The sequence below is a fragment of the Scytonema hankhaensis NUACC26 genome (assembly GCF_045865695.1).
Classification (GTDB): Bacteria; Cyanobacteriota; Cyanobacteriia; order Cyanobacteriales; family Nostocaceae; genus Scytonema.
Genome location: NZ_BAACAP010000198.1, coordinates 1 through 57,340, shown reverse-complemented (window position 1 = coordinate 57,340; position 57,340 = coordinate 1). Strand labels below are relative to the sequence as shown.

64 protein-coding genes and 1 pseudogene (1 of these 65 cut by a window edge) are annotated in these 57,340 nt (G+C 40.3%); 33 read left to right on the top strand and 32 right to left on the bottom strand.

Annotated features, from left to right (window positions below):
* A protein-coding gene (locus tag ACKTT2_RS22365) for a M23 family metallopeptidase (RefSeq protein ID WP_407890652.1) crosses the window boundary here: on the top strand, positions 1–78 show its 3' portion. The gene continues 531 nt to the left of window position 1, outside the view; only the last 78 of its 609 coding nucleotides appear in the window; its start codon lies off the left edge, out of view; its stop codon occupies positions 76–78.
* 57 nt (positions 79–135) lie between these two features.
* Here the strand turns inward: ACKTT2_RS22365 and ftsH are convergent, their stop codons facing one another.
* Positions 136–2,046, bottom strand: coding sequence for an ATP-dependent zinc metalloprotease FtsH (gene ftsH / locus ACKTT2_RS22360; RefSeq protein WP_407890640.1), 1,911 nt, complete (start codon positions 2,044–2,046; stop codon positions 136–138).
* Between the two features lie 404 nt (positions 2,047–2,450).
* On the opposite strand from ftsH, the gene ACKTT2_RS22355 reads away from it, so the two are divergent.
* Entirely contained in the window at positions 2,451–2,996 is a 546-nt protein-coding gene (locus tag ACKTT2_RS22355; protein WP_407890639.1) for an NADPH-dependent FMN reductase, read from the top strand.
* A gap of 238 nt (positions 2,997–3,234) precedes the next feature.
* Positions 3,235–3,477: a hypothetical protein gene (locus tag ACKTT2_RS22350; protein WP_407890638.1), complete on the top strand. Its 243-nt coding sequence runs from the start codon at positions 3,235–3,237 to the stop codon at positions 3,475–3,477.
* Positions 3,478–4,092: 615 nt separating this feature from the next.
* Here ACKTT2_RS22350 and ACKTT2_RS22345 read toward each other — a convergent pair.
* The 3 genes from ACKTT2_RS22345 to ACKTT2_RS22335 form a co-directional block, all read right to left on the bottom strand.
* Positions 4,093–4,446, bottom strand: a complete 354-nt coding sequence (locus ACKTT2_RS22345; protein ID WP_407890637.1) for a hypothetical protein — start codon at positions 4,444–4,446, stop codon at positions 4,093–4,095.
* 33 nt (positions 4,447–4,479) lie between these two features.
* On the bottom strand, positions 4,480–4,734 hold the full coding sequence (locus tag ACKTT2_RS22340; protein WP_407890636.1) for a hypothetical protein: 255 nt from the start codon (positions 4,732–4,734) through the stop codon (positions 4,480–4,482).
* A gap of 154 nt (positions 4,735–4,888) precedes the next feature.
* Positions 4,889–8,089 carry an efflux RND transporter permease subunit gene (locus ACKTT2_RS22335; RefSeq protein ID WP_407890635.1) on the bottom strand — a complete coding sequence of 1,067 codons (3,201 nt, stop codon included), beginning with the start codon at positions 8,087–8,089 and terminating at the stop codon, positions 4,889–4,891.
* 506 nt (positions 8,090–8,595) lie between these two features.
* On the opposite strand from ACKTT2_RS22335, the gene ACKTT2_RS22330 reads away from it, so the two are divergent.
* Positions 8,596–11,040 (top strand): HAD-IC family P-type ATPase, encoded by a 2,445-nt coding sequence (locus tag ACKTT2_RS22330; protein ID WP_407890634.1) that lies wholly within the window; start codon positions 8,596–8,598, stop codon positions 11,038–11,040.
* A 130-nt stretch (positions 11,041–11,170) separates the two neighbouring features.
* Here ACKTT2_RS22330 and ACKTT2_RS22325 read toward each other — a convergent pair whose 3' ends face one another.
* A complete protein-coding gene (locus ACKTT2_RS22325) occupies positions 11,171–11,359 on the bottom strand; it encodes a hypothetical protein (protein ID WP_407890633.1) in 189 nt (62 codons plus the stop codon).
* Between the two features lie 109 nt (positions 11,360–11,468).
* Positions 11,469–12,056 (bottom strand): TetR/AcrR family transcriptional regulator, encoded by a 588-nt coding sequence (locus tag ACKTT2_RS22320; protein WP_407890632.1) that lies wholly within the window; start codon positions 12,054–12,056, stop codon positions 11,469–11,471.
* Positions 12,057–12,105: 49 nt separating this feature from the next.
* On the opposite strand from ACKTT2_RS22320, the gene ACKTT2_RS22315 reads away from it, so the two are divergent.
* Positions 12,106–12,612 (top strand): hypothetical protein, encoded by a 507-nt coding sequence (locus tag ACKTT2_RS22315; RefSeq protein WP_407890631.1) that lies wholly within the window; start codon positions 12,106–12,108, stop codon positions 12,610–12,612.
* A gap of 425 nt (positions 12,613–13,037) precedes the next feature.
* Here the strand turns inward: ACKTT2_RS22315 and ACKTT2_RS22310 are convergent, their stop codons facing one another.
* From ACKTT2_RS22310 to ACKTT2_RS22295, 4 genes are all read right to left on the bottom strand, one after another.
* The gene (locus tag ACKTT2_RS22310) at positions 13,038–16,865 is read right to left on the bottom strand and encodes a toll/interleukin-1 receptor domain-containing protein (RefSeq protein ID WP_407890630.1); all 3,828 of its coding nucleotides are present in this window, start codon (positions 16,863–16,865) and stop codon (positions 13,038–13,040) included.
* Between the two features lie 53 nt (positions 16,866–16,918).
* On the bottom strand, positions 16,919–19,459 hold the full coding sequence (locus ACKTT2_RS22305) for a tetratricopeptide repeat protein (RefSeq protein ID WP_407890629.1): 2,541 nt from the start codon (positions 19,457–19,459) through the stop codon (positions 16,919–16,921).
* 305 nt (positions 19,460–19,764) lie between these two features.
* Entirely contained in the window at positions 19,765–21,042 is a 1,278-nt protein-coding gene (locus ACKTT2_RS22300; RefSeq protein ID WP_407890628.1) for a caspase family protein, read from the bottom strand.
* A 15-nt stretch (positions 21,043–21,057) separates the two neighbouring features.
* Positions 21,058–23,178 carry a caspase family protein gene (locus ACKTT2_RS22295; RefSeq protein WP_407890627.1) on the bottom strand — a complete coding sequence of 707 codons (2,121 nt, stop codon included), beginning with the start codon at positions 23,176–23,178 and terminating at the stop codon, positions 21,058–21,060.
* A 766-nt stretch (positions 23,179–23,944) separates the two neighbouring features.
* On the opposite strand from ACKTT2_RS22295, the gene ACKTT2_RS22290 reads away from it, so the two are divergent.
* The 3 genes from ACKTT2_RS22290 (at position 23,945) to ACKTT2_RS22280 (ending at position 28,256) form a co-directional block, all read left to right on the top strand.
* Complete coding sequence (locus ACKTT2_RS22290) at positions 23,945–24,208, top strand: hypothetical protein (protein WP_407890626.1); 264 nt, start codon at positions 23,945–23,947, stop codon at positions 24,206–24,208.
* A 469-nt stretch (positions 24,209–24,677) separates the two neighbouring features.
* A complete protein-coding gene (locus ACKTT2_RS22285; RefSeq protein WP_407890625.1) occupies positions 24,678–25,040 on the top strand; it encodes a bleomycin resistance protein in 363 nt (120 codons plus the stop codon).
* 6 nt (positions 25,041–25,046) lie between these two features.
* The gene (locus tag ACKTT2_RS22280; RefSeq protein WP_407890651.1) at positions 25,047–28,256 is read left to right on the top strand and encodes an effector-associated domain EAD1-containing protein; all 3,210 of its coding nucleotides are present in this window, start codon (positions 25,047–25,049) and stop codon (positions 28,254–28,256) included.
* A gap of 7 nt (positions 28,257–28,263) precedes the next feature.
* On the opposite strand, the pseudogene ACKTT2_RS22275 reads toward ACKTT2_RS22280, so the two are convergent.
* The 3 genes and pseudogenes from ACKTT2_RS22275 to ACKTT2_RS22265 form a co-directional block, all read right to left on the bottom strand.
* Positions 28,264–28,524: pseudogene (locus tag ACKTT2_RS22275) on the bottom strand (hypothetical protein); the annotation flags it as partial.
* Positions 28,525–28,526: 2 nt separating this feature from the next.
* A complete protein-coding gene (locus ACKTT2_RS22270; protein ID WP_407890624.1) occupies positions 28,527–29,585 on the bottom strand; it encodes an AAA family ATPase in 1,059 nt (352 codons plus the stop codon).
* Between the two features lie 61 nt (positions 29,586–29,646).
* The gene (locus tag ACKTT2_RS22265; protein ID WP_407890623.1) at positions 29,647–30,066 is read right to left on the bottom strand and encodes a CoA-binding protein; all 420 of its coding nucleotides are present in this window, start codon (positions 30,064–30,066) and stop codon (positions 29,647–29,649) included.
* A 235-nt stretch (positions 30,067–30,301) separates the two neighbouring features.
* On the opposite strand from ACKTT2_RS22265, the gene ACKTT2_RS22260 reads away from it, so the two are divergent.
* Positions 30,302–30,829, top strand: coding sequence for a hypothetical protein (locus ACKTT2_RS22260; protein WP_407890622.1), 528 nt, complete (start codon positions 30,302–30,304; stop codon positions 30,827–30,829).
* 203 nt (positions 30,830–31,032) lie between these two features.
* Here ACKTT2_RS22260 and ACKTT2_RS22255 read toward each other — a convergent pair whose 3' ends face one another.
* From ACKTT2_RS22255 to ACKTT2_RS22245, 3 genes are all read right to left on the bottom strand, one after another.
* On the bottom strand, positions 31,033–31,464 hold the full coding sequence (locus ACKTT2_RS22255) for an Hsp20/alpha crystallin family protein (protein WP_407890621.1): 432 nt from the start codon (positions 31,462–31,464) through the stop codon (positions 31,033–31,035).
* 196 nt (positions 31,465–31,660) lie between these two features.
* Positions 31,661–32,638 (bottom strand): class A beta-lactamase, subclass A2, encoded by a 978-nt coding sequence (bla, locus tag ACKTT2_RS22250; RefSeq protein WP_407890620.1) that lies wholly within the window; start codon positions 32,636–32,638, stop codon positions 31,661–31,663.
* A gap of 72 nt (positions 32,639–32,710) precedes the next feature.
* Complete coding sequence (locus ACKTT2_RS22245) at positions 32,711–32,911, bottom strand: hypothetical protein (RefSeq protein ID WP_407890619.1); 201 nt, start codon at positions 32,909–32,911, stop codon at positions 32,711–32,713.
* A 133-nt stretch (positions 32,912–33,044) separates the two neighbouring features.
* Between ACKTT2_RS22245 and ACKTT2_RS22240 the strand changes: the two genes are divergently transcribed.
* The 5 genes from ACKTT2_RS22240 (at position 33,045) to ACKTT2_RS22225 (ending at position 35,117) form a co-directional block, all read left to right on the top strand.
* Positions 33,045–33,527, top strand: a complete 483-nt coding sequence (locus tag ACKTT2_RS22240) for an ASCH domain-containing protein (protein ID WP_407890618.1) — start codon at positions 33,045–33,047, stop codon at positions 33,525–33,527.
* Between the two features lie 66 nt (positions 33,528–33,593).
* Positions 33,594–33,773, top strand: coding sequence for a hypothetical protein (locus tag ACKTT2_RS22235; protein WP_407890617.1), 180 nt, complete (start codon positions 33,594–33,596; stop codon positions 33,771–33,773).
* A 7-nt stretch (positions 33,774–33,780) separates the two neighbouring features.
* Positions 33,781–33,900, top strand: a complete 120-nt coding sequence (locus tag ACKTT2_RS52370) for a hypothetical protein (protein WP_500691393.1) — start codon at positions 33,781–33,783, stop codon at positions 33,898–33,900.
* Between the two features lie 260 nt (positions 33,901–34,160).
* Positions 34,161–34,790: a class I SAM-dependent methyltransferase gene (locus ACKTT2_RS22230; protein WP_407890616.1), complete on the top strand. Its 630-nt coding sequence runs from the start codon at positions 34,161–34,163 to the stop codon at positions 34,788–34,790.
* A 57-nt stretch (positions 34,791–34,847) separates the two neighbouring features.
* Positions 34,848–35,117, top strand: coding sequence for a hypothetical protein (locus ACKTT2_RS22225; protein ID WP_407890615.1), 270 nt, complete (start codon positions 34,848–34,850; stop codon positions 35,115–35,117).
* 70 nt (positions 35,118–35,187) lie between these two features.
* On the opposite strand, the gene ACKTT2_RS22220 is transcribed toward ACKTT2_RS22225, so the two are convergent.
* Entirely contained in the window at positions 35,188–35,466 is a 279-nt protein-coding gene (locus ACKTT2_RS22220; RefSeq protein WP_407890614.1) for a hypothetical protein, read from the bottom strand.
* A 452-nt stretch (positions 35,467–35,918) separates the two neighbouring features.
* Between ACKTT2_RS22220 and ACKTT2_RS22215 the strand changes: the two genes are divergently transcribed.
* Positions 35,919–36,188, top strand: a complete 270-nt coding sequence (locus ACKTT2_RS22215; RefSeq protein ID WP_407890650.1) for a GlsB/YeaQ/YmgE family stress response membrane protein — start codon at positions 35,919–35,921, stop codon at positions 36,186–36,188.
* 167 nt (positions 36,189–36,355) lie between these two features.
* On the opposite strand, the gene ACKTT2_RS22210 is transcribed toward ACKTT2_RS22215, so the two are convergent.
* Both ACKTT2_RS22210 and ACKTT2_RS22205 read right to left on the bottom strand, forming a co-directional pair.
* Entirely contained in the window at positions 36,356–36,700 is a 345-nt protein-coding gene (locus ACKTT2_RS22210) for a GNAT family N-acetyltransferase (protein ID WP_407890613.1), read from the bottom strand.
* The gene (locus ACKTT2_RS22205; protein ID WP_407890612.1) at positions 36,684–36,845 is read right to left on the bottom strand and encodes a hypothetical protein; all 162 of its coding nucleotides are present in this window, start codon (positions 36,843–36,845) and stop codon (positions 36,684–36,686) included. The genes ACKTT2_RS22210 and ACKTT2_RS22205 overlap by 17 nt, the downstream gene beginning before the upstream one ends.
* Positions 36,846–36,985: 140 nt before the next feature.
* Here ACKTT2_RS22205 and ACKTT2_RS22200 point away from each other — a divergent pair, with 140 nt between their 5' ends.
* Positions 36,986–37,792 carry a class I SAM-dependent methyltransferase gene (locus tag ACKTT2_RS22200; RefSeq protein ID WP_407890611.1) on the top strand — a complete coding sequence of 269 codons (807 nt, stop codon included), beginning with the start codon at positions 36,986–36,988 and terminating at the stop codon, positions 37,790–37,792.
* 43 nt (positions 37,793–37,835) lie between these two features.
* Here the strand turns inward: ACKTT2_RS22200 and ACKTT2_RS22195 are convergent, their stop codons facing one another.
* Positions 37,836–37,964, bottom strand: coding sequence for a hypothetical protein (locus tag ACKTT2_RS22195; protein ID WP_407890610.1), 129 nt, complete (start codon positions 37,962–37,964; stop codon positions 37,836–37,838).
* A 220-nt stretch (positions 37,965–38,184) separates the two neighbouring features.
* Between ACKTT2_RS22195 and ACKTT2_RS22190 the strand changes: the two genes are divergently transcribed.
* The 11 genes from ACKTT2_RS22190 to ACKTT2_RS22140 all read left to right on the top strand — a co-directional run bounded on the left by ACKTT2_RS22190 (position 38,185) and on the right by ACKTT2_RS22140 (position 44,137).
* Complete coding sequence (locus ACKTT2_RS22190; RefSeq protein WP_407890609.1) at positions 38,185–38,535, top strand: hypothetical protein; 351 nt, start codon at positions 38,185–38,187, stop codon at positions 38,533–38,535.
* A gap of 130 nt (positions 38,536–38,665) precedes the next feature.
* Positions 38,666–39,037: a GUN4 domain-containing protein gene (locus tag ACKTT2_RS22185; RefSeq protein ID WP_407890608.1), complete on the top strand. Its 372-nt coding sequence runs from the start codon at positions 38,666–38,668 to the stop codon at positions 39,035–39,037.
* 117 nt (positions 39,038–39,154) lie between these two features.
* Positions 39,155–39,649 carry a pentapeptide repeat-containing protein gene (locus ACKTT2_RS22180; protein WP_407890607.1) on the top strand — a complete coding sequence of 165 codons (495 nt, stop codon included), beginning with the start codon at positions 39,155–39,157 and terminating at the stop codon, positions 39,647–39,649.
* Positions 39,642–39,839 (top strand): pentapeptide repeat-containing protein, encoded by a 198-nt coding sequence (locus ACKTT2_RS22175; RefSeq protein WP_407890649.1) that lies wholly within the window; start codon positions 39,642–39,644, stop codon positions 39,837–39,839. The genes ACKTT2_RS22180 and ACKTT2_RS22175 overlap by 8 nt, the downstream gene beginning before the upstream one ends.
* A gap of 83 nt (positions 39,840–39,922) precedes the next feature.
* A complete protein-coding gene (locus ACKTT2_RS22170) occupies positions 39,923–40,534 on the top strand; it encodes a GNAT family N-acetyltransferase (protein ID WP_407890606.1) in 612 nt (203 codons plus the stop codon).
* Between the two features lie 135 nt (positions 40,535–40,669).
* A complete protein-coding gene (locus tag ACKTT2_RS22165) occupies positions 40,670–41,053 on the top strand; it encodes a hypothetical protein (RefSeq protein ID WP_407890605.1) in 384 nt (127 codons plus the stop codon).
* Between the two features lie 207 nt (positions 41,054–41,260).
* The gene (locus ACKTT2_RS22160; RefSeq protein WP_407890604.1) at positions 41,261–41,584 is read left to right on the top strand and encodes an HNH endonuclease; all 324 of its coding nucleotides are present in this window, start codon (positions 41,261–41,263) and stop codon (positions 41,582–41,584) included.
* 320 nt (positions 41,585–41,904) lie between these two features.
* A complete protein-coding gene (locus ACKTT2_RS22155; RefSeq protein ID WP_407890603.1) occupies positions 41,905–42,072 on the top strand; it encodes a hypothetical protein in 168 nt (55 codons plus the stop codon).
* A gap of 86 nt (positions 42,073–42,158) precedes the next feature.
* Positions 42,159–42,773 (top strand): siphovirus Gp157 family protein, encoded by a 615-nt coding sequence (locus ACKTT2_RS22150; protein ID WP_407890602.1) that lies wholly within the window; start codon positions 42,159–42,161, stop codon positions 42,771–42,773.
* Positions 42,774–43,147: 374 nt separating this feature from the next.
* Positions 43,148–43,597: a hypothetical protein gene (locus ACKTT2_RS22145; RefSeq protein WP_407890601.1), complete on the top strand. Its 450-nt coding sequence runs from the start codon at positions 43,148–43,150 to the stop codon at positions 43,595–43,597.
* Positions 43,598–43,744: 147 nt separating this feature from the next.
* Positions 43,745–44,137, top strand: a complete 393-nt coding sequence (locus tag ACKTT2_RS22140; RefSeq protein WP_407890600.1) for a hypothetical protein — start codon at positions 43,745–43,747, stop codon at positions 44,135–44,137.
* Positions 44,138–44,186: 49 nt separating this feature from the next.
* On the opposite strand, the gene ACKTT2_RS22135 is transcribed toward ACKTT2_RS22140, so the two are convergent.
* The 5 genes from ACKTT2_RS22135 to ACKTT2_RS22115 form a co-directional block, all read right to left on the bottom strand.
* Positions 44,187–44,444: a hypothetical protein gene (locus ACKTT2_RS22135; RefSeq protein ID WP_407890599.1), complete on the bottom strand. Its 258-nt coding sequence runs from the start codon at positions 44,442–44,444 to the stop codon at positions 44,187–44,189.
* 1 nt (position 44,445) lies between these two features.
* Entirely contained in the window at positions 44,446–44,646 is a 201-nt protein-coding gene (locus ACKTT2_RS22130) for a hypothetical protein (protein ID WP_407890598.1), read from the bottom strand.
* A gap of 162 nt (positions 44,647–44,808) precedes the next feature.
* Positions 44,809–45,549, bottom strand: a complete 741-nt coding sequence (locus tag ACKTT2_RS22125) for a hypothetical protein (protein WP_407890597.1) — start codon at positions 45,547–45,549, stop codon at positions 44,809–44,811.
* A 546-nt stretch (positions 45,550–46,095) separates the two neighbouring features.
* Positions 46,096–46,254: a DEAD/DEAH box helicase family protein gene (locus ACKTT2_RS22120; RefSeq protein WP_407890596.1), complete on the bottom strand. Its 159-nt coding sequence runs from the start codon at positions 46,252–46,254 to the stop codon at positions 46,096–46,098.
* 381 nt (positions 46,255–46,635) lie between these two features.
* The gene (locus ACKTT2_RS22115; RefSeq protein WP_407890595.1) at positions 46,636–46,779 is read right to left on the bottom strand and encodes a hypothetical protein; all 144 of its coding nucleotides are present in this window, start codon (positions 46,777–46,779) and stop codon (positions 46,636–46,638) included.
* A gap of 163 nt (positions 46,780–46,942) precedes the next feature.
* On the opposite strand from ACKTT2_RS22115, the gene pepE reads away from it, so the two are divergent.
* A complete protein-coding gene (gene pepE / locus ACKTT2_RS22110; protein WP_407890594.1) occupies positions 46,943–47,734 on the top strand; it encodes a dipeptidase PepE in 792 nt (263 codons plus the stop codon).
* 81 nt (positions 47,735–47,815) lie between these two features.
* Here the strand turns inward: pepE and ACKTT2_RS22105 are convergent, their stop codons facing one another.
* Entirely contained in the window at positions 47,816–48,058 is a 243-nt protein-coding gene (locus ACKTT2_RS22105) for a hypothetical protein (protein ID WP_407890593.1), read from the bottom strand.
* A gap of 396 nt (positions 48,059–48,454) precedes the next feature.
* On the opposite strand from ACKTT2_RS22105, the gene ACKTT2_RS22100 reads away from it, so the two are divergent.
* A complete protein-coding gene (locus ACKTT2_RS22100; RefSeq protein WP_407890592.1) occupies positions 48,455–48,982 on the top strand; it encodes a CHAT domain-containing protein in 528 nt (175 codons plus the stop codon).
* 132 nt (positions 48,983–49,114) lie between these two features.
* Entirely contained in the window at positions 49,115–49,483 is a 369-nt protein-coding gene (locus ACKTT2_RS22095; protein WP_407890591.1) for a CHAT domain-containing protein, read from the top strand.
* Between the two features lie 95 nt (positions 49,484–49,578).
* On the opposite strand, the gene ACKTT2_RS22090 is transcribed toward ACKTT2_RS22095, so the two are convergent.
* From ACKTT2_RS22090 to ACKTT2_RS22065, 6 genes are all read right to left on the bottom strand, one after another.
* Entirely contained in the window at positions 49,579–50,775 is a 1,197-nt protein-coding gene (locus tag ACKTT2_RS22090; protein WP_407890590.1) for an FG-GAP-like repeat-containing protein, read from the bottom strand.
* 758 nt (positions 50,776–51,533) lie between these two features.
* Positions 51,534–51,734, bottom strand: coding sequence for a hypothetical protein (locus ACKTT2_RS22085; RefSeq protein ID WP_407890589.1), 201 nt, complete (start codon positions 51,732–51,734; stop codon positions 51,534–51,536).
* 20 nt (positions 51,735–51,754) lie between these two features.
* Complete coding sequence (locus ACKTT2_RS22080; protein ID WP_407890588.1) at positions 51,755–53,092, bottom strand: Eco57I restriction-modification methylase domain-containing protein; 1,338 nt, start codon at positions 53,090–53,092, stop codon at positions 51,755–51,757.
* Between the two features lie 35 nt (positions 53,093–53,127).
* On the bottom strand, positions 53,128–53,235 hold the full coding sequence (locus ACKTT2_RS22075) for a XamI family restriction endonuclease (protein ID WP_407890587.1): 108 nt from the start codon (positions 53,233–53,235) through the stop codon (positions 53,128–53,130).
* 22 nt (positions 53,236–53,257) lie between these two features.
* Positions 53,258–53,413, bottom strand: coding sequence for a XamI family restriction endonuclease (locus ACKTT2_RS22070; protein ID WP_407890586.1), 156 nt, complete (start codon positions 53,411–53,413; stop codon positions 53,258–53,260).
* A gap of 154 nt (positions 53,414–53,567) precedes the next feature.
* Positions 53,568–54,014 carry an SRPBCC family protein gene (locus ACKTT2_RS22065; RefSeq protein WP_407890585.1) on the bottom strand — a complete coding sequence of 149 codons (447 nt, stop codon included), beginning with the start codon at positions 54,012–54,014 and terminating at the stop codon, positions 53,568–53,570.
* A 160-nt stretch (positions 54,015–54,174) separates the two neighbouring features.
* On the opposite strand from ACKTT2_RS22065, the gene ACKTT2_RS22060 reads away from it, so the two are divergent.
* The 3 genes from ACKTT2_RS22060 to ACKTT2_RS22050 form a co-directional block, all read left to right on the top strand.
* Entirely contained in the window at positions 54,175–54,357 is a 183-nt protein-coding gene (locus tag ACKTT2_RS22060; RefSeq protein WP_407890584.1) for a hypothetical protein, read from the top strand.
* Positions 54,358–55,135: 778 nt separating this feature from the next.
* Complete coding sequence (locus ACKTT2_RS22055; RefSeq protein ID WP_407890583.1) at positions 55,136–55,774, top strand: hypothetical protein; 639 nt, start codon at positions 55,136–55,138, stop codon at positions 55,772–55,774.
* A gap of 256 nt (positions 55,775–56,030) precedes the next feature.
* Positions 56,031–57,340 (top strand): two-partner secretion domain-containing protein (locus tag ACKTT2_RS22050; RefSeq protein WP_407890582.1); only part of this gene is annotated, 1,310 nt, incomplete at its 3' end.

The window sequence follows — 57,340 nt, the reverse complement described above, 5'->3', positions numbered from 1 at the left end:
TCATCACAAAAATGGACTCCCCAACAATCGGAAGTCGTTATTGAGGAGTCTTCTAAATATCATCGGGATAATTATTAGTTAGTAGTTAGTAGGGGCGCAAGGCCGCCGCGCCCGTACAGTGGTCACTGGTCACTGCTAACCAAACACCACTATTTTTTGTTTTTCTGGTAACTCAGTATACTCCGAAACAATCTTACGGAATTGCTCGCCCTCGATTGTTTCTTGTTCGACCAATAAATCCACCAACCGATCCACTACAGGACGGTTTTCACGGATAATTCGACGGGCTTGTTGGTAGCAAATATTTGCCATTTCCCTGACTTGTCGGTCAATTTTGGTAGCCATCTCTTCTGAATATTCGTTGCGAGTCATCCAATCGCGACCAAGGAAAACATCGCTGTTTTGATTCTCAAGAGCTACTAGCCCTAGTTCCGACATTCCATACATTGTCACCATCTTACGTGCGAGATTAGCCACAACTTTTAAGTCGCTACTCGCACCGCCCGTGACCTCAGATTCTCCAAAGACTTCTGTTTCTGCTGCTTTGCCACCCAATGTCATGGTAATGTTATCCATCATCCAAGCACGACTGTAAAGCCCGCTATCAATCATTTCTTCATTCAAAATTTGCTGTGAAAAACCACCGACTCCTCCAGAACGGGGAATAATAGTTACCTTATTAAGTGGGTCGGCATTTTCTAAAAGTGTAGCTAAAAGAGCGTGTCCAACTTCATGGTAAGCAATTAACCGCTTTTTCTTACTATCTAACAATGGATTGAGAGTTAAACCAATTGTCAAACGGTCAATAGCATCGTCGATTTCTAGCTGTGTAATTGCTTCTTTTCGCCGTCGTGCTGTTAAAATTGCTGCTTCATTTAAAAGGTTTGCCAAATCTGCTCCTGTAAAACCGGGCGTGCGACGTGCAACCACTTCTAAAGAAACAGAAGGGTCAACTTTCTTATTTCGGGCATGAACCTGTAAAATAGAAAGGCGACCTTTTCTGTCTGGCGCATCTACAATAACTTGTCTGTCAAATCTTCCGGGTCTGAGCAAAGCAGCATCTAAAACATCCGGACGGTTGGTGGCTGCTATAATAATGATACCCGTGTTACCCTCAAAGCCATCCATTTCAGTTAGCAGTTGGTTGAGGGTTTGTTCCCGTTCGTCATTTCCACCACCAATACCCGCACCCCTTTGTCTTCCTACAGCATCAATTTCATCTATAAATATTAGACACGGAGCATTTTCTTTTGCTTTTTTAAATAAATCGCGCACGCGAGATGCACCGACCCCAACAAACATTTCCACAAATTCCGAACCGGAAATGCTAAAGAACGGTACGCCAGCTTCACCTGCGATCGCTTTTGCTAACAATGTTTTACCTGTCCCTGGCGGTCCAATGAGCAAGACTCCTTTGGGAATCCGCGCACCAACAGCAGTAAATTTTTCAGGTTGTTTGAGGAAAGTCACAACCTCTTGAAGTTCTTCTTTAGCTTCTTCTATACCAGCAACATCATCAAACTTGATTCCAGTTTTTGCCTCCATTTGGAAGCGTGCTCTAGATTTACCAAAGTTCATGGCTTGGCTAGAAGCATTTGTGGAGCGACGCAAGAACAACAGCATCAAAGCCACAAGTGGTAAAATCCACATTAAGTTAATCAAAAGGCTGACAGCAGCTCTACTATTAGCAGAGGAAACTTCCTCAAAGTCAACTTTCTTTTCTCTTAGTTTATTAATTAACTCTGGATTTTGTTCCAAAAGCCGCACCTGCTGTGGTTGTGTATCTGGCTTTTGGTCTTTTAAATACACTCTCGCAACCTGTTCGGTTTCATCAAGCTCTACTTTTGCGATTTCTCCACTCTGAACTTTCTGAATCAAATCGCCATAAGATAAAGCTTGAGAGTCGCGTTCTGCCTTTTGTGCCAGTGCGGCAGTTCCTCCCGATACACTAGGCAAGACGAGCAAACTGGCAGCCAGCGCTCCAGTCAACGCAGCCCGCTTTGCTGTTTGCTTTTTCATCGATGTTTTTTTCTCAACCTTTTTCATAAATAACTACCCTTTTTGTGCTGGCAGAAGCTGAGCGCTCATTTTATTATGGCTGTTCTTCTAGCAAATAATTTTTTGGTGTCTAATTGTCTAGTGTAGCTTCCACAAAAAACCATTCCCAAGTTTTTCTCTCATATACGTCTAGTCTTTACACATTCCTGTATCTCAGATATCTCAGATCCTCGACTTCGCAGAAGTTGTCGGGGATCTTACAGCCCCTCAAAAAGACCAAAACTCTATCTCCATAGCAGAAAATTCTCTCCCAATTGAAATTTTACACATACTGTCACCACTCGCTAATATAATATAAGCTACTATATAAACATACTCGTAATGACTACGTTTTACCAAGAGCTAAGCTTGGATGAAAGCTATCTATAAAATTGAGACCTTGAGAGTTAACTATGGTAAAAATTGTTGGAATTGGTGGCAGTTTAAGAACTGAGTCCTATACGCAAGTCGCTTTAAACATAGCTGCACAACGAGTCGAAGCCTTGGGTGCAGAAATTGAAATCCTCGATTTGCGGCAAATGCAGTTACCATTTTGTAATGGTGAAGAGGAATATCCAGATTACCCAGATGTTCGGCGCATGCATGATGCGGTAAGTCAAGCTGACGGGTTAATTTTGGCAACACCAGAGTATCACGGTGGAGTCAGTGGTGTTCTCAAAAATGCCCTGGATTTGATGAGTTTCGATCAACTGTCTGGCAAAGTTACCGGGCTAATCAGTATTTTGGGAGGACAATCCAATAGTAATGCCCTGAACGATTTACGAATCATTATGAGATGGGTTCACGGTTGGGTCATTCCGGAACAGGTTGCGATCGGACAAGCATGGAAAGCTTTTAGCCCTGAAGGTAAACTTTTAGATGAGAAGCTTTCACAACGGTTTGACCAATTTGCTCAAAGTTTGGTTGAAAATACGCGCAAGTTGCGAGGAGTTAATTAATCTAGTGAGAAGTTCGTGACCAGTGACCAGTTACATACACTGTCGAAGAGCCGATACTGTACAGGTCTTAGTGACCCCTTATATCCGCAAAAAACCTCCGCGCTATGGGTTCTCTTAAGCCTTAAGGGCATAAATCCTTAAGTTTGCTCAAGTTTTGAGTAGCGCGTTGTCCAAACTATTTCTGCTGAAGGAAAGTATGGATTCAATCGTGACAGTGTAGGTGTTTAAGTACTATCTTATGAGTAAAGAAGAACAGCTACTCGAATATTGGCGCGAACTCTCAAGTGAAGCCCAAGAGCAAGTGCTTCAACTCGCGCAATCTCTAAAGCCCCAGCCGGAGTTCGTTCCACAAACGGATCTTGGCAAAAAGCTATGGGAAATTCGTCAACGCATTGTTGCATCAGGCGTTCCTCTGTTGAGTGATGAAGAACTTGAACAGAAACTTGCAGAGCGTCGCGGCGGCTGGCGAGAAGTAGATTAGATGACTCGAACTTTTATCGATTCTGTTGAGCCACTCCCCTAACTAGAAGTTGGGGGATTCTGGCTAGGAATTTGGATTAACTTTTCGCCTGGACTCCGTAGAGACAGCTATCTGGTTAGTCTTTCCTAGCTTGTCGGAGAACCGCTCTCTTGGCATCAACCCACGTTCAGACGAGCTTACTTGTTCGCGGTTTACAGACTCCTGCCACGCCTCCAATAGGAGGTTTTCATGAATCACTGGAGTTTAGACTAAATTGGAGCCAATTTCTCTGCCTCAGTCCATTGAGCAATCCTCAAAAAGCTTCTTATAGCTAGGCTTACGGTAAAAGCCATCCTTTACAAGAGGAGATTGCAGGAATTATTGAAGGGTTTGGGTAGAACTGATAAACGCAACAAAACCAAAGATAAATCGGCAAACTAGTCCAGAAGCAACCTCAAACAACGTAGAGTCGTGCGTTTAGCTTTCCGCTCATGGGTTGATTAGTCTAAACCCCAGTGAATCAACATAACAGTAGATTTGTAGGTTAGGTGTACGGTAAGTATTCAGGTGGCAGAAGTACCACCCATCACTTCAGGAGATGTACTAATGATTTGGTGATACTTAAACATTGAAATTTTAAGGAGCTAAAGTTTGTGGTTTGCAAGAGTTGACATGAGTGGAAACAGAAGTATGTCGGTTACGAAATTCTTCAAACATCTTAAAGAATAAATCCAAAGCTTTTTGCTCATCTTCCGCATAAAAAAGTAAGATGTTCGCCCAAGACTGACTGGTTTGAATATTAAACTTTTGTTTAACCCATTCTAGAAATTCTTGAAAATCTTTGTCTTGCTGAGATTGAGTAGCACCAAGTTCATACTGGGCTATACTATACCCAGATAGAAAAGCTTGAAGACAAACAATCGATGCTCTACCCAAATACATGGAAGGAGCTTTTTGGATTTTTTGAATAAGAGTATACAGATCGTGCATAGAGTGATGATGAGAATTTGTGAAAACGTTTCCTCAAAACATTTTGGCTATTGATGCTGCAAATCTTGGTGTCTTCATATTGTGTAAAATCTCATTCAATAATACTTTTCCAAAGAGTAATTGACCTTCATATGACGTGAGTGAAACCTTGCCAGCACCAACCTGTACATAAAAATCTCTGAGACGAGGAGTATCCATATTCTGGTCATGGAAAGAATTTGCTGGCTTTGATGCTGCTACAATTTTTAGAAAAACCATCGCATAAAACATGTGGCAAACCTGTTGCATGAGGAAAAATCTTGCGCGTTTGTATTCGTCAAGAGAGTCGCCGAAATATGCTTTAAGGTATATTTCTTCCCGTGCTTCAGTTGAAATAAAGGTATTGGCAACGATCGCTAAATCGACATAGCGATCGTTTTGGTAACCAATAACTGGTCACTGGTCACTGGTCACTGCTCAAGCGATCGCGTTTTCCAAAAGCAACTTCTGCATTCTTGATAATGATATACAAGATTGGGATAACAAACAGACTCAGCACCGTTGCAATACACATCCCACCAAAAGTTGCTGTTCCCAAGGATTGACGCGCTACCGCCCCAGGACCTGTTGCCACCATAAGTGGAATACCACCAGCCACTGTTGAGAAAGCTGTCATCAAAATGGGTCGCAAACGCTCCTTCGCAGCCTCGATCGCTGCCTTTGTAATACTCAAACCCTGGTCGCGAAGTTGATTGGCAAATTCTACAATCAAAATTGAATTTTTACTTGCCATACCAATCAGCATGACAAATCCAACCTGGGTATAAATATCGTTAACAGATCCTTTGAGAACAAGAGCAATTAACGCACCTAAAATAGCCAACGGTACAGTCAGCAAAATAATAAATGGATCGACAAAACTTTCGTATTGTGCTGATAGTATGAGAAAGACAAAGATGACACCCAAACCAAAGATAAAGAGAGCTTGTCCACCCGATTCAATTTCTTCTAGAGAAAGCCCAGACCAGTCATAGCCCAATCCTTTAGGCAGGGTTTCTTTGGCAGATTCCTCCATGGCTTTGAGGGCTTGTCCCGAACTTACACCAGGTGCTGGGGAACCATTAATTTCCACAGAGCGAAACAGGTTGTAATGACTAATAGCCGAGGGAGCAATGACTTCTTTAATCGTCACTAAATTGCTTAGCGAAATCATTTGACCTGTTTGCGAACGCACGTACAGCTTTTGAATATCCTTTGGGTTTGAGCGAAATGCTTGGTCTGCTTGAACGTAAACGCGATACGCCCGATTGAACTGGTTAAAGTCATTCACGTAAGTTGAACCAAGAAAAACTTGCAAGGTGTTGAAAATATCTTCAACAGGAACTTGAAGTGCATTGGCTTTGGTGCGATCGACTTCCACAGAAATTTGGGGGGTATTGGCGTTAAAGTTGGGACGCAACCCATTTATTTGGGGTTTTTTTGGAGACGGATAAGTACTAGCTCGACCAATCAAGCTATTTAGGGCTGTACCCATCGCATCAAATCCTAAATTATTCCTATCTTGTAAGTGAAACTCAAAACCACCAAAGTTACCAACACCATTAATAGCTGGCAAATTAAACGGAATCACATTTGCTTCTTGAATTCCCATCATTTTAGGAAATAACCCAGAAGGTTTTGGGAAAAATCCCCCAATAATGGCTTGTAGCGATTGGTTTGCTTCTCTACGCTCTTCCCAAGGTTTTAGGGTTATAAATATCAAACCGTTATTGGGCGTCGAACCACCATAACCAAAGCCGCCAATTGCGAAAATTTGCTGAACTTCTGGCACTTGTTTGAGAATTGCCTCGGCTTGTTCCAACACATGATGAGTGTAGTTGAGAGACACACCCTCTGGCGCTTGAACGACGGTGATAAAGACACCTTGATCTTCATCTGGAATAAAACCTGTTGGTACCAAGTTGTAGATCCAATAGGTCAGCACTAATGCACCTGAGAACAGTGCTAGGATGACAAACTTCAACCTGGTTAAAAAGATTAGACTGCGACTGTAAATCTGTCGAGTTTTATCGATCGCCCAGTTAATACTGTTAAAAAACCAGTTATTCGGTGCTTGACTCCTTTTAAGCAAAATAGCGGACAGTGTGGGGGTAAAGGTAACAGCGTTAAAGGTGGATATGGTAATAGAAAACGCGATCGTGAGTGCAAACTGCTTGTACAGCTGTCCTGTTGTACCGGGGAAAAATGCAACTGGCACAAACACTGCAATTAACACAACAGAGGTAGCAATCACAGCACTAAACAGCTCGTTCATCGACTGAAGCGCCGCCTCTACAGGTTTGAGTTCCTGGTCTTGAATGCGGCGCGTGATATCCTCCACAATCACGACTGCATCGTCCACCACCAGACCTGTCGCTAAGGTTAAACCAAATAGAGTCAGGGTATTGATAGAAAAACCTAGGAGTTTAACGAAGATAAACGTCCCGACAAGAGAGACAGGCATTGCCAGTGAAATTACTAGTGCAGCACGCCAATTCTGTAAAAAGAGGTAAACAATGAGGACTACTAAACCAATTGCTTGGAACAAAGAAACAATGACTTCTTCAGTTCCCGCTTCAATAAACGTAGTTGTATCAAAAGCAACTTCGTAGTGGATGCCGGGAGGGAAATTTTCAGCCAATCGCTTCATTTCCTCTTTGACTGCTACAGCCGTATCAAGGGCATTGCTACCAGTTTGTTGGTTAATCCCTAATCCTATACCTTGGTGCGTTACGCGATCGCTAGAAGTAAACCTCAGCAAAGAACTGTAGTTTTCCGCTCCCAACTCAGCCCGACCTACATCTTTGAGCTTAATCAAAGTCCCATCGTCCGCAGTTTTAATAACTAGCTCGTCGAATTCCTCAGCGTCCTTGAGTCGTCCTTGAGCATTGACAGCATATTGATACTGCTGTGTTGATTGAGTTGGAGGCTGTCCGATCTGTCCCGCACCAACTTGCAAGTTCTGTTGCTGAAGTGCTGTAATGACATTTTGGGGAGTCAAATTGCGGCTAGCGAGACGATTGGGGTCTAACCAAAGGCGCATAGCATATTTCCGCTCGCCAAATATCTCAACATCACCAACTCCCTTAACCCGTTTGATAGCGTCCGCAATATAAAGGTCAGTGTAGTTGCTGAGATAGGTGTCGTCGTAAGTATCTTTTCCCGTTTTTTCATCGCGGTCTGAGTAAATCCCAATCGCCAATAAAAAGTTGTTGTTAGCTTTCAGGACTTGCACGCCTGTTTGAGTCACAGGTCCCGGTAACCGCGATAGAACGGTTGACACTCGATTCTGTACGTCTACTGCTGCAATGTCTTGGTCTTTCCCCAGTTCAAACGTCAAGTCAATGCTACTAGTTCCATCATTGGCACTCGTGGATTTGATATATCGCACACCCTCAATACCATTGAGTTGTTGCTCCAGAATATTGGTTACTGTAGACTCAACGACTTCCGCATTTGCCCCAACATAGTTTGAAGTTACGCTAACGACAGGGGGAGCAATTTCCGGATACTGAGCAACTGGCAGTGTGGGGATACAGGCTATCCCTAGTAGTGTAATGATGATAGAGCACACTGTCGCAAAGACAGGTCGTTTGATAAAGGAGCCAGAAATGGAAAAAATCATGGGGTCTCAGTCACTGATTGTTAATACTGGCGATTCGCGTTGGTTACCTGCAATTTGCTGATTCCCAGGCGTCGCTGATTTTTAACCTGTCTTGGACAAGTTGAAAGATGGCAAAATAATAAATCTATCTTTGGATATAATTTTGTCTTTGTAAGGAGAAACTACATTATGTAGTACCTTGACAATTTTAGCAAAAACCTCAAGATTTGGCGTGAATAAACTTTCAACATTGAAACAAACTTCAAAGATATAGTTTTATGAAAAAATTTCAGTACTGTAGGGTGGGCAATGCCCACCAAAAGTTTTATGTGGTGGGCATTGCCCACCCTACTTGCTGTTTGCCTTACTGAATGCCATACGTAGAAACGCTCGTAATCGCAAATTATACCAAATTGGAAGAGTAAGTCTTGTATGCCAAAGTTGAAATAGCTTAAATACAAAGCTTTTCAATCCAAAAGCCCCTAATCCAAAATCTAAAATCCACGCATCCAAAATTACTATTATTTATGCAGATATCAAAGCTCCAAGGATTGAGCGAACAAGAAGTCAGAGAAAGAAAGTTGGCAGGAAAGAGCAATAATGTCAAACTGCCAACTAGCCGTTCTTACTTTCAAATTTTCCGCGAGAACCTTTTTACCTTTGTTAATGCTGTTTTTTTTGCCATTAGCGGTGTTTTTCTGTTTTTACAGCGTCCTTCTGATGCTATCTTTGTAGCTGTTATTATTTTTAGCGGTGTTGTTATTGGTATCTGTCAAGAAATTTGGGCAAAGCAAAAACTCGATAAAATTGCTCTGCTCACTCGTCCTGTAGCAACTGTGATTCGAGACGGCAAAGAATATACTATCGATCCAAAGGAAATTGTTTTGGGAGATATTCTCCTACTGTATTCCGGCGAACAAATCCTGGTAGATGGTAAGATTGTTGGTGAAGGACGGATTGAAGTCGATGAATCACTGCTGACAGGTGAATCAGATTTAATTCCAAAAGTAGACGGACAAGAAGTATACTCTGGTAGCTTTTGCGTTAGCGGGCGTGCTTGCTATGAAGCCCAAAAAGTTGGTACTGAAACAGTTGCTTACCAACTTATGGCTGGTGCAAGAGAGTTTCGTCAAGTTTACACGCCTCTTCAGCAAGAAATTAACTTAATTATTCGGGTTCTTTTACTTTTGGCTTGTTTTTTGTGGATTTTGATTGCAATAAGTTTTATTCTTCGCTCTCAACCATTGAATGAAATTGTTCAAAGAGCCGCTGTTATAGCTGGTTTAATTCCGGCGGGTCTTTTAATTGCAATTACGCTTTCCTATGTCATGGGTGCAGTTCAGATGCTGGGAAAAAATATCTTAATCCAACAAACTAATGCTGTAGAGTCTTTAAGTAATGTTGATGTGTTGTGTCTCGATAAAACCGGAACGCTCACAACTAATCAAATTGAATTACACGATCTTTACCCCATACAAGTTTCTGTAGGCGATCTTCGCTCTATATTAGGTGACTATGCTGCGAGTACTAAGTCAGGCAATCGAACAACAGTTGCTATTCTCAATGGTTGCTCTGGTTATACCAAGCCTATCAAAACTGAAGTTCCTTTTTCTAGCGATCGCAAGTGGAGTTCGGTCGTCTTTGATGACCCTGAAAGAAACGGTACATATGTACTGGGGGCTCCTGAGATGTTATCACTTGCTGTACCCTTAGACGCAACAGCAAATAGTTATATTCAGCAGCAAATTAACCAAGGTTTCCGAGTTCTGTTGTTTGCTCATAGCCCAGTATCTGTTTCTCTAGAAGCAAATAACACTCCTGTGTTACCACCAAATCTTAACGCAATAGGGGTATTAAGTTTTAGCGATCGCTTGCGAAAAGGAGCGAGTGAAACCCTACAAGGTTTTGCCAATGCAGGAATTGCAGTCAAAATCATTTCTGGAGATAATCCTCAAACCGTAGCAGCTATTGCTTTACAAGCAGGTTTTAGCGAAGAAGTCAAGCTAATTTCTGGCATGGAATTAGAGCAAATGAACGATCTCCAATTTGCTCAAGCAGCTTCCACTTACAATGTGTTTGGGAGAATTTCTCCCCAACAGAAAGCCAAAATTGTGAAAAGTCTGAGAAATGCAGGACATTACGTTGCTATGACAGGAGATGGAGTCAACGATGTTCTTTCCCTAAAGATAGCAAATTTGGGAATTGCCATGGAAAGTGGTTCTCAAGCAACGAGAGGTATTGCTGATATAGTTTTACTAAAAGATTCCTTTGAAGCATTACCTCCCGCTTTTTTAGAAGGGCAAAGAATTCGCAATGGTATCCGTGATGTCATGAAACTCTTTATGGTGAGAGTTTGTTGTGTGACGTTACTCATTTTTGCCACAGCAATTGTCTCCGATAGCTTTCCATTGATGAACAAACACAGTGCAATTGTCACTCTCGTTGGTGTTGGCATTCCCACCATGTTTATTCCTATTTGGGCGCAACCGGGAGAACAATCAAAACGAAGTATGATACGTTTAATTCTTCAGTTTATTATTCCCGCCAGTTTGTCTATCACTTTGGTAGCTTTGATTGTTTATCTTTTCTACTTAGTTAGTGCCATCCTCGATTTACCACCAGCTGCTGGAATTGCTAGAGTCGATTATGAAATTCCTCGTACAGCACTCGTAACCATTTTGGTATTTTGCGAACTGCTCTTAATTCCTTTTTTGAAACCGCCCACAACAGCATGGGTTGCGGCTGAACCTCTCAATGGTGAGTGGCGTTATTCTGGTGTAGCTGGGATTCTAATTATTACCTATTTATTGATTTTATATATTCCTCCTATTCGGGAATTTTTTGAATTAGCTCCAATTTCACCTGTTAATTGCTTGTGGTTAGGTTTAGTTGCTATAGAGTGGAGTTTTATTGTACGGTTGATGTGGCGCTCGCGCTTTTTAGACCGCTTTTTAGGTGTTGATTTAGATTAGCCTTGGCGATTAGAAATCGCGGCTACATAGGCAAAACCTACCTACGTGGGTTTTGAGATAAAGGTTTTGACATTTATATCATATCTACCTATCTAAGCAGTCAAAGTGCTACTTTTATTTTTCATATAAATTACACGACAATTTGATTCATAAGAGAGTATAAATCAAATATAGTAAAATTGTTGAAGTCAAGAGCTTTTTGGGTGCATCTCTGATGCGATAAGCGCTCTTTCAGCTTGCGCTTCGCGATAAGCACTATGAACGGCTTGCGCGGCTGGGCGATAAGCGCTCTTTCAGCTTGCGCTTCGCGAACGCTCACATCTCTGACTTGTCTCAATTGCCACCATAATTTTTCGTTTGGGAACCCAATACCCACTCCCCGCATCCCCATAGTTTGATTTTTATTGTAGGACGATTGCGTCAATCTGCTATGAAGTCTCTCTCAGGAAAAGACGTAGAGCACGGCTAACGTATGCTGACCACGATTCGGGCGTAGGTGGAAAGATTAATGCATAGAGCATGATCCCACTCATCATGTCAAACACCAACCCAGAATCTAAGTTAGAGTGAATTTCATTTCTTGCTTTTGCTCGTTCCAGCACAACAGCAAATGCAAGACGGCGAGGTTGCAGGTATTTTGTCCAGTAAATCTGAGCAAACCTAGAGTTAGTTGTTGCACTGCTGATAATCATAGCAACAGTCTTTCGTCCCAAGGGGCTGAGAGTGATTTGTGCAGCATTCTCAATTAACGCCTCAATATCACTCCAAAGATTACCTGTGTCAGGGATAACAACATCTTGCCTAATACTTTCAATTGCATCAGCAACAAGCTCCTCTTTGCCACTATAGCGTCGGTAGATACTTGTTTTTCCCACTCCAGCACGGTTTGCGATCGCATCAATACTCATAGCATCAAAACCAACTTCTGCAAGCAACTCTAGAGTCGCTTGTAACATAGCTTGATGAGATTGCGTACTACGGGGTCTTCCGGGTGATTTTTTAGTGTCATCAGTCATAGGTGATATAATAATTACGAAACAGTATCGTATTGAAATAAAACGAGTTATGAGCCAGCATTCTCGTCCTCTTTATACAGACAGCAATAGTACTCAGACACTCCGACAAGGATTAGAGGAATACTATGCTTTGAATCCGAACATCACCGATCCCAAAGAGTTACCTCCTGATTTTGCAAAGATTTTACTAGCACATGATGTTTCGCATATTATCTACGGCTGTGACACGAGTATGTATGACGAACTGAAAATTTTGCCATTAACGTGGTGGACAAGCAATTACAAGTTGCGGGATCACTTACGCACGCTTAGAGATCCAACCATTAGCCCTGCAATCAAAGTCATGTACGATGACTTGGTGAAAGAGCATGGGGTAATATGGCTATACACTTCAATCTTATTTGTGTTGCCACAGCTATTGCCAGAATTGATTTCAATCTGGCTAAAAAGTCGTCAACGTCAGCGTTTTGTTCCATTTCTTGAGTTTGAACCTTTACTTGACCGTTCACTGCTGGAGATTCGTCAAGAGTTTGAGCTTTTGCCTTTCATTCAATGAGTTGTCAAAAGCAGGCACAGTTTGAGGCTTTGACGGTTTAATTACTGAAATGGGTAGAAATCAGAAAAGACTAGAAACAATTTTGCGAATACTAAATGAGTTGTGGCATAAAATCAAACTGGGATAAACTCCCGATTTTTAGAAGCATATAGATTGTATTGGAGCTAAGATACGATCGACGTACAAGCGATCGCGCTCGATTGAAAAAGTAGAAGAACTTGAAGGTCATGCTTTTGCTGAAAGAGAGGTTACAGACGAGGAAACAGTACGTATTGGTAATTATTATTTAAGTGGCAATTATCTTATCAAAAATTTAGAAATAATTCGGCAAGAAAAACAAAAAACGTTATTGTCGCTGGCTCACCTAGAAGCAGCAGAAAATTTATACCTTTCACCCCTGTTTTAGAGAATAGTAGCTCAAAAAGTTATTCTTTACAAAGTTTGTCATAATCGTTTTTCTTAGATTGACTACTTAAATATGGGCGTAACTGACTGCAACCGCGTTTTAGTAAATTATCTAAATCCAGGTTCCACAAAGCTACTACACCGTCAAAATCGCCAGAAACTATTTTTTTGGAGTCAGGACTGAAGCTAAGACTGAAAATGTAACTATTACTTTGAAATGTTGCCAGTTGCTCGCCCTCTAAGTTCCACAGCTTTATCGTCATATCATTGCTACTAGAAGCAATCATTTTGCCATCAGGGCTAAAACTTACAGTCCAGACCACGCCTTTATGACCTGTCAAGGTTCGCAGTAACTTTCCATCTCGGTTCCATAGTTTAATGGTGTTATCTTCGCTGGTAGAAGCAATTATTTTGCCATCAGGACTAAAACTCACATCATGTACGAAATCTTTGTGCCCTCCAAGGGTTGTCAGCAAATTTCCATCTAGAGTCCAGAGTTTGACTGTAGTATCATTACTAGCCGTAGCTATCGTTTTACCATCAGGGCTGAAGCTTAGTCGATTAATAATATCATTATGAGCATTGAAAGTTTTCAATAATTGTCCATCTACGCTCCAAATCTTTACGGTTTTGTCAGCGCTAGCAGTCGCTAAAGTTTTACCATCAGGACTAAATTTTACAGTTTTAACTTCATCTTTATGCTCCTGTAACGTTTGGAGTAATTTTCCATTTAAGTCCCAAATTTTAATGCTTTTATCAGCACTAGCAGAAACAATACTTTTACCATTAGGACTAAAATTTACAGCCCAAACTTTATCAATATGTCTTGTAAAATTTTGAAGTAACTTCCCATTTAAGTCCCAAATTTTAATGCTTTTATCAGCACTAGCAGAAACAATACTTTTACCATCGGGACTAAAATCTATGCTTCTAACCCGATCGTTATGTCGTCCTAAATAATTTCCTTCTATATTCCAGAGTTTTACGGTGTTATCTATACCACTTGAAGCAATAATTTTACCATCGGGACTCACTTTTATGTCTGTAATATTACCTACATGCGCTTTCCACTTTTGAATTAACTCACCATTTTTGGCATTCCAAAGGTTTATAGTGCCATCTTTAGTTCCTGATATTAGCATCCGATCGTTTCTGGAAAAAGTCACCCATGTAATTGGCTGATAATGGGGTAAAGTTTTTATTAAACTGCCATTACGATTCCATATTTTAACAGTAGTATCCTCACTTGCAGTTGCTAAAATTTTTCCATCGCTACTAAAGTTGGCTATATAAATTAAATCTTTATGTCCTTGCAAAATACTAATTAACTTTCCATCTAAAGTCAGAATTTCTACCGTATAATTTTTCCCAGGACAAAGAATCAATTGGCTATCTGGACTAAATCTTACTGACATAGTCCAACTATTTACGTTTGGAAGAAATTTCAGTTGCTTCCCTTCTAAATTGGAAAGAAATGTGCCATCTTTACTATTAAAAGCAATTTTTTGACCATCAGGGCTAAAGTTTACATTTAAAGCTGGTGATTTTAGAGTAGGAAACTCTCGAAGTAGTTTTCCCTTTGAATCCCACAATCTAACTTTTTTATCCTCACTAACAGAAGCGAGAATATTACCTTGAGAACTAAAACTTACATCATAAACTATATTATCATGGGCTATCTTTATTATTTCTTCTCCTTTTAAACTCCAGATTTTAACGGTTCTATCATCACTAGCTGAAGCTAGCATTGTACCATCGTTATTAAAACTCACCCCATTCACCCAATTAGTATGACCTTCTAAACGATTAATTTCTCGATTCTCATAAACTATTTGTTGGAATGTCTGCAAAACTTGTTGTTTAATATTTAAAGGAACAAAAGGCGTCCATTTTAATAATTTTCCAGCCTCTATGCTAGCAGTTAAAGCTTCTAGTTGTTCTCCGGAAGTGAACTTGGCTTTTGAAGATGCACTTTGAGATTCAATTGTCTTAATATTGGCATTTATAGTTTGATTTAGGGCGAACAAAAATAATCCACTTAACATAATAATGAAAATTATTAAAATCCGATTTACTTTTTTTTGTTGTTCGAGTTCTCTTTGGATCGCCTTATAGCTAGTCTGTACTAATGCAGATATATTTGGGTCAATACCCAACTCGGTAGCATCAGGACTGTTGAGCCAACCCTGAGCTTCAGCCAGTTGCACTTCATCTAGCAAACCCCCACTGGTCTTTCCTAAACGTTCCCACTCTTGAGCTTTGGCTTCTAGTCGTCTGCGTGTCAGTTCTGCTTCTCTACGTTCAATCAGCCATTGCTGTAAAGTGGGCCAGCCACTAATCAAAGCTTCATGGGCAATGTCTACTTTAGGAGTAGAATCTTCTTCACTACTTAGGGTAAGTAGGCGACAGTTCACCAAATGAGACAATGTTTTGTCAAACAATTGTGCATCGTTTCCTGCACCCAAAGCATTCACTGGTTGCTGGCGACGAGTATCAGCTCGTCCTTCACCAAACTGCACTAAACGCAGAAAAATGCGACGGGCGATCGCTCCAAGTTCTTTGTTTTCTTGATTCAAGTCTGTCAAAGCAGCATCAGCACGACGAGCGATCGCCACTTGCAATCCCGTGCGTTTATTATTTCCCAATGTGGTGTAATCTTTACGAGAAAGCACTAAGGCTTCATAAGCTTTCAGAGGTAAAAATCGTCGCTCTAATTTTTCCCATAACAGTACCAGTGTCTCTTGAATTAAGGGTAAAATACCGGGTTCACCAATAGCATCTTTTATCAAACGCTCTACTAAAGCTGATTCTATAAATACACCAACATTATCAGCAGGTTTAAAAATTGCCTTTTCCAACCCTATTTCATCTAGAGGAACGATTTCCAAGCGGTGTAACTGGATGTTTTCCCAAAGGGAACATTGCATCAAGTCAGCATAAAAATCAGCTCTGACTGTTAAAATTAAATAACAATTAGAAATCTTCAGCCACTTCAGCAAAGCTTGTTGAAACTCTTCTTTCTCAGTTCCAGCAATTGTAAAGAGTTCCTCATACTGGTCTATGACTAATAGCAACCGTTGAACATTCGGTTGAGTATTTAGAGCTTCTGTGATGGCTAAAGATAGGTCAGCTTGTTCGCTCCCTAAAGTCGTTTTTAGAAGACTCAAAGGGTTTTCTCCAGGGCGCATCGTGCAAACTAACCACTCACCCGAACCGAAGCGTCTACTTTGACGTAGTTTAGGAATTAGTCCCGCAAATATTAGGGAAGACTTTCCACTACCGCTAGAGCCAATAACCGTAATAAATCGATGCCGATACAGATGTTCTAAAAGATGTTCTACTTCCTGCTCGCGCCCAAAGAAGCGATCGCTATTTGATTCGCCAAAAGGTATCATTCCCGGATAGGGACACTCTGGTTTTGACGGTACAAGAGGGACTGGACGTTGTAAATCTGCACAAAGGCGTTCTATAACCTCAGACCATTGACTCTCCTCAGTTGCATCGAGATGGGTTAACATTGCCAAACGTGGTGGCAATTTAACTGGGTGTAAAATTAAAGGAATAACTGGCCAAGTTGCTGTTTCTAACCCATAGTTTTGTCCTAATAAGTCAATAAACTCCTTGAAATTATCAACTAAGTAAGCAGGAGAGATAATGACTAAGGTGCGATGGCTACATTGAATCGCATTTTCAAATTCCTTTAAACGAGGCACACCCAAAGTAAACGCAGCTTCTGAATAGTAGCGTATATCAGCTTGTCTGAAACTATCAAGTAAGTAACCCTCTACCCACGCTTTATCTGCATCAGCGTAGGAGATGAACAAATCGTATTTTGCGCTCTGTGTCATAACTATAGGTTTGACCTTTACAACTTTTGAAGTTTATTATGGGCGCTTTTAACTTAGGGCCTTGGCCTAGGAATTCTTTGAGTTTGACTTCCACCTCCTCCAGGACCAATAATCCAGTCTACTTGAGGCAGATATTTCAATGCTATATAGTACTCTTTTTGGCTAATGCCCTGCTTTTTTTGGCTAATGTCCTGATTTTCAATAATACGTCCCATTAAAAAATGAGAAATAGAGCTTGAATAAGTTGTATCAGGAATATTTACTGAAGCAATTATACTAATTAGAGAAGTAAGTCTTGGCTCTAATTGAATTGATACTTGAAAATCCTTAAAAGCCGCCTTGTAATACTCATTATCATGTTTATAAAAATAATAGGCTGCCCCTCTGATTACATAATAATCAGAAATATCAGGATTAAGTTTTATTGCTTGGCTAATATTTTCAATAGCTTGCTTATATTCTTTTTTTCTATAATTATCTAATGCTATAGTATAGTAACTATACTCTTTTTTAGATTTAAATGAAATAATATTTCCTGGTTTTGTTGTATTATCTTGTTTAGACTTAACTAAGTCAACGCAGATCGCTCTCTTCATTGTTAGACGGTGTACTCCAATAAAGTCTAAATAGAAAGAAATATCATTACGAATTGCTTCAGTTAAATTCTTAATTTCTGTTGAGGATAAATTATAATTTTTAACATCCTCTATTTTAATAAGATTTATATTTTGTCCTGTTTGTTCAGCTTGTTGTTCAACTTGTATTCTAAATCTGTATCTTTCTGTAACCACCATTAAATAGTAGGCTTGAGCAAAATTTTTATCAATTTTAATAGCTTGCTTAAAATCATTCTGGCAATCATCAATCCAGGCAACATCTGTTTGTTTATTAAAAACAGTATTTCTACTATTTTTAGAATATTTTAAAACAATTTTATATTGTAGATAACCTCGTTCAAAATAGGCTTCGGAAAAATTAGGGTTTTTTTTAATTGCTTCATCAAAATTTTCTTTTGCTTCTTTTGCTTTTTTTAATACTTGTTCGTCATCTGTTTGCTCAGTTAAAAAATAAAATTCATAAGCAGCAACTTTACCTTGTTGATAGTAAGCATCAGCAGCCAAGTTGGGCTCGGCTTTAATAACTTCCTGAAAGTCCTTTTTAGCGCCTGGATAATCTCCAAGTAAAAAGCGTAGCTTACCACGTTTAAGATAGGCTGGGGCATCCAAAGGTACAGAAGACTCTAGTGTCTCTAAATATTCTTTAGGAATCTCCTGACTAAAACAAACTTTCTGTGCTTCTAATATAATATCGTTCGGATAATCCCTCATTTTTTTAGCTTCTTCCATTTCGGGATCTCTTTGTAAATATTTATTAAAATCGCTAATTGCTCCTTGTTCATCTCCTTGTTTCGAGCGAATAATTCCTCTTAAGTAGTAAGCTTTGGTAAAATTAGGTTGTCGTTCTATAGCTTTATCGAACTCTTTTTTTGCTTCCTCTTGTTCACCTATTTCTAAAAATAAAAGACCTCGATAATAATAAGTACTTGCAAACGTATTTTGCTTAGAAGTATTTTTGGGATCGAAGTTGTCTAACAACAATTGAATTATTTCACGTTTTTTTAACCGATCTTTTTCTAACTCGTATTGATTGAGAGCTTTATAATAATATAATAAAACTAAAAGATTTTGCTCTTGCGTATTCCCAAGGTTATTGATTGCCTTTTCTAAACCTTTAATTGTACTTTTATATAACGATCCTATATCTTCGTTAGCAGAGGAAGAATATTCTTCTTCTCTTCTTAAAAAAATATCTGACACACCAGTACTAGCTACGCCTCGAGATAAAGCAAGCATAAGTTCTGGACTAACTCGATCGTTCTGAAAATTATTAATGACTTGTTCAACCTGCTTCTTTAGATCTGCATCTTGTTCTAATTTCAATTTTACTTTAATGACTTCTATGTAATCATTAATGATATCCTCCGTATTTTTAAGCTGTTCTTTTGCCTTTGCTCGACGATAGTAAGCTTCTTTATTGTCTGGCTCAATTAGAATGGCTTGAGTCCAGTCATCAATTGCACTCTTCCAGTCTTTCTTTTCATTATGAATAATTCCTCGTTCTAAGTATGCTTCTACATAGTCAGGATTTATTTTTATTGCCTTATTAAAGTTCTCTAATGCTTTGTTTAAATCTTGTGGAAAGTCTCCAAAATCTAGATCGACGTAAGCATATAACATACCTCGACGGTAGTAAGCTTCTGCAAGATTCTCATCCCGTTTAATCGCCTCATTATAATCTCGTAAGGCATCCGAAAATTGAGATTGTTTCAAGCCTCGGTTAAACAAAGCTCTACCACTCAAGCTTGATGGCCAAATAGCTTCAAACAAAGCTTCGTTTGTTTTTGTTTCTACAATACCGTCAACTTTTAAATTATTATCCTTCTGAAATTTCTTAACAGCTTCCTCTGTTTTTGTATCAAAAATGTTACCATCTTTGTCGGAATAATCCAAATAGTCCAAAGTTAAAAGACGGTTTTTCAACTCAACTACTTGGTCACCCTTACTGCCTAATTTTAAGTAAGCTAAACTTTCCATAGATCCCCCAATTGTTTTAATCAGTATATAAGGTAGTGTCAGTGATAGGATTTAAGCATTGACAAAAATCCAATTATATGAATTAAGTTATGTCTGTTTAATGAACAGAAGTTGAGCTTGGAAAGCTAACCTCACTATTTTCTTTATAGGTGCCAGCAAAATCAACTTATGCACTTAGGGGATAGAAATGGGAAAAAATGGCAGCAGATCTCTTATGGATTCAATATTTGGTAATCTAGCACACAACAAACTATTTATAAAGTGCATAAGCCCTGAATGAATTAACCACCTTTTTAGACTTGAAATCAGCCATTTCTCCCGGCTGGTAGCTGCCGCAATTGGTAAACCAGTCGCTCCATATTGGTATCAAATTCATCCTCATCGGTCATATCCAGTAAAAAGAGGATACGTAGCCCTAATCGGGGCGTGCATTCTTCTCGAACAATTGGTATTAACCGATACTTACTTTCTTCTAATCCCAAGTGCTGTGCTGCTAAGTTCTCGAACTCGCCATAGCTGCTTTCTAAGTAACTTAGAGAAAGAATCACGAGTGTATAACGGCTCTGCTGGATGGCACGTTCCATGCTGATAATTAGGGGAACGCCCAATGGAAAACGAGAGTCAATCGCTACTCTTAACCCTTTAGACTCCAAAGAGGGTAACAGCGTCTTGCGAACCCAGGTTTTATCTGCGTCCTTAGCAAGATAGCTGATAAAGACATCGTACTCGTAAGCATCATTAGGTGATGTTGTGGGAAGTGGCGTTGCCGCCTTGCCTCCCATGTAAAGGGCAACAGGAAAGTTCTCTTCAATTTCAGCCTTGAGAATTGGGTGCTGCTGGGGCCAATCTTTAGTAACTTTAGGCTGTAAGTAGCTAAAAAGATCGAGAATCCGAATCACACCACCTGGGGCAATGACTTCCCCTTTAAGTCCATCCAACAAGTGTTGGGTGAAAAGGCTATTACCAGCACCGGGTAATATATAAGACTGTTCGGTGCTGCGGGAGGATGCCAAAATTACCCTACCTCGTCCTTGTTTAAGAGTATCATAATAGCTCTCTGGTAAACCAGTTTTTATCTCAGTTGCATCAGTATCCTTTGGTTGACCAATACCACCAGAATGACAGCAATCAAAGATTACCACTAATTTTTGCGCTGGGATAGCACGTAAAGCTTCCGTAAATTGAGTTCCAGAAATTGTAGTTTGAGCTAATAACGCCTCTGATGTAAAGTCTGTATCCACTGGCAATAAGTACTCACCTGCATAAGAACCTGATTTTAACTGCCCTCCATGACTGGAAATGTAAATGAAAACAGTAGAGTTTTGGTTGCTACGTTCGGCTAATTTAGCTAATGCCTGAAGTAAAGCTGTCTGGGTTGCTTCAGTATCTAACAGCAATTGCACATTATCGGGTAGATAACTGCAATGCTGCGGATTAATCAAAAGTTCGTAAATGTCCTTTGCATCTTTTAAAACGGTTTCTGGAAGTCCTTTGATTTTCTGGTAGTTAGCAATACCAACAACTAAAGCATGAGCGCTGCCAATTACAGACATAGTGGTAGTGACTGGAGTAAGATTTTTCATGAAGAAAAGCCTCTTCTATTTTTCATTTGTTATTCTCACGACTACTTGTTCTGCAATCCATTCACTAGCAGGATATCTAGCTGGTTCTAAATTTTTAGTTGGCGGTTGAGAAGCAGCAACAGCTGCTAAAAGTTCTTCAAGTGGGTTTTCTGGGCTTTTCCCAGTAGAGAAAAGAATTGGTCGATCGAGGGGAGGCAATTCCAACCAGTGGAAATCAGTTGCACTAACAGTTGCAAACACCTTAAGAATATCTTGAGCGTCTTCGTATCCGTTTGGCAGACTCGCATGAAGTGGGAGTATCTCTTCTTGTCCGGGGTCAAATGTGATAAAGTTTCCACTCCTAGAAGGATAGACTTGAGAAATACCAAAATCTGGCTTTAAATTCAGTATAGTGACGTTAAGCGGTTGAGAAGAATCATTACGAAGCCGAATAAATACCCATTCGTTAACTTTGAGCGTCGGTGTATTTCCTGGGTCATCAAAAGGTTGCGGTTCAGGCGGTTCTACTGGATCGTAATTTGATTGCTTTCCAATCATCTCTAAGGTAAATGCTAGCTTAGTTCCTGGTAAATTTGACCGATGATAATAATTGTTAAGCTGCTGAGTTGCCCGATATTTAGCTAAATGTACTAAACGCTTGATTATACTTGCAGCAGCATCAAGTTCGCCTATTTTTAAAGGGGGTCGTAAGTTGGCAATTGGCGTAGTACTGGGATCGCAAATTTCGTACTCGCCATTTCTGTTAACAGTTACCTGGTAATCGGCAGTTTCATTGCCAGAAACTAACTCTACCCAACCATTCCCAATTGGCATAGCATCCACAACCGCTTGCAAGGCTGCACTCTGTTTTTGATAAACTTCTGTTGGCAACTCATCCTCTTGTATGCCTTGTGCTTTCTCAACCAAGCGGATTTTTCTAACTAATTTAACAGATTTAGGATTAATGAGCAATGCCTGAGCTGCTTGTTCAATAGATTTAGAACGAAAAGTTTCCTTAATTTCAGCCCAAGATTCTGTTGCACCAACAGAGGTAATTTCAGCTAAAGCTAATCGCTTGTTCACCTCTGTGAAATCAGTTGTGCCTGGTGGATAAATAGCAAACTGTGCGCCTTTGCTCAATCCCTGTACCTGACCTCCATTGAGCAAAAGTCCTTTGTTAGGATCTATTTGGTTAATATTTACAGCATATTGTAAAGATACGCGATCGCTACCAAAGACCAAACGACTTCCTTCTCCCTGAAGCTGAGGAGTTTGTCGCTGAAATTGGCTGTGGATTTTGGCAAGCAAGCGATCGTGTAGTACTTTATAAGTTAGCCCAGGAGTTAGTGGGTCAAGGGAATCTAGCAACCAGTAAGTAAGCGCACCGTTGCGTTCTTTACCGTTGAAGGCGTACTCAAAGGCAGATTCATTTGAACGACAGGCTGCTAATAAAACATAACCTTCTGGTTGTGGCAACCATCCACTACCCAACTGAAAGTCACGAGTTTCTGATTTAGTTAAAGTTTTCCATGTTTTCGCTAATTCCTCATCCGATGCTACCATGCTTTCAGTAGAACGAGGTGTTTCATCAATTGTATCCAAGCCTCTAATCTCAGCATCGTCACCTTTTGTCGCTCCACCTGAATGACAGCTATCAAATATGACAGTGACAACTAACTTCTTATCTACCATTCTTTCTAAAAGTTTAGCTATTTCAATATCGCGCAGATACCGTGCTGTAGAATTGCCGAGATCGGTAGGAACAAGTACTTCATCAATACCATTTTCTCCCTTGAGTTGAGGATAATTAGTCTTAGCACGACCTCCATGACCAGAGTAGTGAATATATACTTGGTCTCCAGGTTCGGCAATTTCGGTGACGCGATCAAACATCGCCACCATGTTTTCGTAGGTAGGCCACTTATCTGGTGGTTCTGCTGGTTCTGGTTTCCCAATATCAGAGGCAGTAAGCTTAAAAATCTGCTCTGGTGGCATTTTTAGCTTTAACTTCAGGAAGTCTTCTACGTACTTAATGTCGCGCACGCATCCGCCAAGATTCTTGTATGAACCTCCATCAGGTAATTGATTGGGTAAGTAGCAGTCTATACCTATCAGTAAAGCATACAATTTTCCTATTTGATTGCTTAGATTATTCATGTTCTAAAAAATACCAACCAATTATCAGCCAGCTTCAAGATTATCCCATTGGTTGTTAACCTGCGAGCTCGTCTTGGAACTGATTGAGGAACGGAAATTGTTACAACATCAAGACATTTACAGATATACCACAGCCTTGCCTGTTAATTGCGGCTTTAGCAATTATCGGTTGACTTAGAAAACGTTTTAAAAGTCGAAGCAGGTTAAAAATCATGCGAGTTGTCGAACCATAATATGTATCATTGCAATATAAATAAAAGTCTCCGAGTTTCCGGACTTTCTCCCATGTGTATTGTGGGGGTGCAGAAAAGAAAAAGATTGTCTGGTAGACAGTCCAGTAGACAATAGGGGCGGAATTGCTAGTTGTACGGTAGAAATTTTTAATTGCTTGCTCAACTGTTCGGCGCTTTTATCCCTACTTGTCTTGTAGACAACATAGTAAAATGCAATTTTTTTGAAGATTTTTTCTAGAGGAATTTTTGATAAATTTTTCTCTTTCTGCTGATTTTGGGCGTTTTGTTCGCCATACACCTAGAACAGTCTGCCCTGACTGCCCTTGTTGTATCGCATACAGTCCGGTAGATAACTCTAGTGACACCGCAGTTGTAGGGTAAAGATTTTTGATTGTTAGGTCAACTGTCTGCCATTCAAGCTCCTGTTGTCTACCATAGTGTACACCAGACAGTATGGTAAACACCCTTTTCCCATCTTCCCTAGTAAACAGCTTTATAAGCAGCCCGAACAATTTTTGACACAGATTTTCCCTATGAGTAAGGCGGAAAGCTTTGAATTCCAACCGGACACGACAGAAATTCCGGATGGAAAATACTCAATTCCAGCCGGACTCAACAGAAATTCCGGATGGAAAATGCTCAATTCCAGCCGGACTCAACAGAAATTCTGGATGGAAAATGCTCAATTCCAGCCGGACACGATAGAAATTCTGGATGGAAAATGCTTAATTCCAGCCGGACTCAGCATAAATTCCTGTGATTTGAACCATAATTTGGTTCTTGTCAGATTTTGGTGATGAATTGAAGTGTGACTTAAAGGAAAAGATTGCCGAAAATTAAAGGATAAGCTTGCCAAACCTATAGCCTGACTGCTTTTGTGGTCAAATCCCCGTTTTCCGAGAATGCGAGCGCAAAGCACAAAAATGCTCTCAAAGCCTACATTTAGCGTGGAACTCGCGGCAAGCTTATTCTTTAATGAGATTCAACAAACAATTCAGAATTAATCGAAATAATAATGCTTTCAGCCTCTACTGCGGCAAGCTTTTACTTAAAAAAATGGCAATCTTTTCCTTTAAGTCACAGTTCGGCAAGCAATTCCTTTAATTTTCGGCAATCTTTTCCTTTAAGTCACAAGCATGAAAATATAGTTTGTCACTCAATTTAAATTTATGGTACAGAGAACACCACATACTACTCTGCACCAATAAACTAAGGATATATGCTAGCTAACAGTTACCCTTATTATCCAGATTGTGAGATTCCTTTATGACAACAAGCTCGGTGTTTTGCAATGCCATTCCGGTACTACCAGCACAAGACATTTCAAAAAGCATTATGTTCTATGAACAACGGCTTGGCTTCACCAAGAGATTTGAGTTTGATGACTACGCAGGAGTTACACGCGATGCCATTGAAGTTCATCTGTGGTTGTGTGAGGATTCTTACATCCCAAAGAATACAAGCTGTCGTATCAATGTGAAAAATATAGAAGAGCTTTACGCTGAATACCAGCGAGTAGACGTTATCCACCCTAATAGCAAGCTCGAACTGAAGTCTTGGGGACTAAAGGAGTTCGTGATACTCGACTTAAACGGGAACGCCATTCACTTCGCTGAATCTGTTGACTAAAGGGTTATCGTTTTTAAAACCTGCCTTGTAGGTCAACAGCGTAAACGATTACAAGAAGCTCTGGTGAGCGCTTTTCCAACGAAAGCATCATTAGAGCAAATGCTGTCGCTTGAATTGGATAGGAACTTGGAGGCGATTGCTGGAGGAGATAATCTACGAGAAATTGTCTTTAAATTAATACAAACAGCAGAAGCACAGGGATGGGTTGAAGACCTAATCCGTGCAGCACGTGAGTTGAACCCAGGAAATCTTCTCTTGAGAGATATTGCTCAAGAGTTATTAAAAAATCATCAGACCTCCTCATCGACTATTTCTAGTGCAGATAGTACTCAACAGATAGCACTTCAAACGAATCCAGAGACTATTTCCCAAAAGACAGCGATAAAAATTCTCCACCTCGTCCTCAAACCTATTGGCAGCGATTACGCTGAGTGCCGTTACTTCTGGGACTATACCAACGATTCCCAATCTTGTCAGCTATCCTTAGCTGAAATCAAGGAAGCAGAAAGAGATTACAACACACGCCCAGAAGATTACGCCAAAATGGGTCAAGCACTTTATAACTGGTTGGATGGGAGCTCGCGCATTCTTCAACAAGCTATCGACCAACATCGCCGTGATGGTATTGTTCTTGCCATTGCTGCAACAGAAGGACTGGCTCATCTACCTTGGGAAGTGCTACATGATGGTCAAAAGTTTTTGGTAGAACACAGACCTGTCATTATTCCAGTAAGGTGGAAAGCTGATAGCAGACACTTGAGTTGGGAGAATCAACCTGAAAATCGTGCGCTGAATGTCTTGTTTATGGCAACTTCTCCTCAAGGAATAGAACCAGTGTTGGATTTTGAGGCAGAGGAAGGGCGCATTCTAGAGGCAACAAAGCGCATACCTTTATCTTTGACAGTTGAAGAAAGCGGTTGTCTGAGCGAATTAGGGTATTCAATACAAGAGTACGAACAGGGCTACTTTGATGTCTTTCACTTAACGAGTCATGCAACATTTAAAGATGAAAAACCCTGCTTCATTACCGAGACAGAATTAGGAGAACCAGAATATAGTAGTGCAGAAGATATTGCTTATGAATTACAATTTAAGCTTCCAAAGTTGATTTTTCTATCAGGGTGTGAGACTGGATATTCGGACACAGGTGAGGTTCCTTCAATGGCAGAAACACTATTGATGGAAGGGGCAACTGCTGTTCTTAGTTGGGGTAAGAAATTTTCAGATACAGATGCCACCGCAGCCGCAACTTTATATGAAAGTCTATCAGCAGGAGATAAAGTTACGGAAGCAGTTGCTAAAACTTACCAAACATTAATTAGAAATAAAGTGCAAGATTGGTACAATTTGCGATTGTACGTTGCTGAAACACTACCAGGAGCATTGGTGACACCGTTGAGGACACCGGGACGCAAACCTGCACCTAAGCCATCGGTCACCGAACAGTTTTTAGACTCTAAGACGAAACAGGTAAGAGTTGCCGATCGTAAAACTTTTGTTGGTCGTCGCCGTCAATTACAAAACTGTTTGCGAATACTCAAGATTTCCAATGAAGAAATTGGAGTTTTAATTCATGGCATGGGAGGATTGGGAAAAAGTACCATCGCTTCTCGATTATGCGATCGCTTACCCGAATATAAAAAAGTTATTTGGTGGCGACAAATTGATGGATCTAGCTTAATGAGTCAGCTAGCAGATTTGATGAAAAATCTAGAAGAACGGGCTGCACTCAAAGAAGGGAAAGAAGAACTCAAATATCGATTGCGAGATGCATTGATTAAGTTAAACCAATTGGTGTTGGTGTTTGATGACTTTGAATGGAATTTAGAGCCTCGTGATGGAAGGTATGTTCTGAAACCCGAAATTTCCGAAGTGTTGAGTGCTTTAGTATGGGCAATTAAAAATCAAGAGAATATTAGCTACCACCGGATTATTATTACCTGCCGTTATGATTTTGAATCCGATTTATTGCAACACTTCTACAAGCAACCGTTAGAAGGCTTACAGAAAGCTGATTTAAAAAAGAAGCTGAAGCAATTAGAAGCTTTTGATTCTGATAAAATTGATGGGAAATTGGTAGAACGAGCTTTAAAATTAGCAGATGGATATCCTCGTTTGTTGGAGTGGTTAAATGATGTGCTGTCTGGGAAGGATGCAGATTCACAACTTAGTCAATTTGAAGCTAGCTCTCTTAGTTGGAAGGAAAAAATTATTTGGGTAACAGAAGACGCGCCTAAATTAAAAATTGACTCCTTTACTGAGAGAATAGTCAGTCGATGTTTGGTATTTGAAATTCCCGTTCCTATGCCAGCATTAGAAGCAGTTTGTGAACCTATCTCTGGCTATCAAGAACAATTAGAACGAGCAATTGAATTAGGACTGATAGAAGTGAGTTCCGAATCTGACGAATCAAAACGGGGTTATCGAGTTTCGCGTATCTTACCCCACATCATACCCACTATTCAGTTACCCGAAAAACCAAAAGTATATTCATTGTATTGTAAAGCTTCAAATAAGTTATACGAATTATGGGGAAGTAAGGAAAATAGAAGCGAAGAACAATGGAGAGAAATTTTTCGTTTAGCATTGGCTGATAAAGAAAACCAAGAGCGATTTAGAGAGCAATTTTCGCGAATGCTGAAAGTACAATACAATTCAGAAGCCAATGAAGCTTTAGAATCCGAACTTAGAAAGGTTCAACTTGATTTATCAGAAGAAAACTTATGTATCCAATTAGAAGAATATTTACAACAACAAAGATGGGCAGAAGCTGATGAGGAAACAGCATTGATTTTTTATCAAGTAATGATCTTAAATGAATACAACAATTTTCAGGAGCTATTTCAAAACTTTCCCTGTAAAACTCTTAACAACATCAATCAACTATGGCTAAAATACAGTAAGGGAAGATTTGGTTTCAGTGCTCATTTGAAGATATTAGAAGATGTGGGATTTTTTCAACTGGATTCGGGACTCGGAGTAAAAGTCCCTAGAATTACGGCAATGTATCCAAAGGACTGGGATACAATTAAGGTAATACTAACAAAGTATGTAGAACGAGTTGGATGGTTAGAAGTACCAAAACTACAGGGCGAGGAAGAACAACAAAGTGAGAGAGAAAAAATCTACCCCTATTTATTTTTGAATAGAGGAAATGTGGATGATGGATTAATTCAGCATTTAGTAAATAATTCTCAACACAAGCACGGTAAGTGAGAAACATTGAGTTGCTCTGAATTAATCCAATATGAGCAGTCGGTTTAGCATCAAAATCGCGGTCGCGAAAAATGATATATCTTTGATTTATAGGTCTATCTCTAGAAAAGTAACCTTGAGTAAAAACGGAGAAAGTAAATTTACTACCAGAGGGAACAATTGTAGGTTTATCTATTAGAAGATTTTCAACAACTCGGTTAAGCAGTCTAAAATCTAAACTCGTTTGCTTACCCTCACAGAAAATAACTTTGCCACTAACAACACTCACACCTACACCTCTAGCCGAATAATATATGCATCAGGTACTAATTGCTCCACATAATCAGAATGGGTTGTAATGATAAACTGATTGTTTTTCCCTAACTTGGGTAAGGCTCTTAACAAAGCCTGTTGCATAGGTGGATGTAAATGCAACTCAATTTCATCAATAAGAATCACAGAATTGTGAATATTCCAACTCGCAAAGTCCATTAACATTGGAAAGACAGCACGCTCACCCCCGGACATTTCAGAAATTTCATACTGATTTCTGCCATCATATAGATAAAACCAAGGTTCGCTCAAAATATCATCTAAATTCTCTCGCGGAATGGGACCTAGAAAACTACGTTCTGGAAAGACGGTTTGATAAGCTCGTTCAATTTCTGCATACAAATCCTTTTGTCCATGAGGTCGTTGATGAATTTTAAGAGTTTCAATATCTTGATGAAATTGTCGCCATTTAGTCATGCGATCGCGCAACAAATCTTCTGTAATTTCCAACTGGCGATTGGGATCTTCACTCGTGAGACTGGTGGAAGTTCTTTGTTCTGTATACCAAAGAACTGTACCAACTTGCTCAAACACTTTCCATCCTTCATTTCGGCGCAATTGTTTTGCATATTCTCGTCCTTTAAATTGAAACAATTGAGCAGCACTGTTAGCAATAACACATCCAGAGTTCCATCTAAGAGTTACATTGTGCTCTTCACCAGGAGATTGCAAATCTCGCCCTATTTCTCGCAATTTGAAGTGAAAATCTCTAAAGGCTTGGAGTTCGCTAGATGAGAATTGTACCTGTACGGCTACCTCAGGCGTCATACCCCCCCAGTTACTCGCGAGCAATTCATAGTTAAATCCCGCCCATTCCAAATCGGAGATGTTCTGCAACCGTCCAGTCACTGTACCTAAAGTTGCTGCAATAGCTTGCAACAAACTTGTTTTCCCTGCACCATTCATCCCAACCAGGACAATCGTATCTCGTGCTAACCCAGTTTCTGGCTCAGTCAAATCAAATACATAATCCCGAAATTTCTTAAAATACTTTAGCTGAACAGATTGAACTTTCATTTTGAAATCTCATTTTGAAGAAAAACAGCACTCGGCAGTTATAAATGTATCTTATATAAAATTAGACACGAATCAAGCGTAAATATTCAATCAAGATACACGCATCCATCACTACGTTCATTCCCGCATCCAATGCTTTTTGTACGGCTGCTTCATCTGATATACCAAGTTGCGCCCAGATTGTGTTGGCATTAATAGCGATCGCTTCGGTTACAATTTCACTTAAGTACTCAGAGCGGCGAAACACGTTAACAATATCTATATGTGATGGCACTTCTTTCAAAGAAGGATAACTGGGTTGACCATCAATTTCTTGAACTTGTGGGTTGACGGGGTAAACAATATAACCAACCTTCCGTAAAAATTGGGCGATTTGGTAGCTAGTACGATTTGGTTTATCGGAGTGTCCGACAACAGCAATGACTTTTGCACTGGTCAACACATCGCGTATTGCATTGTCATTTGGTTTATTAAGCGGCATTATCGAGTATCCTTTGAAAATGTATTTTTTTCTGACTATTTACACGCTTGGACATGAATGGTAGTTTTTTAAACGCAACTAATAGTTTCTCCAAAACAATTATTGTATTAATAGTATAATAAAACTTGATTATAAATTTTATAAAAGAACGATAATTGCTTAATATCTCAAAAAAATTATGAATATTTTTCCGTACATAATTGGAGCAACAGTTTAACTTCAACAAGGTTTAATTATGTGGATAAGAAAAATTGAAGAGTATCTGAACCTCTACTACCAAGGAGATAAGGAAAATGCTAAAAACACTACGTTTTTCAACTGTATGGCGAAAGTAGAAGTGCTAGATGAGCTTTTAATAAGCAGACGCGATGATTTTAGAGGCGTAAAAGATGCTCAAGGAATACTACAATCGGCGTGCATCATTGAAGTAGCACAAATCGACATCGATGACCAAAGTTATACAGGTTTGGCGATCGCTCGTCTCACCAATGCACCGTGGAATACAATCACCCATCCACAACCAGAAACCCGTTCGGGAAGTGCTACCTCGCTAATTGAAGAATTAGTTCTTTTGAGTCAACGTCTCCAATTCAATGGTATCGTTAAAGCAATAACAATACCTAGTGCTCGCCCATTCTATAGAAAAATCGGATTTATAGAAACGAACGGTTCGGGAGAAATGATACTGACTCCTGATGCAGCACAAGAACTTTTAACAAGACAACAGCGATTAAGGGAAGCCCACCATGACACAGGAAATTAAAAAACTAAAAACTACAGAAGAACTACTCCAATGGCAAATAGTATCTATAAGAGGAGCTAATCTGCAGGTTGTTGCGATACGGTAGTATAGCCGTTATCCCTTGCAAGCTCGCACTCCTGAGAAAAAACCCCGGTAACTCTGACTATACCGGGGTTGTTCGATAATTATTTGTGTGCAAGGAAATTTATCTCTTAAACAGTCAACTATGCAGCAGGCTGTTCTAGATTAACTTTGACAACTTTGTTCTTTTCTTCCTCTTTTTTGGGCAAAGTTAGATTCAAGATACCGTCTTTGTATTCAGCAGTAACGTTGGTATTTTGAACTAAAAGAGGCAATGGAATGACGCGCTGAAACTTACCATAGTGAAACTCAGTCTGTGTCGTACCTTTTTCTTCGGTCTTAGTTTCAGATTTGCGCTCTCCACTAATAGAAACAGCATTTTCTGTCACTTGGATATCTAAATCTTTAGCATCCATACCAGGAAGTTCTAGCTTGAGGTACACCGCATCATCTGTTTGGGTCAGTTCAGCAGCAGGAACTTTAACGAAATCTCTTTCAAAGGGAACTCTTGTTTCTTCAAACAGGCGTTGGATTGCATTTAGTTCTTTCCAAGGATTGTAACGAATGAGTGTCATAGGTATTATGAATAAGTAGAAATTGCGTTCTTGTTTGTTGGCTTTATATTTTTTATAATAGGGCTTGCATAATTTTGAGTGATTCGGCTTTAACTACCTCAAAATTGATAATAACCGCATAATAATTTCAAACTGTAAATAAGTGGGAATACCCGAATATTTTAGTTCGGTAAACAAGACTTAAAAACCTTCAATTTTACTTATGTGTTTGTCCGCTCCAGCTATCCCATGCTGCTCGTGCTACCCTTGCTATGACTTTTTCGCGTGTAGAATCGTCAGCCTTTGAATCTGAAACAAAGACCGCTATGGCTAAGTGCCGTCCATTTGGCAGCGTAACAAGTCCCACATCATTTGTTGCACTCGTCAACCCGTTTACAGTCCGCGAACTACCAGTTTTATGTGCCACAACTGTTCCCTTTAGCAACAGTCCCTTGATGCGTTGTGAACCCGTAGGTGTCTGGGTCATCAATCGTAGCAGCAATGCAAGACTTCGTTTTTCTAGTCCGCGCCCGGAGTGAAGTGCGCGTAATAAAGTTACCATCGCCTCTGGTGTTGCCCAGTTACGATATTGCGCTCTTGGGTCTTGTCCTAGTTCCTTCTCTGTATTAGCCACGACTATATCATTGACTCCAAGGTTACGTAAATACTTGGTGACGAACTCCGGTCCACCAACAAGCCCTAACAGCACGTCGCAAGCCGTACCGTCGCTTTCAGATACCATAAATTGCAGCAAGTCCAAAACGCTCAATTCTACTCCCTGAGGATGGTTATCTCGAATTGGGCTATGCTGACGTGCTGTCACGAAATCTTTTTTTGTAACTCGAACTTTTTGCTCTAAAGAGAGCACTCCTCGATCCACTTGATACAGTACAGCCATTCCGATAGGAAACTTGTAAACGCTCTGCATGGGGAACTGTTGTTTTCCGTTGAGAGCAACCGATTCCCCTGTCTCAATTGCCGTAACTGCAACTCCTACACGTCCTTTAGCATCACGAGAGATTTGCTCGATTTGGTCTTGCAGGGAGCTTGTTATATTATTCGTCACTGATTGTTTTCCATCAGTGCTGCTGGGTGAGTCAGATGAGCGAGTGCTAACACTGTTGGGTTTAGCGATCGAGCAACCGCTCGCCAACAACGATAAGCACAAGCTGTAAGACAACGTTTTTTTCATCATTCGCTAACGATAGTGCAATTCAAGTATGAAAAAGCAGGTCACGGCTGCTTGCTACTAAAAGTTTATGATTCTTCAATCAATTCCAAACCACTTTTCCGCACCGTGTGCTTGCGCCAATGATTCAGTTGAGGATGGTACATTTTCCTCCATCCATCGAAAATATTCATCTATTGAAATATCTAAATAACTACCATGATGCGCTAACAACCAATGAGCTTGTAAAGTATAGCCCAAATCTCGCATCGTTATGACAATAGAGGTGCGGTCAAACATATTCACGCCTACTCGCTTTAACTGCGTGCTTGTATTAACGCGCTTACGTGGCGATCGCCAATAAAGGATTTACACTGAAGCATGGAAGAAAACGGTTCTTACTCCGCTTGTGAAAAGTGGCATAAGTAATAACATGGAACAAATTAAACAGTACTGGCAAGCTTATTTAACAACACTCCCACCAGATTCACCCGTGCGTAACGAGCAATATGTAGCCGAACAGTTTGGTGACAACCCTGACCTAGCCAATTCTCTAGGTAAATTAATTGTGTCAAGAAAAAAGACTGCTACAAGTTCTGCATTGTGGGAGTGGGAAGCCGAGGGTCAGCCAATTCCTAAAGTTGGACAGAAAAGCATCGTACTTGATAGTCACAATCAGCCATTATGCATTATTGTTTCAACAGAAGTCACAATCTGCCCGTATGATAAAGTTGATGCACGGTTCGCTACAGATGAAGGTGAAGGAGATTGTTCGCTTGCATATTGGAGAGAAGCGCACTGGCGGTTCTTTTCACGTGTACTACCAAAGATAGGCAAGTCTCCAGTACTCGATATGCCATTGGTTTGCCAGCGGTTTCATATCGTGTACGTTAACGCTCTAACTCATGGAAAATAAGTTTGATATATCAAGAGGTATTTGTCGCCATGAGCAAGAAGAACCACAAGACGATTTACACCGACTGTGAGCAGCAAAAAGTTGGATGAATTGCAACAAAACTTTGATACTACTAAAATTTTAGCAGATGTGGACACCATTGATGAGATTTGCTCGAGTATTTGCGATCTAGATGGGATAAAACTTGAATTGCGTGCATCTCCATTCAATGGCTCACACAATCATCAATGGGGATTCAACAATTAATGCACCTATGGGGACGTGCATTTGGGAAGTCGCTCAAGACTTAGAGCTACAAATCGATGATTTCGCCACAAAGTTAGATGGAATTGCGACAATGCTTGGAAGGCTTGGAGAACTTGCACGCCTATGAGGAAGATGAGGAGAACTTTGATTTTGATGAGTAAGTAGTACAGACATCAACCACCGTACTAGATATGTATGAGTTGAGGTACAGATAACGTAAAGGCGGTGTATGTAATCGTCACTGTATGAGGCTCAACCTCATACAGTGACGATATGAATACTATCGAGCTTGTATATTAAGAATTAGTGCTCTTCCAGTAGCAGAGAAGTAGAAAAAATATGCATGAGAATGAAGAACGAATTCTGAATTCATAGAACAAGAATGCCTTGTCCTGGACACGGGTGATTCGTTCCCATCAAATTGAAAGCAGGGTTCGAGTTACTAACAAGAGCATACTAGAGACTGTGACTCGGCTGAATCCAACAACTTTTTTAGACGTGGGATGTGGAGAGGGCTGGTTGTGTCGCGAACTATTTGCCAAAAAATTTGATGGGTGGGGAGTCGATGCTTCTTGCGCTCTGATTGAAGCAGCACGGGAATATGGCAATTCTCGCTTTCTTGTAAGTTCATACTTTGACTTGGGAGTGCAAAAATTCGGTAACATTGAGCATTTTTCTTGCTTTATCTGTAACTTCTCAATTCTCGGACAACGAGATTTAACTGATATTGCTGATGCTGGTCATTGTCTTTTAGAGCCGAGCGGTCACATTATTGTTCAAACACTCCACCCATTGACTGCTGGCGGTGGAACTGAAACAGCAGATGGTTGGCGGGAAACTTCGTGGTCAGAGATTGGCAATGAACCATTTCATAAAGCTCCTTGGTACTATCGTACTATGGAATCGTGGATTGAAGGATTTTGCAATCGCAATTACCGATTGCTGAATCTACGAGAAATGTACCATCCGGTAACCAACAAATCTGTCTCAATCATTTTTGTTTTTGAACAACAGTGAAGTGCTTCGGTCTGGAATTCAGTTGTTCTTGGGCTAACAACATTGCAGCAATATTAAGTGAAAAACTCCACGCGATGGCGACTGGCGATCGCTGCTTTTTCTGGCTTGTTCGCTGCTTTATTAACTAGCTGGAGACAATCGCATATAGAATATGACAAATGGCTTCGTGCTAGGGATGATGAAAACAATAAATGGCTTCAATTAAGAGAAGACGAGAGGAGGAAAGATATTCGTTTAGCGATGGTTCGATTTTTATTATTCCTCGGAGTGCAAAAAATTTCTCAACCACCTGATTGCCTCACTTGTTGTCTCTTCACTTGCAATTAGAAGGATGACTCAGGGAATTGAGAATTGAAGGAGTCATCGTTGTAAACCAACCCAACTCTGAAGACTTTGTTCAAAGGAATTTGTCCACGTCTCCAAAACCTACGATGTTGTTGGGGTCTGAAATCGCTCGTTGATTCAACTGAATAGTTGTTTGAGATCCACCATCAAAGTAAATTACTGCTTGGTTATCTTTAAAGAGAACCCTCACTTTATACACTCCACCAGTACTCCCATAGTAGGCTGTGGCAGCTAGCTTTTTGCCGTCAATATTCTTTAAGCGATACTGGACTCCCATAGCTGGTGTAGCCAGTAAAAAGACCGCACTTAGGACTAGCTGTAGAATTTTCATCGTTAAATTGGAGTACAACTTGACTGGTGCTATACCTTTAAGGTAAACACGATTTGCACGGCAGCAACTCTATCGATAGAGCGATAAGCTAACTGCTCACGGACACCCATCGGGATCGCTTGCATGGAAGAATGTTAGCAAATGCTTTGATAAGAAGTGCATAAAGCGGCACAGCAGCAAATTCGTTCTCAAGTTTTACTCCTTTGGGAGAACAGATAAATTTTCAAAAATTCCTAGAATGCAATTACCAAGCAATAACTTTTCCATCTCCTAGTTTGGGACTAACTAGGAGTTTTTTAATTTCTCGGAAAGCCATCTATATCTTAAGAAGTAAACCAGATGAACTCATACTTAAGACTTGTGAATAATTAGTTCTGATGGCAGATTGGATCTGGGAGTTTGAATTGTTATTCTGTCATTGTCATATCAAAAAGTTTATCCACGAAAGAACAATGAACATTATTGCTTGGATTGTTTTAGGTTTGATTGCTGGTGCTATAGCTAAAGCTATTTACCCCGGACACCAAGGTGGTGGAATATTGGGAACGATCTTGTTGGGAATTATCGGTGCTTTTGTCGGTGGTAGCTTGGGCGTATTCTTTAGTACGGGACAGTTTAGCTTGGCAGCTTCTGCTCTCAGTATCCCCGGTATCGCGTTAGCAGTTGTAGGTGCGCTTGTTGCTATTTTTGTATGGAATTTAGTTACCCGTAGTGCAGTGTAATCAATCAAAGCACGTTGAATTTATAGTATACATCACCGGAGCCAATTTCCTATATATTATCCGGTGAATTTAATAAAGAAATGGCGCTCCTCTTAAGTTAGGGGAGCGCTATTATTATTGACTAAAAGTTAGCAAGTGCTTTGAGACCAACGAACACAAATGAAATGCTAACCACTTGACAATTCTTTCTCCATAAATACAGTACATAGACTATCGTTATATCGCTCAATCAAGTAAAATCCAAGCTGTTTGTAAAATTCAATGGCCTGAGACTGCTTTTCTTGACTAGCTGTATCGAGTCTGACTTTTTTGTAACCAGCCTTTTGGGCAAAATCTAAGAGCATCTGAGCCATCTCCTTACCCAATCCCCGTCCTCGATACTCTTTTAAAAACCACATCCGTTTGAGTTCACAGATTTCCTCGTTGAATCGGCGTATAGCTCCAGTACCCACAACTCGATTGTTATCAACAAGTACCAGGAATATACCGTTATTGTCAAAGTAGTGACGCATGCACTTCATCCAAGTCAAGCATGGGATCGTAGTGTTTGAGTTCTTCTTCACTCACCATACCTATAAAAATTTCCAGACACGTTGTTGCGATCGCTTGCTTGGCTTCCTCAATCTGATGTGTCTGTATTGGTTTAATTTCAATCATCTGTTCTACACTGACAATTGTCTTTAAAAGTTATATAGTACATAATTCTTGTTAGGAAGGAGTTATTTTCAATATACGAATTTTTACCAATCAAATAGGATTGCTATATATAATTATAATTTAGGGGAATTTATAAACTTATGACGGATGAGAGAAGTCATTTAAGAACTACTTTTAATCAGGTAGCGCTGTTGTATGACCAAGTACGACCAGGATACCCAAAGGCGCTTTTTGATGATGTAGTGTCTTTGTCAGGAATAACTCCACCAGGAAGGATATTAGAGATTGGTTGTGGTACTGGTCAAGCAACTGTGCCCTTTGCGGGTCGGGGTTATCGTATCCTTTGTATTGAGCTTGGTGAAAATCTCGGCTTAGTTGCTCAACAAAAACTAGCTATCTATCCACTTGTAGAAGTTCGTATTGGAGCTTTTGAGGACTGGCCAGTAGAAAAGAATGCATTTGATTTAGTAATTTCGGCGACGGCTTTTCATTGGCTCGATCCAACTATTGCTTACAAAAAAACTGCCCAAGCGCTCAGTATTGGAGGAGCGCTCGCGCTATTTTGGAATGAACACGTATACAGTGATGCTAGTAATGGCTTCTTTGAGGAAGTGCAGGAGCTATATTGCCGCTTTGTTCCTGAGTTAGTTAAGGATGAGAAGCCTCTGACTCGTGAGTATGAAGTACCTAGTAAAATAGGTGAGATTGAGCAAACGGGTTTATTTGGTAAAGTGACATATCGCTCTTATCAATGGGATGCAAAATATGAGACTGCAACTTATCTCAACCTCTTAAATACTTACTCTGGTCATTTAAATTTAGATAGCGTTAAAAGGGCACGTTTTTTTGATGCGCTTGCTGAATTAATTGATACTAAATTCAATGGTTCTGTTACCAAAGGTTACTTAACTACTTTAATTGATGCTGCCAATCTTGATATGATTTGATCCATTCCACCCTTAAGTTGCAACAAGTCATGGCTGGTTTCGGTCATGATGTCGCCAAACGAGCGTCAGAAAGTCCAAGCGAGTAGTTTGGTTGCTGAGTCGTCAAATAGCGATCGCGATTGAGGTACACCGTGCGATCGCACTTAAGGCGGGCGTCGTCCCTTCTTGTCAAAGTACAAAGAAATGTTCTTCTAGGAAGCACTACTCTTTAAACTAATATTCTGGAAAGTAATTGCACAACCGTAGGGTATAGCAGGAGTTACGACTGTGTGCGGTTTGGGGTTAATGATATCCGTAAGAGCGATCGCAGTAACAAAGATGCTTCTCTTCGCTCCGGGACAATCCGCAAACGAGAGTATTATTTAGAACAACGCTAATAGGATAAAAATGATATGGAAATAGAAGCTGTAGTAGAGACAGTATTTATTTTTTCAAGAAAGGGTTACAGCAGGAAAAAAGTTATTGATATTTTAAATGAAGAGGGTGTTACATTATCAACAGCTTTTGCTGTTGTTCAAGAGGTTTACGATCTGAAAGCAAAAGCTTATAGAGATTCAGCAAAACAAGCGTTTATATTAGGGTCGAGCTTGTTGTTAGTAGGTCTTTTAATTTCTCTAGGAACTTATACTTTAGTTGCTGCTGCCGGAGGAGGCTTTTTTATTATTATGAAAGGTTTTCTTATTATCGGATGCTTGAGTGTTTTTAAAGGAATTTGGCGTTTCTTGCAATCCTACTTTATTTAAAATAGGTGATGTGATGTTAAGAGTTTGCTCTCGTCACATTCTTTTAAGTTTTGAGAAAGAACTCGTCAATCGCAGTTTATCCAGAGCACTACCTAACCGATAAACCGTTTAAACTGCGCCTTGTGAAGATTTGTATATTATCGATCGCCTTTGGAAAGAACACTCTCAAGAACGCTTTGGTTTTTCACCTCAAGCCCGTATTTATCAAGAAGTGAGAGAAGACTACGACAATTTTTGCACTCGTGTTGGTTGGAAAGTTGGTCAGAGATGGAAAGGTTATAACGAGCTGAATTGGACCAATACTGCTCCGGTGGGACACCTTCGGAACATGCAAGGAAGGAAGTTGTATCCCACAACAGAACAAAACAGAGGGTTCCATCTGAATTCGTGGGCGTTGGATTTGGGCGATCGGGCTTTTGGGTTTATGGAATCTGTCGGTTTAATGGAGGGAACTCTAATTTCCGTGCTAACCCAGAAGCTTGCTGATTGTGACCTTATTTAATTGTTAAATATGGTTGAAGTGCGATCGGACATCTTCCATTGGTAATCAGTGCATGAGTTTGTTTTACCAATTTCTAATAATTAATGGTTCTTAACGAGCGGTAAGATTAAGTAGTATATGACACTGCCATATAGTAAAAAGCGACAAAAACACCGGACTCAATTAGAAGAAGAAATACTTCATCTGAGGCGAACTGGACGCTACATTCCCCCTCCACGTACTAGCTGGATGAAAAGTTTAGTTGATGTTGTAGAAAAACGTTATATCGAGCCTCTCGCAAATCTTTTTGAGAGAGCAGATATCTTTAAAATTGCTGAAAAGCTGGGCATTATCATAGCAGTGGTCAGTGCGCTCGTGGGTGTTCTCTTTTACGTATTGGAGGCTCGAGATCGCAAGGAAAGATCGATACTTGAGGCTTGGCAAGTGGTCAAAGATGGGAAGGATGAAAAATCAGGTGTGATTGTGTTAGCGCTGCAAAGACTGCATAGAGAGGGTTTTCGTCTTGTAGGAATAAATCTCAAAGGTACCAACCTCAGTTATGTTACCCTCATTCAAGCCAATCTCCGCAATACGAATTTCAGTCGCTCCGATCTGAGTAGTTCTAATCTTTAGTGGTGCTATTCTCTATCAAGCTATTCTCAATGGTACTAATTTTAATGATGTTAATTTGATAAGAGTTAATCTCCAAGATGCCGAGCTTAGTAATGCTAAGTTTAATAACACTCAATTTGGTTGTCTGGAAAAATTCCGTAAACTAAGATGTACTAACTTCCTTGGTGCCAAGAATTTAACACCAGAGTAAGTAAAACAAGCTAAAAATTGGGACAAAGCAATCTACAGTAAGGAATTTCGTATCAAGCTTGGGTTACCGCCAGAACCAATGAGGTGAATAATTTGGCTCGTGCGATCGCCCTACCATATGAACGACACCGACCAAAAATTACAGATGATAGACGATCGCATGATGCACTCCCAACAAACATGAACAATATAGTCATTGAAACCGAACGCCTTTTCTTACGAGAGTGGTTAACTGAAGATTTTCAAGACTTTAAATCAATTGCCACCAATCCTTTAGTAATGAAATACATTGGCACTGGAGAAATTTGGTCTGATGAAAGGATTGGTCAGTTCATCGATAAAAACATGACTTTGTACAAGCAGTATGGGTTTTGCTTGTGGGCATTGATTCATAAACAGAGACAAAATCTTATTGGCTTATGTGGTCTATCGCCACTCACACTAGATGAAATCGAGATTGGTTGGTGGTTAGTTCCTGAGTATTGGGGAGTAGGTCTAGCAACAGAAGCGGCAACTGCTGCTATGTCCTATGGTTTTGAGCAATTAAACTTGCCCAGGATTGTGTCTATTGCACAGCCAGCCAATCAACGTTCCATTCGGGTGATGTCCAAGCTAGGGATGCATTTTGAAAAAATGAGTACAGATCGTCGCGGGATAGAGGTCGTCTATTACGCTCTGAATAATAGATTAAGGTAGTGCTGTAAACAATTATGAATAATTATGACTCGATTGTACAATGTCACTGCTTTTTGGTATTGTCAGGCAATTGCACTTTGGACACGTTGAATGTCAGATCGCTTTCACCAAACACCTAACTGGTAACCCATCGCAATGCTACCTGTCATTGCACAGCTGATTGATGGGGGATTATCAGATACCCAAGAACAATATCAGACCTTGCAACAAGCACAGGGACGCCCTTATACTTTAGATGATGATACTGTTAGAAGAGTTATTAAGTTTACTAACGAACAAAAAGAGTTTCTTCATATTTATGTAGAACAACTGACAAGATGGAAAGCTGAGAAATTATCTGCTGCTCAAAAACAAGAAATTGAGAGATTGGAGCAGCAACTGGTGAAGTTTCGAGAGTTAAATACTACCATACTGGCTTTAGTTGACCAACTCAAAGAGCAGACCATTGAAAAATTTCTGGCTAAGTCTGATGAAGAAATTGCTTTGGAATTTCTCGTAGGGAAGCTAAATTTTCCGTAAGGGGTTAAGCTGAAATTCACCATAGTTAGAGAAAGTTTTTTGTTAAAGAAGAAATTTTGTCAGAGAATGAGGAGGACAGTGAGGAATAGTTTAGGAGCTTTTTTAACTGAATGAACCTGACGGGGTAACAGCAGAGGGAGTATTAGTAACCTAGTGGTAGTAAAATAACAAAAACCGTCATTAAAGTTGTATATATTTTGATATAAAATGAGTAGCAGTCGCTATCCATCTAATTGGAAAGAAATAGCCACCGCTGTTAAGGAATCAGTTGGGTGGCGTTGTCAAAAATGTGGTAAACTTTGCTTAAAGCCAGGGGAAAAAACTCCTGAAATGACTTTGTCTCAACGCAGAGCTTACACTCTTCAAGTTCATCATTGGAACCTAAATCCAGCTGATAATAGAATAGAAAACCTTGCCCCTTTATGCACAGCTTGTCATCTCTATTATCATCAATTTAGACGAGGAAATATTTCTCCCGGTCAGTTGTCAATTGAATTGAAAATTCATAAAAATTCAGGAGTCAGTCGCTAGAATTTAGAATTGAATTCTGTGCGACTGATGGATGAATAAAAAGAACTCAGGAGTCAGTCGCTAGAATTCAGTTGAAGGTTAAGCGAGTGGCGACTCGTCTTGGGGTTTAAATAACGACAGTTAACACGGTGTTTACAATTGGTTGGAGTTTGAATCCACATACTCAAGATTGCTGACTTCTGGATTCTGGCTTTTGGATTCTTCTTCAACAAAGTATATAAAGGGGGAAGGTATAACGTTTACTTTTCCCCTTGAAATTTGAGATGACAACATTTGCTAACGCATCAATTCAAGACCAATCGAATTGAAGTTGTGTTCTCATGAAAACTGCTACTACCATCTTACCAAAAGCCAACCTTTCTCAAGTAAAAGAAATGCCAAAAGTTGAGCAATATGCCGCAGTTTTAACTGAGGATGAGTACTACGACTTGGAGGCTGAGTTGGCAGAGGAAATGTCTAACTACTACCACTTGCGATACAACTACTAAGTTCAATCTCTCAAACAAAAAATCAACTTTCTACATCAACAACCAGTGGTGGGTAACTGCTACTGGTTTTCGTCTACAGGAAAATTATGACTCAAGCACTCCATAGCCAAATAAACGAACTCACTCTCAGGGAACTATCCCTCGATGCTGCTAAACTCTGGTCTCAAATTGAGGAAGCAACAGAGTCAGGGGAAGAGGGTAAGGTAGAAGAACTTCTACAGCAGCTAGTCTCCATCCAAGATGGAATTGAAGCTAAAATTGATGCGTTCGGCGCTTCGCCGCAGCGCTTCGCTATCGCATGGGTGTTTGACCAATTGAACCTCGATTTGGAAAATTGGGAGGACAGAAAGGCGCGGACAGTTGAACTCTACGATAAGATAATCTCTCGACGCAAAACCCAGCTTGAACAAATTAAGCGAAGTCTCATTCATCAATACGAAATTGGGTTAATCTCAGAGAGAAATGTTGGGAAGGAGAGAGAAATCGAAATTAGGGATAATCCACCCAAGGTAGCTGCATTGCTGGTTGAGGTAAATGATGAAGATTTTCCTTCAGAGTTTAGAAGTATCCAGTACAAAGCCGATAATAAAGCGATTTTGGAGGCTTATAAGGCGGGAAAGGATGTTAGCAATATTGCTGAAATTACAGTCGGGAAGCAGGTTAGATTCAAGGTGAAATCTACCAAGAGGAGTAAAAAGTAAATATTGAAAAGAGAGGGGATATCCTCTCTTTATCTTTTTTCCAGATAAATCATCAAATTAAATTTATCAAAACTTAACCCATTTTCCTACTGGTAAAGGATATTATGAACGAAATCCAAAATACTAATGAAAGCAGGATTAATTACGCCAGCCTGGGTAAAAATTTCGTCACAATAGCTGGTGTGTTTAATCTAATTCCGCATGAAGAGATAGACAATTACGATTCAGAAGCCGTACTTTGTTGAAAATACAATTAATATGATAAATCAATAAACGTTCAAAAACAGTTTCGGTAGTGAAAATTCAAGCCAAAAGCATTTACGTATTCACCCTTGATGAAAACTTAGCAATAAACAATCGGGAGTCAATATCAAATGTCATATCGTCAGAACCGAAATCTAGTTATCCGTCATGCAATTATCGACAGTTTGTTTATTCTCAGGAGCCTAATTTGGCGTACTAGTTTGGGGTTAACCTTCTTCATCATCTACGCTTCACTTGGCTACGTTTATAGTTGGCCCCTTTACCTGCCAATTGCTATTTTATTAGGGTTTTCTCCTTGGGGTTGGAAGGTACAAGCTAATCGGAAAGAAAAAGCCGAGTCACGAGAACTCAAAAAATTGAGAAACCAACTTGGAGAAGGAATTATCTACACGCGAGTCGAATCAAAAGTAGAGATAAACTACAGGGGAGCCATATTTCTCAAGTCTGTATTTGGTCTATTTGTAAGCGGCTTCTGGAGTGTAGTCTTAGGCTGGAAAGCCATTTGGGATGAAATTGCACAGTTAGTCGATAATATAAAAACTGTAATCAAATTTTTATAAAATATCCTATTTCAACCCAGTAACATTGATAAAGATTGCTGACAGTATAATATGAAAAATTTCGTTCATTATATAAACAACCGCACTAGCTACGCAAAATAACCATAGAAATAATTGCTCAATTCGCTTCACTAGAGCAACAAAAATATGGAAACTATATTCAAAATTATCGACGCTTTACTCTACATTCTTATCTACGGATTTTCGTGTTTGTTCATCCTGGCGTTCGTGTTAGAAATGCAAGTTGCATTTATCAATCATGTGTCGGGTCATCCGCAAACTCAAAAATCAACAGTCGAACTAGAAATCAAGTTAGAAAATAAGTCCGAATCTCAACCAAATCTACTACCAGAAAGCAACATACAACCAGTCAAACCCCTACCAAAATCCAAAAATGTACAATTGCGAAAACTATGCGATAAGGCGGGTATAGACTGGTATTACACAAGTGTTAACCCTAAAACCAATCGTAAAAGACACATGACTATTGCTGAAATGGAAGCCGCACTTTCCACAAATAAAATTAATATTGCAGTCTGAAAATTAGATGCTCCCACGCTGGGGGTATCTAACATTGTACACATTGTCTTTATTTCAACATACCTAATTTAGTATTGCAGCTCACAGCATCAACCCAGTACCCGTACTGCGACACAAGATTTTGCAATCTTGGCTTTGACGCTTCAATCTTAGGCAATATCAGCTTTTGATACATCTTTGGTTGTGCAGTCGTTGTGACAAGCAATTCTTCGCCTACGATGTCAATATGCGACACGAATTGTTCGAGTATCGCACGCGATGCAGCGCTTGAAACTTCAAGAAACTTGTCCCAGACTTTAAGCAGCATTTCATATGATTGCAATTTTTAAGCGTTGTTCAAAGAATGCACAACCTTCGACATAGGCAAGAGTTAGCAAAGCAACTTCATCATCATTACGCGAAGAAGCAATTTTTAGCTGGTGCCGATAAAACTCCTCAAGTTCAAGTAAATCAACAAACGGACGCGGTACACCTTTATATGTGCCACCAGTAGAGATAGCGAAAGCCATCTTGACCTTGGCGATCGCCAAATTCACGTTTCATATGATAAAATGCAATTTCTTTGCTGCTGCCATCAGGATCGGACAAATGCATCCTTAAATAGCGTATATATATCTGTCGGTTATAGCGCTCTCGTTAGATCGATACCGAATACTGCGCCTTCAGCCCATTCAGGCATGTGGCGCTATTCTATAAGTTTCTTTGAACTTATCATCAGCCCACCAAACTCCGTAGTTTCGCTTAAAAGCGTGTTTTAGCCACCTTCTGTAATCACGGCACTGTTTTTCTTGTTCGGGAGACAGCAATTCACCAAAGGGCTTTGTTTGCGACGTTGTATCTGGCAGCACTTTTTCAAACTGATGACCGCATTCAGGACACAGCATAGCAAAAGCGGGTATCATTGCATGACAGTTAGGGCATTCTTTGAGATTCGGTTCTGCGTCAATGTCAGTTTTTCTTGGACATAAACCAATTTTGTATTTCTCAGTCGGGAAGCCCAATCGCTTGAAGTTTTCGCAGAAGTCAACTTGATAGCAATCTTCCTTATCTGGGTGCAGCCTTAGACCTCTACCGGACATTTGTACTAGCAGCGCTCTACTTCGCGTTGGTCGGGCAAGTAATACACACTGAACGCTTGGTTCATCAAAGCCCTCGCAGTTGCCTGTAACAGTAACGGTTCCCCTGCGTCTTACAAAAATATTTTTGCTTTCTGTGGTAACACACCAGACACGCTCAGACTTCCATCCTGACTCAAAATAAGGCTTAGTACCATCAGTTCCCCCAATTATGGTATAATCACTTTTGCGAAGACGGAGCCTAAAAAGTCGCTTGTAATGCGGTTTGTCTGGGTAGATTCGTCCGTTATCAATAGTTGCTTGGTAGCCGCGACAAACAGCGATCGCTTGAATCAATGATAGTAGTTCATAGTTCGTGTTATTGATGACAAAAGTTTTTTTGTTGCCAATGTCCCCTTGCCCATGATCCCCATCGGCTAACCACCATCCATAGATAAAAGCGTCGAACTGTTCCTCCGTAAAACCCCAAAGCAGATTTAATGGTTCTTTTGTAAGATATAACTCTAGGTGGTAAACGCCTAAAATGCGATTACAGCCAAAACCTGTTCCTCAACCAAAGTCCCATCTAATTGAATAATTGCTTGATTTTGTCGCAGGCGGCATTCTTCTTCTTCGGACATCCAATCCACAGCGCTCAATCAAAGCATCTAGGAACTCAACGATCTTCGGGTAAGCCTCCGATTGACTCAAGCAGTAATTGATACCGCCATTGTTCTTTGCTGTCTTCGACCCGTCACCTAGGTAGAAACCAATGAAAATGCACTCATCCAGAGTTAAGTCAGATGGCAGCTTTCGTTTTAGAGCAAGACGTAGTTTGAGTCGCCTCGCTGCTTCAAGCTTTGACTCAGAAAAACTGTAACCACAAACAACACCCGCCTACCCTTAGCTACAGCATGACTCGATGACTTTCGCAGCCACTACTGTTTTCCCCGCACCAGTCGGGGCATACAGCAACACTGATTTAATGCCACTTCGGTAGAATGCGTAGATTTCGGCGATCGCCCGTTTTTGATAGTCCCTCAGTTGTAGCCCAAGCAACATCTTTGACTGTTAATAACACTCCTACAAGTTTTACTCGAAGTTTTCACAATTGCGCCATGTTTTTGATGCTTCAAACCTCACTGGAGAAGCGAAAAAATTTCTTGCTTGGTTTGAAAGGTGAATCAGCTTTGACGGTACAAACACTGAATCTGTGCAATGGGCTACACCTGTGATTGTGCGGAGCGCACTGCCGCAGAGCGGCAATCGCTGCTTGCTGCATTCCATGTCTTTGGAGGTGGTGAGATTCCTGTATAAAGCTCAGTCATCTTAGTTGTGTTGGGCGAGAGGACGCCAAGTTATTACGGTAATATTTATTCAAATAAGTGTTAGGCAAGTTGGAAAATGATTAAGATTTTTCAAGAGAGTGCTACCAGCGTCCCGTTAATTGTTTGTGATATTTGCGGCAAATCTATAGAAAAACCGGGTGATGGGGTTGCTGTCTTCAAAAAACGGACGATGGGTAAAGGTAGGAGTTGCAGCAACTGGGCAAAGCCAAACATCCCACGGTTCTAATGCCTCATCCATCTGGGTAGTGAAGCGATCGCGCTCAGAATGCTGTCATTGACTAAAGTTTGACCTATCTTTAGACTAATTTGATTTTTCTTGTAAATTGTTCACATTAATAGAGTAAGACTGCCTAAGATGGTGTTATTAGCTTTTTAACCTTTATTGTGGAGTTAAGCAAGAAATGAAAAAAAGATTATTATTGCTCAGTAATTCAACAAATTCTGGTGAAGGTTATTTATTTTATGCTCAGCAGCAACTTAATAGATTTTTAGGCAAATCCGTAAACACAATACTTTTTATACCTTTTGCTGGTGTTATTTTAACTGGTGATGATAATTTTGTAAGTGTTACTTCAACTTATAATAAGTATACCGAAAAAGTTGGAAGAGCTTTTAAAGATATAGGCTATGAAATTAATGCTCTTCATGTAGCTGAAAACCCTAATGATTTGATAAAAAAAGCAGAAGCAATAGTAGTTGGAGGTGGAAACACTTTTCATCTTCTTCATCAGTTATATGTAACCGAAGTAATCGAAACTATAAGAGAAAAGATAAACAATGGAACACCTTATATTGGATGGAGTGCAGGTGCGAACATTGCTTGTCCTACATTAAGAACAACTAACGATATGCCAATCATTGAACCTAGAAGTTTTAACGGATTGAATTTGGTTCCTTTTCAAATAAATCCTCATCATCCAGAGCAAGTTCTCTCAAATCATTATGAAGAAACAATAGAAATAAAAATAACAAAAAAAGAAATAGAAACGAGAGAAAGAAGGATTGAAGAATTTTTAGCGGTAAATCCTGATGTTTATGTGGTTGGATTAAGAGAGGGAACCATGTTAAACATTGAAGACTCATCAATAAGATTAATTGGCAATAAAAAAATGCGTTTATTTAAGTTTGGCGAAAAACCAGCTGAGTATGATTCCAATGCCAACCTTGATTTTCTATTAAATTCTATTAAATAAAATATTTCACAGGTAGACAGCAGATAAAGGAAATTGATCGCTGCTCCGCCGGATTAACCGACTCGTCAAGGCAGAACTCAACTATTCTGAATGTGGAATCGACACAGATAAAGCCGTAGTGCTGGCAGGTGCAGGAGGCGTAGCAGGTGCTTCCATTGGCAGAATAGGAATATTTGCAAAAGGTAGTGGCTTTAGCGTTAGCACTGTTCCATTGACTGCTGCTGGTGCTTTAACTGGTCTTGCCTTGTATGAAGTTATAAGAGCAATAACAACTTGGCGGTTCGCCAAATCAACAGGCACTCCCGCAGCAAACAACTGCTCCAAAATTAAATATTAATAATGAAGTGGTTGATGTCGAGTTAGAAGCGCTACGCAAGCAATTGGATCTAATGTAGTCTTCAGTCATTTGTGCGTGTAAGGCAAGTGACATCAACAGCTTAGTAACTAGATGGGTTTCGGAAAGCGCCAATGACTCGATCTAACTCAGCCGCGATCGCGCTTCAATTCCATCTCACACCACCGCTTCCCAACAATTTGTATCTCCTACGGTAGACCATTCTGCGTCTGCCCAATCGGAATCACCACCGCAGGATGTTCAAGCAGTGGGGAGAGAGCGTGTACAGTATTTTCAATTTAAAAATGGGCATACTAAATTCTAGTGGATATCCAAAAAAATCCATCTAATAACCAGTTAGCTAGTAATACTAAGCAGAGCAACACATGAAATTGTACGACAGAGATTATATGATACTCACCTCTAACGAAGAGGCAGAATTCCGCAAAACCTCCGAACAAGAGGAGTTAGAAAAGAAATTCACTGAACTATTTGCACTGCAAGCAGAACTGACTGAACGGGAGTTAGAGTTGAAAACAGCTAAATTGTTGGATGATGAAGGTTTCGCCAACTTCTTCTTGGGCAACCGCAGCTTGGGTTTAGCTGTGCTCAATTCCTGTCAAGGGGCAGAGGTGTCGGAGCAACAAATCTTTGCAGGAATAGCACCCAACCTGGTGCGACGGGGAATACCAGCAGTAGTCGCCATGCAATATCCTATCCTTGACAGCACTGCCAAGCTTTTTGCCGATGAATTCTACCGCACCCTTGCCCTGGGCTACCCCGTAGACGCTGCCATCCAAACAACCCGCAATGCCATTTCTCAGGATATTGGATTAGATAAACGCGACTTTGCTACACCAGTACTCTATATGCGTGCTCCAGACGGAATCATCTTAAATTCATACACGATCTGAGTAACTACTCTAAAATGCATATGTTGATTCCACTTACAGCTATTCTGAATTTAGAGGAGCAGACAATTAACCGAAATGATACAGTAGGGAACTGTTTCCATATAGAAACCGTGTTTCCAAATGGATAGCGCAGTGAAAAAAATCTTAATATTATCAGCTAATCCAAAGGACACAAGCCCCTTGCGATTGGGGGAAGAGGCGCGGGAAATTGAGTCGGCGTTGCAACGAGCCAAAAACCGAGATAAGTTTGAAATTGTCAGCAAGTGGGCTGTACGAGTTGAAGACTTACGTCGTGCGTTATTGGATCGCAAGCCAAATATTGTTCACTTTTGTGGACATGGTGCGGGAACTGAGGGTTTGGCTTTAGAGGATAATTCTGGGGTGACACAACTGGTGAGTAGTGAATCTATTGCAAACCTATTTGAGCTATTTTGCACAACGGTAGAGTGTGTCTTGCTTAACGCCTGCTATAGCGAAGCGCAAGCTCAAGCAATTCGTTGACGCATTTTGTTTTATTCTCTCCTACTTCCGCGCAAAAGCAAGACCTACTGGTTTCCCAGCATCTTTTTGAAAGAAGACAGTTAGTTGCTCTCTCGTCATTTCAACGGGACCTTCACGGTACATTGGATCGGCAACGATATACTTACCCTCTTTAGTCCTTCCAAGAATCGCATTAATATGGCTAACTTTTCCATTGCCCGTTTGTCCATACTACCTTTCTCTTGACGAATAATGTCGTCAGCACCACCACCCGTGAAATCACCAACAATCAGATTGACATCATTCCCGTTCCAAGAATTACTTAAGTTGGTGGGTGAGTTAAATGTGCCATCACCCCTAGAAAAGAACAGTTGCACATCATTGGTACCATCAACCCAATTGCCTTTCTCCTGACGAATAAAGTCAGTTTTGCGATCGCCGTTGAAGTCGCCAAAAACTAGGTTCACTCGCTCCGCATCGAAGCTAGAACCATTGGGCAGCGAAACCGGATTCTTGAATCCCCAAGAACCATTTGAAAGATAAATCTCAGCATCGCGGTTTCCATTCAGCCAACTGCCTCTTTCCTGACGGAAAAGGTCACTAATGCCATCACCATCAAAGTCACCCTGTTTTTTCTTTCTTGCCTGCTCTATCTCAACAACTTGATTGTTCACTGTAATGAATGCTCGGTCGTCTTCGGCTTGCAGCACAATTAGCTCGGCTTCAGTAATTGCTTTCCCCTGAACAATTGCTGCAAAAATCTCTCCTTCATCACCAGGAGCATCCACAGTATTTACTTCAGAGTCAATAAAATGCCCAAACTCTTCTAGCAAGACGTTGGCGATCGCTTTTGGATTAGAAGCATGAAGAGCTACAAAACTATCTGATAAATAAATCTTCCCAGTTAAGGCATCATATGCACCAAAAGCACCATTCAAAACATCATCAGAAAGTACTTTCACCTTTGACAATGCCATAAGATTGTCATTGGAAATTGCTTGTGCTAGAGCAATAGACTTCTCCAAGTTGAAGCTGTCTCCGAAAGGAATCTGCATTCTTTCAGAAAAATCAGGTTTAGAGAAAAAATCTACAAGGCTCTGTTGAGCAATTCCGACAGCAGCATCAACCAACTCGTTAACCTGAAGGGGTTCTAGAAACACAGGGGACAGAGCCAAATTGTTAAAGGGTTTTTGGGTACCTGACAAAGCGGCGACTTTTTCAAGTTGATTGTTATTCACACCCAGACCAGTAACCGAATTATTAGCTAAAAGATGTGTAGAAGAGTTGATGTCTGGAACAACGGAATCAAACATTACTATTAATGCTCCTACAAAAAATACTTGCGAATTGAATAGTCAGTCTAGAGATTTCAGTACGGGATGTAAGTAGCTGTTGCGGTTCAATCAAACTGGTTTCTAGCTCAAATTATTTGTAAATAATGTGGAAGCCCGTAGCTCACTAGTTTTACAGTATTTGAGGACTCCGTACCCTTCATAGGGCATTTCGCCTAATAATTTCTGGGGATATGAAATGTCAATCTAAAGATTAAGAAATTGGTGAAGAGTCAGGAGCGTCATTAAATACTTGCTCAGTAGGAACTCAATGGTTGGTTCCCTTTAATCGATACCTCCTCACGTCATCGCTCCTGAATCCAAGGCTTTGACAAACTCACCATCGTTGCTTAGCGTTGGAATTAAGCTGAAATACTACAGCATCAACGCTATCAGCACATTTAGTTTAAGATCTGAAATTAAACAGGACTCGTACTGACTACAACGCTCCTTAGCTCTAGTACCAAGCTAAATTTGCTCTTTATGCAAGTTATTTGCCCTATGCCAGTTCTGAATCTGCTCTATCTCAAGAGGGAAAGAAAAAATTAGGCGCTACCCTTAATTTCAATCTTTAGGTAGATGAACTTCTTGTTTCTTTTGTCATGTAAAACAAGTAATGGCTATTGTGACTAGTGTCAATCCAGTATCTGTGTACAATCACTGATAAAACGACAAATTTAAGTAGCAGCACGCTCCATGTAAAGCCGATCTGTAACTCAGTAAGTTTGTAAGTATTTAGCTTACAGATCCATTACTTGATGCTGGCTCAAAACCTCAAAAATTTGATTTGCTGGAGCTAGCCCTAGTTCCTTTGGCTCCAGCTTGTGCAATCCACCGCCATACACTCGACCCTCACCCATCAACACTTCACTCTTAATTTCATTGAGCGCCAGCCATACCTTCTTGAACAGTTCTGGCTTCTTTGACAGTACGTCAGCCAAAGCGGGTTTGGGATACAACATCAAGTAGACATTAGTTGCTGTCGCATTGAATGATTCAGGATAAATCGGAAAGGTTTTGCCCGATGGGTATCAACACGTCCCATATAAGTGCAAAGAAATGGTGAGGGGGGTCGGTTTTCCTGCAAGTACCAAGGAGAGCGATGTTTGCATAGATAGCGATCGCTAATTCCATTCTTGACTCCCAGTTGAAGATATTTCCAAAGCGCGGGATACTTCGCTTCTACCTCAGACAAAGGCAAATCGCACTTGAGCAGGAATAGCTGGCGATCTAAAACTGGATTTCCGACGCGCGAGGCTTCAATCTCATCAACTGATAAAAATCGAGGACTGGGTAGAATTGGTTTTAAAAACTCAGTCGGGAGTCGGTGAAGCGAAACTTGCTCTGGTGTCAGCACAAAGAAATTGTTAGCGCCCGTCGCCAAACCGCGTTTGATGGTAAATAAATCCTGAAGCAACACGGGCTTGAACTTGGAACTGAGGCTACCAGACGCTCCTCCAAACCGAGTCCACTTAGCTGTTGAGCGTAAAACATCCACCAAAACCTGCTCTCGAACGAGTGGGGAAGTCAAACTACCGCCGTAGGTAAACTCAACAGTATGATGGGTTGGTGGTAAAGCCTTCTTGAACCAAACTACTGCTGATGACACCAATGCATCTTCAAACTGCACATCTTTTGGATAAAAGCGATGAATACGCAGTAAAGTGACACGATTGAGCAGGTACTCTTTAATTTGCTGTCCATAATTCACATCCATAAATCCACTGGGTATTAGCCATCCCGCAAGAGCATTTTCAGCCATCCATGCATCTGAAATACACAAAAAGTGGCAGTAGAGTCCAGCTAACCCACTTAACTTTATATCAGTTGTCTGCAAAGTTTTATTGTGCAACCGCAGCTTCTCAACTTTGCTCAAGTGATGATGTCGGACATAGGGTGGATTGCAAATGAGCAAATTAGCTAGAGCCTCATTGCTGTTAGGAGGTATAGCCTGGGTAAAGTCAGCGATTTTTAACTTCAGTGGTGTGTTACCCCAAAGTTTAATTGCTTCATCACCATAATATGGATCGAGCTCGTACCCAATTGCTGAAACAATTTGTGACGCAGGAAATACCCGTAACAAAGCAGAGTAGAAGGAACCAGTCCCAAAAGCTGGGTCAAGAAAACGAATTTTGAGGTCAGAAGGTAAAAGTGACTTGGCATATTCTAAAATATCTGTTGCTAAATCAGTTGGTGTGGCAAACTGACCCAGCTTGTTCCGCTCAATTTGAGTTTTGGCTTCATCCAATTGTTTTTGTAATAACGCCCGTCTTTGTTCAATCGCTGTAGTTGCAGTCATACTCCAAATAATGCCAAATCATCAATACGATGCTCCTACACCCAGTCAATCCCCTCCACAGCTTCATAGCCCAAGTAGCCACTGTCAAAATAACCGCAAAGGAACAGAATAAAACGGACATTGTTGCCGTAATTAAGCCTCAATTGAGCAATTTTTACAGCTTCCTCAATGCGATCGTTTATTAGGATTAGTATAATCGCTAGCAGATTTTGCTTCAATTAGTAACGGTAAATCACCAGGGTTGGATTGAAGCGGCATAATGACAATATCAATCGGGATATTAACCTGTTTGCTGCCAGATTGTAAACGCGAAGTTGACATTGAGCCGAGATACGGACGAGAGCGGAAATAGAGACTGGAAATGCTTAACGGCACATTCTCACCACTCGGCACGATAAGCGTCGAGAGTTCTCAATTCTACCCGATCCGATCGCGATCGCCGATGCCCTTAGGGATCATCAGGATGTCAACAACCTCAAGTACGTCTTAATGCATCACTTTTTTCAACAAAATCTTTTAGATTCGACAGCAAGAAATCCCAAACATTGAGCATTTCAAGATACATCTTTTTAGACTTCAAGTTTTTGTGTTCCAGTTTCAGATTAGTTCCATTATCAGCTTCGTGAAGTGTATAACAGATAGTCAAATAGTTTTCTGGCGATCTATCTGTACCGTGATTATCGCTCCAATAGGTGTATTGAAATTTTTCATTAGGCAGTAAGATTTCAATTTTTCCGTAATCTGTGAAATTCTTGTCTCCATTACTTCCTTTAAGGATAATCTCACTGCCTACTTCCCAAGTCGATATCACTTCTTTTAGGGGATAATATTGGACGATTTTGTCTGAAGTCGTTAACGCATCAAATAATATATGCGGCGGTACATCGATCGACAAATCTTTTTCTATTAAAAACGTTGTCACAATTACTCTCCTTTGGTGCTGAATGTCATGCCAGAGATTTTAGAGTAACGTACTGATGAGATAAAAACTCATCTGAATAGGAATCTGGCATGACTGTGAGTATTTTTACTACTCCTCTAGTTTAGATTGTCAAACTATAGTGTTCCCAAGATACTTGAATTTGGAACTCAATATTTTCCATCCGGAATTTCTGTCACGTCCGGTTGGAACTCAATATTTTCCACCCGGAATTTCTGTCACGTCCGGCTGGAATTTAGCATTTTCCATCCGGAATTTCTGTCGCGTCCGGCTGGAATTTAGCATTTTCCATCCGGAATTTCTGTCGCGTCCGGCTGGAATTTAGCATTTTCCACCCGGAATTTCTGTCGCGTCCGGTTGGAATTTAGCGTTTTCCACCCGGAATTTCTGTCGCGTCCGGTTGGAATTCAAAACGTTCCGTCTCACTGATTAAAAAAAATCTGTGTCAAAAATTTCTAAAAATGCTCTATTGCAAATAAAAAAATTCGTCTTTGAAGTCAATTTCAGGTATAGAATTGTGTGTTCAGGCTGTTTAGAAAAGCGATCGCCATCTTTGTGATGACATTATTGTAAACTCTCGCCCATAGAAGAAGAGATTAGGTAAGACAGGGACGCCAATCCATAACCTTTTACATAAATACTGTACGTTCGCTCATTTTTAAAGGAACAGAGGAATTAATGCCTGACTGGGTCAGGAAAAAGAGCAAATACTTAAGGCTTTTCGTAATTTAACTCTTTATTTCCTTCCTGATTTTACCATTTTCATCACGCCTCTGTCCGATCTGCAAAAATACATTCTCTCCTTAATGAAAATGCCTGAGTCCCTTTATCAGCATGAAAGGGTGCAAGGCTATACATAATTACGTCTTACCCTGATAAAATCAGCGCTTCCATTTCAATAAACCTGAGTTCGGCGTAAGAAAAAGTCTGAAAACAAAGCAGGGTAAAGACTGTAGCAACACATACCTAGATTTTGCAATAAGCTAGGTACAGCTTGCGCGGCTGGGCGATAAGCGAAGCTTAACGGCTATACTGCCGTATCGCATAGGTGCATTCGGTTAAGTTGGTAAAATCAAAAAGGTCAAGAAAAAAGAACAGTCGCAATGCCTCCCGAACAAATACAAATGAACCAAGTCGTACCACCAAAAACCTCCAAGTACAAAGTTACGTTACTAGAAATCGTTGCTGTGTTTTTTGGGACTATTTTTTTGGTAATAATTGGTATCACTGGGTTAGCGATTCAATTCACAACCAATGCTTTCAAGCCGCAAAGAGCAGAAGCTATAGCTAGGAGTATTATGAACTATAGTTTTCCACAAGGTTCTCAAGGTGTACTTGGTTTAAATTTAGCAGGCGCACAAATAGCACTCATTACAAGTAACGGTGATAATCCAGATCTACGGCTTTTGGTTGCTAGAGTCGTTATTGATTCGCAAACAGATAAAAGGCAAGTCGAGCAAATTCTTGATAGCACTTTTTTAGGAGATAGAGATAGTTTTCAAGCTGCTACTTCCAGATCGGAACCTAAAAAACTTTGTGGTTCGCCTACCTTAGTCACTGTGGAAGAAGGGGTAACGAAATCGCTAGAGGATAACACAACTCAGCTTACTGTGAGTTATAAAACAAGTGTTGCGATTGGTCAGAACCGCTATTTTGTTATTGTATTGGCTCATGGTGCAGATGGCGTGCAAAAAGCAGAAACTGTTTTTAATTCTCTGAGGTGTAAGTTACCTGAAAGTTAATCTAGTGGAGTACAAACTCGAAGGCATAACCATATCGAACCTGTATAAATTAACAGAGTTTTTCTCAATAAGATATATCAACAACACGGCTAGAGTCAACAGAAGTGCAAAACTTGGAATATTGGAAAGATTTGTTGGAATCTGTGGGGTTGGAAAATATTTCTACTGAAGCGATCGCCGCTTGTTGTACTCTTTAACTTAGGTATAGGGCTGACATCTACAAAAAATGTTTCTACTTCTTTAGAGGGATGCAATTTTGAGCAAACAGATGAATTTTGAATGCTTCAAAGGGCTAAGAATTGCGTTCGCAAAGCGACGACCTTCAAGCTGCATCCCGTTGGCGCAGCGTCTGAGACTGGTGTTGGGAAGGAGTATCGTACAAGCCCTAACTTTTCAGTTAGCTAGTGCGATCGTACTTTGTGCTAATTGTGCTATTGCCCAAATTACACCGGATTCCACTCTCCCGAATAATTCTACTGTCAAATTAGAAGGCAACACCAGAATTATTGAGGGTGGAACGTCAGCCGGAAGCAATCTTTTCCACAGTTTTTCCGAATTCTCTGTCCCTGCTAACAACACGGCTTTTTTTAACAATACCCCAGATATTCAAAATATTATTAGTCGGGTAACAGGTAATTCTATTTCTAATATTGATGGCATAATTCGCAGCTTAGGTACGGCGAATCTGTTTTTGCTCAATCCCAATGGGATCGTATTTGGTGAGAATGCACGGGTTAATATTGGCGGTTCTTTTTTTGCCACAACTGCCAAAAGTATGAAATTTGCCGATGGATGGGAATTTAGTGCCAATCCTCAACCAACACCTTTATTAACTATTAATGTGCCAGTTGGTTTGCAATTTGGGAGCAATGCTGGAAGTGTTTCGATAAGGGGTTCTAGTCTACAGGTAAATCCCGAAAAGAGTTTAGCACTAATTGGCGGCAATGTGAACATCGACGGTGGAAAACTCATAGCTCCTTCAGGACGTGTAGAGTTGGGAGGCGTCTTAGGAGAAAACACCGTTGAACTTTTTCCTATCGGGGATTTCTTTGGTTTAAATTTTCCCCAAGGAGTGCCACAAGCTGATATGTCTCTTACCAATCAAGCTGAAGTGAATGTACTTTCAAGCCGTGGAGGTAGTATATCAGTTAATGCAGCAAACTTAAATATGTCGGGGGAAAGCCAACTGCTAACAGGAATTTCAGGCTTTGGCTCACCCAACACTCAAGCGGGAGATATTAAAATTAATGCCACAGGGATAGTTGCGCTCGCAGGCGGTAGTAAAATTTTTAATGAAGTAGCACAGAATGCTGTGGGTAATAGTGGAAATATTAACATAACCACTGCTTCACTTTCTTTAAGCAATAACTCCTTTTTAGCAGCTAGCACTAAAGGAGAAGGAAACGCTGGCAATGTCACTATTAATACTGGCTCACTTTCCGTTGCTGAAGGCTCTTTTTTTGCAGCTAGCGCCAATGGACAGGGTAATGCTGGGAATATAACTATTAATGCTCGCGATATTGTCTCCTTCTCTAAAGGAAGTCGGGCTTATACCGATGTGACAAC

Coding starts and splice junctions, on each gene's coding strand:
- ftsH (WP_407890640.1), bottom strand. CDS start 2,046: ATGAAAAAGGTTGAGAAAAAAACATCGATGAAAAAGCAAACAGCAAAG.
- ACKTT2_RS22355 (WP_407890639.1), top strand. CDS start 2,451: ATGGTAAAAATTGTTGGAATTGGTGGCAGTTTAAGAACTGAGTCCTAT.
- ACKTT2_RS22350 (WP_407890638.1), top strand. CDS start 3,235: ATGAGTAAAGAAGAACAGCTACTCGAATATTGGCGCGAACTCTCAAGT.
- ACKTT2_RS22345 (WP_407890637.1), bottom strand. CDS start 4,446: ATGCACGATCTGTATACTCTTATTCAAAAAATCCAAAAAGCTCCTTCC.
- ACKTT2_RS22340 (WP_407890636.1), bottom strand. CDS start 4,734: ATGCAACAGGTTTGCCACATGTTTTATGCGATGGTTTTTCTAAAAATT.
- ACKTT2_RS22335 (WP_407890635.1), bottom strand. CDS start 8,089: ATGATTTTTTCCATTTCTGGCTCCTTTATCAAACGACCTGTCTTTGCG.
- ACKTT2_RS22330 (WP_407890634.1), top strand. CDS start 8,596: ATGCAGATATCAAAGCTCCAAGGATTGAGCGAACAAGAAGTCAGAGAA.
- ACKTT2_RS22320 (WP_407890632.1), bottom strand. CDS start 12,056: ATGACTGATGACACTAAAAAATCACCCGGAAGACCCCGTAGTACGCAA.
- ACKTT2_RS22315 (WP_407890631.1), top strand. CDS start 12,106: ATGAGCCAGCATTCTCGTCCTCTTTATACAGACAGCAATAGTACTCAG.
- ACKTT2_RS22310 (WP_407890630.1), bottom strand. CDS start 16,865: ATGACACAGAGCGCAAAATACGATTTGTTCATCTCCTACGCTGATGCA.
- ACKTT2_RS22305 (WP_407890629.1), bottom strand. CDS start 19,459: ATGGAAAGTTTAGCTTACTTAAAATTAGGCAGTAAGGGTGACCAAGTA.
- ACKTT2_RS22300 (WP_407890628.1), bottom strand. CDS start 21,042: ATGAAAAATCTTACTCCAGTCACTACCACTATGTCTGTAATTGGCAGC.
- ACKTT2_RS22295 (WP_407890627.1), bottom strand. CDS start 23,178: ATGAATAATCTAAGCAATCAAATAGGAAAATTGTATGCTTTACTGATA.
- ACKTT2_RS22290 (WP_407890626.1), top strand. CDS start 23,945: ATGAGTAAGGCGGAAAGCTTTGAATTCCAACCGGACACGACAGAAATT.
- ACKTT2_RS22285 (WP_407890625.1), top strand. CDS start 24,678: ATGACAACAAGCTCGGTGTTTTGCAATGCCATTCCGGTACTACCAGCA.
- ACKTT2_RS22270 (WP_407890624.1), bottom strand. CDS start 29,585: ATGAAAGTTCAATCTGTTCAGCTAAAGTATTTTAAGAAATTTCGGGAT.
- ACKTT2_RS22265 (WP_407890623.1), bottom strand. CDS start 30,066: ATGCCGCTTAATAAACCAAATGACAATGCAATACGCGATGTGTTGACC.
- ACKTT2_RS22260 (WP_407890622.1), top strand. CDS start 30,302: ATGTGGATAAGAAAAATTGAAGAGTATCTGAACCTCTACTACCAAGGA.
- ACKTT2_RS22255 (WP_407890621.1), bottom strand. CDS start 31,464: ATGACACTCATTCGTTACAATCCTTGGAAAGAACTAAATGCAATCCAA.
- bla (WP_407890620.1), bottom strand. CDS start 32,638: ATGATGAAAAAAACGTTGTCTTACAGCTTGTGCTTATCGTTGTTGGCG.
- ACKTT2_RS22245 (WP_407890619.1), bottom strand. CDS start 32,911: ATGTTTGACCGCACCTCTATTGTCATAACGATGCGAGATTTGGGCTAT.
- ACKTT2_RS22240 (WP_407890618.1), top strand. CDS start 33,045: ATGGAACAAATTAAACAGTACTGGCAAGCTTATTTAACAACACTCCCA.
- ACKTT2_RS52370 (WP_500691393.1), top strand. CDS start 33,781: ATGGGGACGTGCATTTGGGAAGTCGCTCAAGACTTAGAGCTACAAATC.
- ACKTT2_RS22220 (WP_407890614.1), bottom strand. CDS start 35,466: ATGAAAATTCTACAGCTAGTCCTAAGTGCGGTCTTTTTACTGGCTACA.
- ACKTT2_RS22215 (WP_407890650.1), top strand. CDS start 35,919: ATGAACATTATTGCTTGGATTGTTTTAGGTTTGATTGCTGGTGCTATA.
- ACKTT2_RS22210 (WP_407890613.1), bottom strand. CDS start 36,700: ATGCGTCACTACTTTGACAATAACGGTATATTCCTGGTACTTGTTGAT.
- ACKTT2_RS22205 (WP_407890612.1), bottom strand. CDS start 36,845: ATGATTGAAATTAAACCAATACAGACACATCAGATTGAGGAAGCCAAG.
- ACKTT2_RS22200 (WP_407890611.1), top strand. CDS start 36,986: ATGACGGATGAGAGAAGTCATTTAAGAACTACTTTTAATCAGGTAGCG.
- ACKTT2_RS22190 (WP_407890609.1), top strand. CDS start 38,185: ATGGAAATAGAAGCTGTAGTAGAGACAGTATTTATTTTTTCAAGAAAG.
- ACKTT2_RS22180 (WP_407890607.1), top strand. CDS start 39,155: ATGACACTGCCATATAGTAAAAAGCGACAAAAACACCGGACTCAATTA.
- ACKTT2_RS22165 (WP_407890605.1), top strand. CDS start 40,670: ATGCTACCTGTCATTGCACAGCTGATTGATGGGGGATTATCAGATACC.
- ACKTT2_RS22160 (WP_407890604.1), top strand. CDS start 41,261: ATGAGTAGCAGTCGCTATCCATCTAATTGGAAAGAAATAGCCACCGCT.
- ACKTT2_RS22155 (WP_407890603.1), top strand. CDS start 41,905: ATGAAAACTGCTACTACCATCTTACCAAAAGCCAACCTTTCTCAAGTA.
- ACKTT2_RS22150 (WP_407890602.1), top strand. CDS start 42,159: ATGACTCAAGCACTCCATAGCCAAATAAACGAACTCACTCTCAGGGAA.
- ACKTT2_RS22145 (WP_407890601.1), top strand. CDS start 43,148: ATGTCATATCGTCAGAACCGAAATCTAGTTATCCGTCATGCAATTATC.
- ACKTT2_RS22140 (WP_407890600.1), top strand. CDS start 43,745: ATGGAAACTATATTCAAAATTATCGACGCTTTACTCTACATTCTTATC.
- ACKTT2_RS22135 (WP_407890599.1), bottom strand. CDS start 44,444: ATGCTGCTTAAAGTCTGGGACAAGTTTCTTGAAGTTTCAAGCGCTGCA.
- ACKTT2_RS22130 (WP_407890598.1), bottom strand. CDS start 44,646: ATGGCTTTCGCTATCTCTACTGGTGGCACATATAAAGGTGTACCGCGT.
- ACKTT2_RS22120 (WP_407890596.1), bottom strand. CDS start 46,254: ATGTTGCTTGGGCTACAACTGAGGGACTATCAAAAACGGGCGATCGCC.
- ACKTT2_RS22115 (WP_407890595.1), bottom strand. CDS start 46,779: ATGGATGAGGCATTAGAACCGTGGGATGTTTGGCTTTGCCCAGTTGCT.
- pepE (WP_407890594.1), top strand. CDS start 46,943: ATGAAAAAAAGATTATTATTGCTCAGTAATTCAACAAATTCTGGTGAA.
- ACKTT2_RS22100 (WP_407890592.1), top strand. CDS start 48,455: ATGAAATTGTACGACAGAGATTATATGATACTCACCTCTAACGAAGAG.
- ACKTT2_RS22090 (WP_407890590.1), bottom strand. CDS start 50,775: ATGTTTGATTCCGTTGTTCCAGACATCAACTCTTCTACACATCTTTTA.
- ACKTT2_RS22080 (WP_407890588.1), bottom strand. CDS start 53,092: ATGACTGCAACTACAGCGATTGAACAAAGACGGGCGTTATTACAAAAA.
- ACKTT2_RS22070 (WP_407890586.1), bottom strand. CDS start 53,413: ATGTCAACTTCGCGTTTACAATCTGGCAGCAAACAGGTTAATATCCCG.
- ACKTT2_RS22055 (WP_407890583.1), top strand. CDS start 55,136: ATGCCTCCCGAACAAATACAAATGAACCAAGTCGTACCACCAAAAACC.